This window comes from Silvimonas sp. JCM 19000 (assembly GCF_054652575.1).
The window spans coordinates 1-57,542 of sequence record NZ_BAAIHC010000012.1 but is presented as its reverse complement, the minus strand read 5'-3'; the positions used below and the strand labels follow the sequence as shown (position 1 = coordinate 57,542).

The following is a 57,542-nucleotide window of genomic DNA, read 5'->3' as shown; positions in this document are numbered from 1 at the left end:
TTACTGCTCGAAGTGTTGATCGCCATTCTGATTTTTTCGCTCGGCATTACCGGCCTGATCGCTGCCACTTCAGCGGCGGCGCGCAACGTGGCGGTGTCGGAAGATCGTAACCACGCCGCGCTGTGGGCCAATGAACTGGCATCGCAGATGTGGGCCATCGGTAGCGTGGGCGTCAGCTCTGCCTATCTCACCGCATGGAAGGCAGGCATAGCTGGAACCTCCTCCAGCAGCTCGGCCAGCATACTGGCCACCGGTCTGGGACCACTGCCCTCGGGGCTGGGTTCGGTTGCCACCGTCAGCTCGTCCAGTTTTGCCACCATCACCATCACCTGGCAGGCGCCGAGCGCGTCCTCGGTCAGCACTTATTCCACAGAAGTACAGCTGCCCCAATGACCCCCATGCATACAACAAGAAAAACAGCGCAGCGCGGTTTCAGCTTGATCGAATTAATGGTCACGCTCGTGATTGGCCTGATCATGTCGCTGGTGATCTACAACGTGATCAAGATCAATGAGGGGCGCAAGCGCACCATCATGTCGGTCAGCGATATGGATCAGGCAGGCACCTATGCCATGTACCAGCTTGATCAATACATCCGCAGTGCTGGCGCCGGTTTTTCCGGTAACCGCTCGGCCCTGTATGGCTGCAAGTTAAACGTCTCGGTCAACGGCAACCAGTTGCTGCCGCCCACGTCCACCTACGCCATCCCCTCGGTGTTTTCCACCATGGCAACGGCCATCAGTACTTTCCGGCTGGCACCGGTGCTGATTTATCGCGGCACAAGCTCTGACCAACTGATGATCATGTCCGGTAACAACGGCATGGGCGAGTTTCAGTCGGTGATTTCGACCAGCCCCACCGCGACCAATCTTGTGGTCGACAACACGGCCAGCTACAACCCTGGCGATGTCTTGCTGATCACCAACCCGTCGAGCTCGTTCACCACGTGTTTGATGTCGCAAGTGGCCACCACGCTGGCCTCGGGTGCCTCGCAAAACCTGCCGCTGGGTAATGATTCCAGCAGCCGCGGTTATTACACCGCCGCAGGCGCCAACATCACGGTGGCCAATACACCGATTCCCGGCATGGTAATCGGCCTGGGCAACGTTGGCCGCTCTAATCCGCCACGGTTTACCTTGCTGGGGGTAGACAATACCTCCGGCGCAAATTCACTGGTCGCCTATGACCTGCTGCAGACCAATCTGGCCGCCGGCAATCGCACCACGCAAGAGCCGCCACTGGCATTGGCGGATGGCGTGGTTGAAATGCATGCTGCATACGGGCTGGATGATGGCTCCGGCGGCATCACCTGGGTGGCTCCGACCGGTACGTATGCGGCGGCCACCATGATGAATGGCAGCAGCACTGATTTGCTCAAGGTCAAAGCGGTCCGTATCGGTCTGCTGATCCGTACCTCTTTGCCTGAGAAAACCATCGATAACGCCAAAGGCGTCGGCGTTTCCGCCACCGTCAGCTCCGGCAGTGTCACCATGTTCAGCGACCTGACACCCAAGGGTTCGCCCACCCCGACGTTTACCCGCGCATTGACCACGGATGAACAGAATTACCGCTTCCGGGTATTTGAAACCACCATCCCGGTCCGCAATGGTCTGATCGGCGCCAACCTGCCTAACTTCGGAAGCGGGAGCTGATCATGCAGAAACGACCTTCCGCTATCGCCGCCCCTGCCCAGCAACAAGGCATTGTTCTTGTGGTTACGCTGGTTGCGCTGGTGCTGCTGCTGTTGACCACGGTAGCGCTGATGCGCTCATCGCAAAATGCGCTGACCACCTCCGGCAATATGGCGTTCAAACGCGACCAGACCAATGCAGCCGAGCAAGGCATCGTGGCAGCGCGCACCTGGATAGCCAACGCCAGCGCATCCACGCTGATGACCACCTCTGCCACAAATAATTACTCGTCGGTGCGGCTGGCGACCAGCAAATACGGCGTTCCAGATGAATTACGCAACGCCGCGTCAACCTACACCGCCACCGCCAGCAAGGCGATCGACGTGCATGGTGACGGCAGTGTGATGGTGTATTACATCATCGACCGCATGTGCGACTCGTCCAATGCGGGCCTGGCCATCGACTCGACCAAATGCACCTTGTTGCAGAACTCGGCGGCTTCGCCAGGCGCCCAGGTCGGTAATGTGGGCGAAGGCGAAGTGGGCTCGGCCGCACAAGCGATCTATCGAATCAGCGTCCGCGTAGACGGACCGCGTAGCACCCAGACCTTCGTGCAAACGACGGTGGCCAAGTAAAGGGGACTCATATGAACCATCACCATTCTGGCGTGGCCACCACGTTGCGCCACCTGGCTCAAAAAGCATTGGCTGCCGTTGTGTTGTCCAGCACCGTGCTGGCACCGGCCTGGGCCATCAAGCTGGCCGATCAGCCCATCTTCTCGACGTCGACCGTGCCTGGCAACGTCATGCTGACCTTGTCGGTGGAATACCCCACCCCAAACAGCGCGGCTTATACCGCCAGCAGCTTTGACGACACCTCAGTGCCTGGTCTGGTTGGCTATTTCGACAAGAAAAAATGCTACGCCTACAAGGTGGATCCGGACGCCACACTGTCTACCCTGGGCAGCGACACGGTTAACAGCCATACCAATAACAGCTACTTTTATCCGATCTCGTTGGCAGACAGCAATTACCGTTGCAGCGGCAGCCTGCGCTGGTCTGGCCGTTATCTGAACTGGGCGGTGATGCACACCATCGACCCGTTCCGCCAATCCTTGACTGGCGGCTATCGCATCATCGACGAGACCGCGCGTACGGTATTGTCGAAAGCGTATTCCGAACACTCGGGCATGCCCGATCGTGCCCTGAGCACCAACGTCAGCACCAATACTCCGTTTAGCTGGGGCCAGATCAACAGCCGTACCCAATCGCTGGGCGTGCTGCTGTATGTGTCGTCAAGCAACAACACCATGGCCAGCAATATCGTCATGTACAACCCGGCTAACTCGGTCGATCAAAGCCATACCTATGCCTTATCGGGCAAGGTGTTGGTATGCGATAGCACGGTCTCGGTGGAAGACAACTGCACCCAATACGGCAGCAACTACAAGCCCGAAGGCCTGATGCAGAAATACGCCACCAAGCTGCGCTTCGGGGTAATGAGCTATCTGAACGACAACAGCTCCGGCCGCGATGGCGGCGTGTTGCGCGCACAGATGAAGTTTGTGGGTCCTTATCTGGCAGATGGCACCACCGACAATCCGGCCAAGGAATGGGATGCCACCACCGGCGTATTCGTGACCAACCCGGATACCTCGGACGCCACCAACAGCAGCGTAACCGACAGCGGCGCGGCCAATTACCTGAACAAGTTCGGTTCCTTGTCGCACACCTATAAAACCTACGATAACGTGAGCGAGTTGTATTACTCCGCGATCCGTTATTTCAAAAACCTGGGCAATGTCACCGAGTATTCCAATAGCCTGACTACCGCCATGAAGGACAAATTCCCGGTCATCACCTCGTGGAATGATCCCATCCAGTACCAGTGTCAGAAGAACTTCATTATCGGCATCGGCGACATCAACACCTGGTATGACGCCGATTTGCCCGGTAGCACCATCGGTGTTGTGGAACCGACCAAGCCTGCAGCCGTCACCGCGGATACCACCGTCGATGTCAGAGACGCCACCAACAAGGTGGGCGTACTGGAAGGCAACAGCACTTCGCTTGGCACAGCCTATGTGGCCTCCAGCCGTGGTGATACCTACTTTATTGCTGGCCTGGCCTATGCCTCGCACGTCAAGGACATGCGTCCGGGCGAATTCTGCAACACGGGTAGCTCAGGCACCGCTTGCGCCAAAGACAATATCCAGACCGTTGCAACCTATTGGCTGGATGTGCAGGAAAACCAGGTTTACACCTATCGCAACCAGTACTGGCTGGCGGCCAAGTACGGCGGTTTCCCCCTGCCGTCCGGCTACAGCTATGACACTGGCACCGCGGCCCAGATCGCGGCGTCGGACTGGCACTCCAAGAACAACGTTGACCCGGCCAGCAGCACACGCTATCTGCCGGATAACTACTTCCTGGCCGGCCAGGCGGACAAGATGCAGTCCGGCTTGTCCAGCGCATTCAGCGATATCACCAGTAAGGTGGTGCAGAGCACCGGTAACCTGGGGCTGGTTAATCCCAACCTGAACAAATCGGCGGAAACCTACGCCGTCGGTTACAACGCCAGCCGCTGGAGTGGCAGCCTGGCCGCCACCAAGCTGGATCCGACCGTGACTTATACGGCTGCCAACACCCCGGCAGCGGTATGGGATGCTAAAAACAAGTTGACCACGCAAGCGGCCGGCACCGGTTACAACAGCGGACGCGTAATCGTTACGCGTAGTGGCGGCGCCTTTGTACCATTCCGCGTTGCCACCAGTACCAGTGGTAGCGGCCTGAGCAGCACCGATCTGGCCGCGCTCGACATTACTCCGACCATTACGGGCGGCAGCTCGACCACCACCACCAAAACCAATTATCTGAATTACCTGCGTGGCGATCGCACCAACGAAGTCGGCAACTCGGTGACCGGCGGCACCAGCACCTATCGCCAACGCGACAGCGTGTTGGGCGATATCGTCAACTCGAAAGCAGTACCGAGCGCCCCGCCGTCACGTACTTATACCGATGACTTCAACCCCGGTTATTCGACCTACGTGTCCGACAACGCCAGCCGGCTGACCATGGTAATGGTCGGCGCCAACGACGGCATGTTCCACGCCTTTAACGGAACGGTCGACACCGCTTCGGCCTCGGGCACCGAAATCTTTGCCTATGTACCCAGCTTTGTTTATCAAGGCCCCAACAGCACCCCCACCACCGACGGCCTGGCCGCTTACGGCAAAGCCACCTCGTTTGTGCATCACTACTATGTGGACGGCCGCATTGCCGTAGGCGATGTGGACCTTGGCAAAGTGGGTGGTACCACCGGCACGGTAGATTGGGCGACCATTGCCGTGGGCGGTATGGGCAAAGGCGGCAAAGGCTACTTTGCGGTGGATATCAGCGATCCGACTTCATTCGGCACCGAAGCGGCGGCCAAAAACAATATGCTGTGGGAGTTTACCGACAGCAATATGGGTTACAGCTACGGCCAGGCCCAGGTATTCAAAACGGCAAAATGGGGTTGGGTGGTTGCATTCAGCTCGGGCTATTCCACCACCGATACCACTAACAGCACGGCTGGCTACGTTTACTTTTTGAATGCCAAGACCGGCGCCTTGCTGGAAAAAGTGTCCATCGTCGATAGTGCCCGCCCGGGCGTTTCGGCTGGCCTGGGCCCGATCAGTGCATATACGCCTAACCAGCACGATTACACCGCCGATTCGGTGTATGTCGGCGATCTGAACGGCAACGTCTGGCGCATCGATCTAACCAGTGCCACCGCTGCGTATACCGCCCTGCATTTCGCCACCTTGACCAATGCCGCGGGTACCCGTTTGCCGATTACCACGGCGCCCTACATTACTTCGGTCCCCAATACGCTGCGACGTTTTGTACTGGTCGGTACCGGCAAATTGCTGGATACCACGGACATCACCTCTACCACCCTGAACGCCTTCTATGTGATGGCGGACGGCACCAACGCGGCGTTCTACACCACGTCCACCTTGCCCTCTGGCTATAGTTTTCCGATTACGCGCAGCCAGCTTAACGCGGACAGCAATCTGTTGACCGGCATCGGAAGCACTCCGACTTCCACTATCGGCTATTACCTGGACATGCCGGCAGTCAGCAATGCGGCATGGCAATTGAACGTGGGTGTGGCGGCTAACTACGGCATTCTGGGTTTTGGCGCCAACTTGCCCAATGGTGATGTCTGCAATCCGTCCGGCACCAACCAGACGTATGCGCTGGATATCACCAGCGGCAAAACGGTGCTGACCGATTCGAATGGCAACCTGGTATCTTCGATTTCAGGTACCGGTACCATCACCGATGTGCGGTTTGTCATGAATGCCGATGGCACCATTTCCATCATCACCTCAAATGATTCGGGCCAGCTCACCAGCACGGCCACCAAGCCGGGTAACAGCACCACCACGCTGCAATTGAACTGGCGTGAAGTGCCGATACAATAAGGCGCTATGCCCAAAGTGATAAATAAAAAAGGCAGATTGATATCTGCCTTTTTTTTGGCCCTACTGCTGCATCTGATTGCCGTGCCGTTCTGGCATCCGGTCAATATCAATCAGGGACGGACCGCGCCTGCGCCGCATAAACGCCTGCAGGTGCATCTGCAAACGCGGCGCGGGGGTCCGGTCGCAGCGCAGCACAGCGACGCCGTCAAGGCGCCGCAAGCCCTTATGGCGGTCGCACCCAGCGTCACAACGCCCCCCGCTGCGGTGGCCGCCAGCGCCATCGCCCAAGTCGACCCCACCGCGCGGCAATTGCAATCGCCATTTATTGATGCGGGTTCATTAGATATAAAACCATTGCCCGGCAGTAATCCCGATTTTAAAAGCGTATTAAAAACGCCGGGCACGGGATTACCGGTTTTATTAAGAATCTATGTTTTGCCGAACGGCGAAGTATATCGCGTGACAATTACGCAAGCAGATCCAGAAGATAAAGCCCGGGCCGACGCCCTGATTACTGCTTTTAAAAATACCCGCTTTATTCCAGGCCGCCTGAATGGCAAGGATGCCGCGACCTGGCTGGATCTACAATTTGATTTTACGCCACCGGTTTCCAAAATAGACCAATTAAATCAATAAGCTGCTTTGATACGCTCAAATCAGTTTGGCAATTTCCGCCGCAACGGCCTTCTCATCGATTGATCCCACGTACTGTTTAACAATACGCCCTTCCTTATCAATCAAAAAACTGGTGGGTGTTAATTGCACATCGCCAAATGCCTTGGAAACATCGCCACTCAAATCATGAGTAACCAGAAATGGCATAGGCTGGGTTTTCATGAAATTAGCCAGGTATTCAGGCGGGTCATATTGCATGGCCACAGAAAGGGTCACATAGCCTTTATTGCCGAACCGGTTTTGCAGCGATCCCAGATTATTCATTTCCTGTACGCAACCGGGACAAGTGGTGGCCCAGAAGTTGACCATCACCACTTTGCCTTTGAGTGCTGCAACTGAAGAACTTTGACCTTTCAATGTGGTGAAAGCAACGTCAGGTGCAGGTTTGCTAGGGTTAGCAAACAGTAACCATGCAGTGACGGAGAGTAAAACCAGTAAAGGAAGTATCCAGAAAAGACGTTGTTTCATGTGTGCAGCCATCCGCTAGGGCAGAATCTGAGGAAATTCACTTAATCAATGATATTGGATAAGAAAGTACAAGAATAGATAACAAGCATCCACAAAATCTGTGGATAAGCTGTTTTCTCTTTTATTTTCAAAATCTTGGCCGTGTATGTTTGGGTGCCTGGTTATGCACTAGTCTTGTGGATGAATTGGGTATGATCCAGGCCGAGTTGTCCACAAGTGACGTTGCCCCCAGGGCCTGGCGACTTGTCCACAATCCATGTCATTGATTTCATTATGCCTTTGTGAATAACGGTATACTCTGCCGCTTTTTGCAGTGAGCAACAGGAGCAGTCATGGCCATCCAGTGGTTCCCCGGCCACATGAATTCGGCACGGAAGGCGGTGGAAGAGACCGTCGCCAAGGTCGATGTGGTGATCGAGATCGTCGACGCACGTTTGCCGCTATCCAGCAGCAACCCGATGCTGGAAACCTTGCGGCTGCATCGGCAACGCCCTGCGCTCAAGATCCTTAACAAGGCTGACCTGGCTGATCCAGCGATGAACAAGGTCTGGCTGGAATGGTTCAAGCAGCAACCGGGCACCGCCTGCCTGTTGCTGGGCGAAGACAACAAACAACTGGGTGCAAAGAAGATCAGCCAGTTGTGCCGCCAGCTGGCACCGCATCGCACCGGCTTTGAAAAGCCCATGCGCGCGCTGATCGTGGGCATTCCTAACGTGGGTAAATCGACGCTGATGAATGTGTTGATGAACCGCAAGATTGCCCAGGTGGCTGATACGCCCGGCGTGACCAAACGCCAGCAGCGGGTGGAATTGCCCGACGGCATGATTCTGTACGACACGCCCGGTTTGTTATGGCCGCGTATCGAACGCGAAGAATCCGGCCTGCGTCTGGCGCTGGCCGGTTCGGTGGGGCGCAATGCGTTTCATGAGACCGAAGTAGCGTGGTTTGGCGTGCAGACCTTTATGCAGCGCTATCCCGAACAACTGAAAGCGCGTTTCAAATTGCCTGATCTGGAGGGCACGTTTGAGGATGTGTTTGCCCGGATCGGTCGCAAGCGTGGCGCGATCCTGCCTGGCGGCGTGATCGATGAGCAGAAGACCTCCGAGATCATCCTGACTGAATTCCGCTCGGGGGCGCTGGGCCGGATTACGCTGGAAACGCCGGAAGACTTTGTTGCGCCGCCTGAACCCATCCGCCAGACCGATTACACCGGTGGCATGGGCCCGGCCGCAGACGACGTGGAACCCACCGCCGAATGAGGCGCATATGGCTGGCCAGCGCGCTGTTATGTAGCGCGCCGACCTGGGCGGTGCTCAGCGTTAACGACGACGCCGGGCGCAGTGTTGCCGTGCTGGCACCCGCCCAGCGCGTGGTCACCTTATCGCCGCATGCCACCGAGCTGGTGGCAGCGCTGGCGCCGCAGCGTGTGGTCGGCGTCGACAGCGCCAGTAACTACCCGGCCAGTGTCAGTGCGCTGCCCAAGGTGGCTGATTTCAGCAGTATCAACGTGGAACGCATCCTGGCGTTGCGGCCGGATCTGGTGGTGGTGTGGGAGAGCAGCGCGATCAGTCAGCCGCTGACGCTGCTGTTGCGCCACGGCATACCGGTTTTTGTCAGTAAGCCGCAAACGCCGCTCGATGTGGCGGGTGATCTGCGCCGGCTTGGCCATTTGCTGGGCACCGATGAGGCCGCCAGCACGATGGCCGCGGCTATCGTAGGGCGCGATCAGGCGCTGCGGGCGCGCTACGCCCATGCCCGGCCGGTGCGCGTGTTTCTGCAAGTCAACGAGAAGCCGTTGATGAGCCTGTCGCGCAAAAGTTTTCTCGGCCAGGCTTTGAACGCATGTGGCGCAGTTGGCCCGTATGACGCCGCCCAGGTGGAAGCCCCGCTGGCCAGTACCGAAGTGGTGCTGGGCTTTGCGCCCGAATTGCTGATCACCACCGGCTCGCTTGATACCTTGCAGCAATGGCAGGCATGGCCCGCGCTCCCGGCGATCGCGCGCAAACAAAGGCTGTCGATTGCGGCGGACGAATTCGTGCGCCCCGGCCCGCGCTTGATTGATGGCATGGAAAAACTCTGTCTGGCTATCGATCGACTGCGCTGAAGTGTGGGCAAAGCCATGCATTTGGCATGGCTTTGCCACGTACACGCCGCCAGCGCGGCCAAAATGGCATAGAATCCAGCCACTAATTCGACGCTACGGTCGCCATGGACGCAGAACTCGCCAATCTCGAAGAGAAAATCCAGCAACTGACCCAGCTGTGCGGTTCGCTGCGCGGCGAAAATCGCCAGTTGCGGCAAGACGTACTGGCCTTGCGCCAGCAAAACCAGGTGTTGCTGGACAAGGTGGACGGCGCCAAATTGCGCGTCGCCAGCCTGCTGGCCACCTTGCCGGAGGATGAAGCATGAGCACGATCAAGCAGTTGGATGTTTCGATCATGGGCCGTGAATTCCGTGTGGCCTGCCCTGACGACGAAGAAGAGACCTTGCTGCAGGCGGTAGATCTGCTCAACGGCAAAATGCATGAGATCCGCGATACCGGCAAAGTGATCGGCATCGAGAAGATCGCCATCATGGCCGCGCTCAATATTGCGCATGAATACCTGCACGTTAAGGCAGGCGGTTTTGACATTGGCGGATATCAGCGTAGAATCGGCCACCTCAACGCCAAGCTGGATGCCGCGTTACAAGAACAGACGGAATTGTTCTGACCCGGTAGCCACTGGCCAAGCTTGCTTTCCTGCGGTGTTCGTTACGGTTCGAAATTCCTTGAACCAAGCACTTACCCGGCCATAAGCCACGTTGGCACCTGTTGTGCGCGTTCCTTAGTCGAATGCACCTGATGGCGCCCGGCCCTTGGCCCCTTGAACCTTCTGGGTTCAGGATGTGAACCGGACGGCACTCGCGGGAAGCCCCCTATCTCCCCTCGTACTACCCATGCCCGACCCCCAGGCCCTTACCGATAAAGCCGCGCTGCGTCGCACGCTGCGGCAGCGCCGCGTTGCGATTGACGATGCCACGCGCCGCACGGCCAGCCTGGCGGTCATGCGCCAGATCCGATCCGCCGGTCTGCTGCGCCGCGGCCGCAATATCGCCATTTATGTACCCATGGGCAGTGAGCTGTCGACGTGGCCCTTGATCCTGGCCGCCCTCAAAGCCGGGTGCCGGGTGTTTTTGCCCGAGACGCCGCGCCCGGGCAAAGGCCGCCATCTGGAGTTTGTGCGCTTTGATGAAGCTTCGCGCTGGCATCAAGGCGCCTATGGCATCCCCGTCCCGGTGCATACCCACTACTGCGCCCCGCGCGATCTAGACCTTGTGTTTTTGCCCTTGCTTGGCTTTGATGCAGTGCTTGGGCGCATGGGCCAGGGCGGCGGCTACTACGACACCACGTTTGCGTTCCGGCGCGCGCGCCGGCACTGGAAAAAACCGCAGCTGATCGGGGTGGCCTTTGACTGCCAGCGGGTTGATGCGCTACCGCTGGACCCATGGGATTTGCGCCTGGACAAGATTTTTACTGAAACAGGCCATTACAATTCTCGTTTATCACCGGCGCAATTGTCGCCAATTACACCGGAAGATCGCCCCCATCAGAAGTAAACCCGCAGTATGACAATGGGAAAATTCCACTGCTGACCCGGCAGTGACCCACTAAACTAGCAAGCAGTGCCGATCCCAGGATTGGCGGACATCCGGCCTTTGCCATCAAGGCCCCTTTCCTCCAACCCGGTGATCGCAAGTCTAAAAAAGCCTTGAGGTTGCCATGACAACATCGAATCAAAGCGTGGAGCTGCTGGCTCCGCTGTCCGGTCTCTTTGTCCCGCTCGAAACCGTGCCCGATCCGGTTTTCGCCCAGAAGATGGTTGGCGATGGCGTGTCCATCGACCCCACGTCCAATACCCTGCTGGCCCCCGCTGCCGGCACCATCACTCAGGTCACCAGCACCAGTCACGCGCTGACGCTAACCACTGAACAGGGTCTGCAAGTACTGCTGCATATCGGCCTCGATACCGTGATGCTCAAGGGCGAAGGGTTCCGCATGCTGGTCGCTGAAGGCCAGAAAGTGACGGCTGGCCAGGCGCTGGTTGATTTCGATGATCAGATCATTTCCGCGCGTGGCAAAAGCACGCTGACCGAAATGGTGATTGCCAATGGTGAACTGGTTGAATCGATGGCCCCGGCCCGCGGTTTTGCCCACGCCGGCAAGACCGTGGCCTTGACGGTCAAGCTGGTCGCCACCGCTGCGCAAGCGAACGCGACCGCAGCGCCGGACAGCGCCTTGTCCGACCTTATCCTCATCCCCAACCCGACCGGCCTGCATGCACGCCCGGCTGCGGTGCTGGCCAATATGGCCAAGACCTTTACCGCCGACGTCAAACTGGTGCGCAATGGCGAAGAATCCAATGCCAAGTCGGTGGTGGGCATCATGGGTCTCGAAGTCCAGCATGGCGACGAAATCCGTGTCAAAGCCACCGGCCCTGATGCCGCACAGGCGATCAAGGCGTTGACTGAACTGATCCGCTCCGGCTGTGGCGAAGAATGCGGTGCGCCCGCGCCGGCGGCCGCTGCGCAAGCCGTGGCCACGCCGCGCCCGGCGCCCAAGCCACAATCGACCGATCCAGACACGCTGCTGGGCGTGTCGGCCTCGCCGGGTCTGGCCGTGGGCCAGATTTTCCAGGTACACCAGGAAGTGATCGAAGTACGTGAAGCCGGTGATGACGCGCAACTTGAACGTCGTCGCCTCGACGAAGCGCTCAAGGAAGCCCGCACCCAGCTTGAAACGCTCAAGAGCGAAATCAGCGACGCCAACAAGGCCGAGATTTTTGCTGCACATCAAGAATTGCTGGCTGATCCAGAACTGCTGGATCTGGCGATTTCCGGCATCTCCGGTGGCAAGAGCGCACCGTTTGCCTGGCGCGCGGCTTTCACCACCTATGCCGAGAAGCTGGCGCGTCTGAAGAATGAAGTGTTGGCCGGCCGCGCCAATGACATCCGCGATGTGGGCCGCCGCGTGCTGCGTCTGCTGACCGGGGTTAAAGAGGCCGCGTTGCAGGTGCCGGAAAACGCGATCCTGATCGCCGAAGATCTGACCCCGTCTGATACCGCCAGCCTTGATCGCAACCGCGTGCTGGGTTTCTGCACCACCGGTGGTGGCGCGACCAGCCACGTGGCGATTCTGGCGCGTTCGCTCAATATTCCGGCCATTTGCGGTATCGAAGAAGCCGCACTGCAACTCGTTGATGGCACTACCGTCATCCTCGATGGCACGCGCGGTTCGCTGCGCAAGAATCCGTCGGATGCTGAAGTGCAAGGCATCCGCGACCGTCAGGCCACCATGGCCACACGCCGCGCCGAAGAACTGGCGGCCGCCGATCTGCCGGCCGTAACCACCGATGGTGTGCATATCGAAGTAGTCGCCAATATCGGCGGTCTGAACGATGCGCAAGAATCGGTCAAGCTGGGTGGCGAAGGCGTGGGTCTGCTGCGCTCTGAGTTCCTTTATCTGGAACGCACCGACGCACCAGACGAAGCCGAACAGACTGCCATCTATAGCGATATTGCCAAGGCGCTCGGCACCGAACGCACGCTGGTGGTGCGGACGCTGGACGTTGGCGGCGACAAGCCACTGCCTTATCTGCCCATGCCGGCGGAAGAGAACCCGTTCCTGGGCGTGCGCGGCATTCGTCTGTGCCTGGCCGCGCCTGAGATGTTCCGTACCCAAATCCGCGCCATCCTGCGTGCCGCGCCCTACAGCAAGCTGCACATCATGTTCCCGATGATTGCCTCGCTGGACGAAGTGCGCGAAGCCAAACAGATGGTCGCCGAAGAAAAAGCGGCGCTGGGCGTAAGCGCGGACGTCAAGGTGGGCATTATGGTCGAAGTGCCTTCGACCGCCGTGATGTCGGAAATCTTTGCGCGTGAAGTCGACTTCTTCTCGATCGGCACCAACGATCTGACCCAGTACACGCTGGCGATGGACCGTGGTCACCCCAAACTGGCACGTCAGGCTGATGCATTGCACCCCGGTGTATTGCGCCTGATCGCCATGACCGTCAAAGGCGCACATGCTCACGGCAAGTGGGTAGGCGTCTGCGGCGGTATCGCGTCCGATCCGCTGGCGGTACCGGTATTGCTTGGTATCGGCGTGGACGAACTGTCGGTCAGCGTACCTGCCATTCCGGCCATCAAGGCCATGGTGCGCAAGCTGAACAAGGCCGACTGCGTCAAGCTTGCAAGCGAAGTGCTGCAAATGGGTACGGTGGCGGAAGTTCGCGCCCGGCTGACCAGACTGGCCGAGTAAACGCCTTGGCGTAACCCCGCGCGTCGCGCTTGTAATTGCGGCGCGCGGCTTACGTGAATTGTTACGTCAACGAAGGGCCGTTTATAAAGCGGACAACGTATTCAGCACTGCGTGCCATGAAGAGCACAATCCGGCCTGGAAAACACACCGTGTTTTTGAAATAACAAAACAGGGTTAATGCGGCAGCCGCCACAAGCGGACCGACATTGGCCCATGGGCAAGGAAAAGCGATCATGTTTAAACAAGCGTTCGCCGTTCTGCAAAAGATCGGCAAGGCGTTGATGCTCCCCGTGGCGGTTCTGCCCGTCGCCGGGTTGTTGCTGGGTATTGGTAGTTCCAACTTCGGCTTTATCCCCGCGGTTGTTAACCAGATTATGGCCGCCGGTGGGGGCGCCATTTTCGGTAACCTCCCCATTATTTTTGCGGTCGGTGTGGCGCTGGGTCTGGCCAATAATGACGGCGTTGCCGCCATTGCCGCAGTCGTCGGCTTTGTGGTGATGATTGCCACGATGGGTGTGATGGCCGGTGTCTTCGGCATTACCCCAGCCATGGTGCTGGGCATGAAATCGATGGAGACCGGCGTATTCGGCGGCATCATCATCGGTGCCGTGGCCGCTTCACTGTTCAACCGCTATTACCGGATCGAGCTGCCGCCCTACCTGGGCTTCTTCTCCGGCAAGCGCTTTGTGCCTATCGTCACCGGTATCGCCGCGATTTTCGTGGGCGTGATTCTGTCGGTGATCTGGCCGCCGGTGCAGCACGCCATCGACGTGTTCTCGCACTGGGCCGCTGCCAGCGATCCGCGTACGGCCGCAACGGTTTATGGCTTTATCGAACGTCTGCTGATCCCGTTTGGCCTGCATCACATCTGGAACGTGCCGTTCTTCTTTGAAATCGGCTCCTTCCCGCATGACGGCCAACTGATCCACGGTGATATCAACCGCTTCTTTGCGGGCGATCCTACCGCCGGCATTTTGTCGGGTGCCTTCCTGTTCAAGATGTTTGGTCTGCCGGCTGCTGCCATCGCCATGTGGCACACCGCCAAGCCGGAAAAACGCGTGATGGTCGGCGGTATCATGATTTCCGCTGCCCTGACCTCGTTCCTGACCGGTATTACCGAGCCGATCGAGTTCTCCTTCCTGTTCGTGGCCCCGGTGCTGTACGCCATCCACGCTGTGCTGGCGGCTTCCACGCAATTTGTGGCTAACACGCTCGACATGCACATGGGCTTTACCTTCTCGCAAGGCGGTATCGACTTTGTGCTGTTCAACGTGCTGGGCAAGAACGCGCAACACTGGGCCTACACGCTGATCCTCGGCCCGATCTATGCCGTGATCTACTACGCCGTGTTCCGCTTTGTGATCGTCAAGTTCAACCTCAAGACGCCGGGTCGTGAAGACGACGAAGTGCCGGCGGTGGTGGCTGCACCGGCACCGGTGGCAGCACCGGTTGTCGGCGGTGTGGCGCCGGTTGCTGCGGCTGTGGCAGCCCCGGCTGCGGTGGCACATGGCGAGCCCGCCAATGACGAAGTCAGCGCTGCGCTGGCCCGTTCTGATCCGCGTTTTGATCGTGCCAACAAACTGGTTGGTGCTTTCGGCGGCCCGGAAAACATCACCGGTCTGGATGCCTGCATCACGCGTCTGCGCGTGGCTGTAGCTGATCCGGCCAAGGTGGATCAGGCCAAACTCAAAGGTCTGGGCGCTGCCGGTGTCATGGTGGTGGGTTCGGGCGTACAAGCCGTATTCGGTACCAAGTCGGATAACTACAAAACCGATATGGACGAATACCTGAAGAAGGGTGGTCGTTAACCGATCACTGCCTGGATCAATAATCCAGCTTGAGTCGACCGCAAAATGCGCTACATTGCGCTGATGCGGTCACCGCAAGAACGGGTGCACAGCAATGTGCGCCCGTTTTTTTATTGTCTGGCTGGAGAAAGAGCATGGATAACCGTCGTTTGTATCGCGAGCAGGATAACCGCTGGATCGCGGGGGTGGTGGGTGGAGTGGGCGAATATCTGGGCATCAGCCCCGACAAACTGCGCCTGGTCTATGTGGTGCTGGCGCTGTTCTCCGGCGGCATTCCCTTTCTGGTGCTGTATCTGGTGCTGTGGTTTTTGATGCCGCAAGAACCCAGCATTCGCGGCAGCCGGGTACACGATCAGTTGTAGGCCATCACGCTGCGCTGCATGGGCGGCGGCTTTGCGGTAAGGTGATGCCGCTCGCCAATTCAAACACCGCCCATGACCGCACCTGACTGGAAAAAACTGCTGTTCACCCGCCGCATGGGCGTCTGCCTGCTCAGCGGTTTCAGCTCGGGACTGCCGCTTTATCTGTTAATCAACCTGGTGCCCGCCTGGCTGAAATCCGAACATGTTGATCTGAAAGCCATCGGTTTTTTTGCGCTGATCCAGTTTCCCTATACCTGGAAATTTATCTGGTCGCCGCTGATGGACCGTTTTTCCATTCCGCGGCTGGGGCGGCGGCGTGGCTGGATGTTCATCACTCAGTTGGTGCTGCTGGCGACCATCGCCGGTGTCGGGCTGTTCAATCCACTGGATGGTTTGAGCGCCATCGCCACCCTCGCCTGCGTCATCGCCTTTTTTAGCGCCAGCCAGGACATCGTGCTGGATGCCTGGCGCCGCGAGATCCTCGCTGAAACCGAGCTCGGCCTGGGCAATTCGGTTTTTGTTAACGCCTATCGCCTGGCCAGTCTGGTGCCGGGCTCGCTGTCGCTTATCCTGGCCGACCATCTGCCGTGGGCGCAGGTGTTTATGCTGACCGCGCTGTTTATGCTGCCGGGTTTGCTGTTGACGCTGGTGGTACGCGAACCCTTGCTGAGCAAACCGCCCGCCACGCTGGAAGAGGCCGTGGTCGAACCTTTCCGCGAGTTTTTTACCCGCCACGGTTGGCGCAGCGCGCTGGTCATCCTCGGTTTTATCTTTTTGTACAAACTGGGCGACAGCATGGCCACCGCGCTGGCGACGCCGTTCTATCTGGATCTAGGTTTCAGCAAAAGCCAGATCGGCCTGGTGGCCAAACATGCGGCGCTGTGGCCAGCCATTATTGGCGGCTTGCTGGGCGGCATCTGGATGATCAAGCTCGGCATTAACCGCGCGCTGTGGTTATTTGGCGTGGTGCAAGTGATGTCGATTCTGGGATTTGCCTGGCTGGCGGGCGAGGGCGCTCATCCGGGTGCGCTGGCCCTGGTGATCGGGTTTGAGGCGTTGGGCGTGGGCCTCGGTACCGCCGCCTTCACCGCATATATCGCCCGCACCACCCATCCGCGCTATACCGCCACGCAATATGCTTTGTTCACCAGCCTGGCCGCAGTGCCGCGCACCATCTTCAATGCATTTACCGGTGTGCTGGTGGAGCAACTGGGCTGGCAGAATTTCTTTTTGCTGTGCACGGCGCTGGCGTTGCCGGGCATGCTGCTGCTGTTCAAGGTGGCACCGTGGTCTGAGCCCGTGCCCCAGGCCACCACGCCCGCCGCGCCGCACTGAAGCGGCGGCGCGTGGGCGCTGGGCTTACCTTAGCGTCATCTGGTAGGTGGTGGTCTGGCGATAGATTTTGCCCGGTCGCAGAATCACCCCCTCGGCCTCTTCGCTATTGATCTGGTTGGGATAGCTTTCCGCCTCCAGACAAACGCCATCCTGGTTATGCCAGGTCCGACGGCCCACCACGCCTTCCAGATAATTGCCGGTGTACAACTGCAGGCCGCGCTCGGTGGTCGCCACCTTGAGTTCACGTCCGCTCGCCGGGTCGTACACGCTGGCGGCTTCGCGCAGCAAACCGGGCTGGCCTTGCACCACATAGCAATGGTCAAAACCTTTAGCTACCGCCAGTTGTTCTTCTGGCCACGCCAGCCGCGCGCCCAATGGCGCGGGTGTGCGGAAATCAAAGGCACTGCCCGCCACCGGCAGATGCTTGATCGGGATCGATTGCTCATCAATCGCAAGGAACTCGTCCGCGTTTAAACGCAGGATATGGTCGCGGATATCCGCTTCGCCGCCGGACAGATTGAAATAGGCGTGGTTGGTCAGATTGATCGGCGTCGGCGCGTCGGTGGCGGCGGCATAGGCGATGGTCAGCACACCTTCATCGTCGAGGCGGTAATCGACTTCTACCCGCAGATTGCCGGGAAAGCCGCCCGCACCATCCGGCGACATCAGGCTCAGGCGTAGCGAATCCGGCGAAACATGTGCCGTCCACAGCTGATTGTGAAAACCGGCAAAGCCGCCATGCAGATGGTTGGTGCCTTCGTTGGCATCCAGTTCAAATTCCTGGCCATCGATATTGCAGCGCGCGCCTTTGATGCGGTTGGCCCAGCGGCCGGCGATGCTGCCAAAAAAACCGGTGCCTTTGATATAACCGGCGGCGTCGGGGTGACCCAGCAATACGTCGGCCATGCGTCCGCTGCGGTCGGGCGCAAACCACGACACTAAGGAAGCGCCGATATCAGTAATAACAACCCGCATATCGTGCGAATTACGCAAGGTAAACAACGTGGCGCCGTTGTCCCAAGGGGTGGACTGGATAGGCAGCATGGGCATAGTAAAAGGGTGAACTCCGCAGACGTGACCCCCCGGGCAGGTGGCCAGACGCAAGCATTGCAGAACCGACGCAGCGCAGCAATTGCAGATTTGCGCGACGCGATTTGCGTTATTAGTCAGACGCCGTAGTTATTACTGATTATTCGTGGTCGTTATGCCTTGTTCGCGCTCGGCATATTCGCGCGGCGTGCAGCCCAGTTCGCGTTTGAACACGGCATGCATGTATTGCAGCGAGGTAAATCCGCAGCGGATGGCGATGTCGCTAGTGGGGGTATCACCGGTCACCAGCATTTCGCGGGCTTTTTCCAGTTTGAAGTTAAGAATTTCCTGGTGCACGGTGTAGCCCAGTTCGCGACGGAAATAGCTTTCCAGCGAAGAACGCGACACGCCGACGTAATCGGCCACCTGTTCGGTCTTGATGCCCTGGCAGGCGTACTGGCGAATATAGTGCCGCGCCCGCATCACATAAGGGCTGGATAGCGGTTGGTGCTGGCTGGATGCCAGCACATTGATACCGACCGGTGGCACCAGAATCCGGGTAGCGCCCACGCGAGCGCCGTGCAGCATCTGGTGCAACAAGTGGGCGGCAGTGCGGCCCATTTCCTCGGTGCCCTGTATCACCGAGCTCAGTGGAATCCGGTTAAGCGTGCGGGTGAGCGGATCGTTATCGATGCCGATGATCGCCACTTCTTCGGGCACCGCAATGCCCGCGGCCAGGCAGGCCTGCAGAACGTGGCGCGCACGCGCGTCGGTGACCGCAATAATCCCGACCGGCTTGGGCAGGCTGCGCAACCACTGGCCCAGCTGTTCGCTGGCGCTGTTCCACGCTAACGGCGAGGTGGCCAGACCACGATTGATCATGGCGTTGGGGCCAACCAGCTTCATAAAAGCCAGCTCGCGCTGCTGCGCCCAGCGGTTGGTGTCGGATACCGGCAGGCTGTACATGGCAAAGCGCGTGAGGCCGACATCGATCAGATGGTCGTAGGCGAGCTTTACCAGCTTCAGGTTATCGGTGGCGACATAAGGGATGCCGTCCGGATAGCCGTGTTCGTCCTGATACGAGCTGCCCACGGCCACGACCGGCAACGGGCTCCTGGCCAGGGTCTCGGCCACGGCCGGATCGTCGAAATCGGCAATGATGCCGTCGCCATCCCAATGTTCGATGCCATTGAGGCGAGCGCGGAAGTCTTCTTCCAGAAACAGATCCCACGCCACCCGCGTTGAGCCGAGGTAATCCCCGATGCCGGTGATCACCTCACGGTCGTAAATCTTGTTGGCATTGAACAACAAGGCAATGCGGTGCGGCGAGCGGGACATGACAACCCTTCCTGAAGACAAGCGACGCAATACGCGCGTTACAACAACGGCGCTCAAAAATCTGAGGCTGATTCTAGGCCTGGCCCCGCCGCGAAGAAACCACGTTGCCAATAAACGCTAGCCAGGCTGGCTGAATTCGTAATTGTTTAGCGGCGACTACACCGCCTAGGATTCGGCCGTCAATGACCTGTTAAGTGGAGCCCGACCATGGCCGACGTATTTGCCAATATCAGCAAGGTCCGTTTTGAAGGACCGGAAACCAATAACCTGTACGCGTTCCGCCATTACGATCCGCAAGCTGTGGTGCTGGGCAAGACCATGGCCGAGCATTTGCGCATGGCCGCGTGCTACTGGCATACCTTTGTCTGGCCGGGTTCGGACGTGTTTGGTCCGGGCGTATTCCAGCGCCCGTGGTATCGCGATGGTGATGCCATCAGCGTGGCACGCGGCAAGGCCGATGCGGCGTTCGAGTTTTTTTCCAAATTGTCGATCCCGTTCTATACCTTCCACGACGCCGATGTAGTCAGCGAAGGCAATTCGATCCGCGATTACGTCGAAAACTTTGCGCACATGGTCGATTACCTCGAGCAAAAGCAAAGCGAAACCGGCGTCAAATTGCTGTGGGGCACGGCCAACGCCTTCAGCCATCCGCGCTATGCGGCCGGTGCGTCCACCAATCCCAACCCCGAAGTGTTTGCCTGGGCCGCCACGCAAGTGGTCAACGCCATGGGCGCTACGCATCGCCTGGGCGGCGCCAACTATGTGCTGTGGGGCGGCCGTGAAGGCTACGAAACATTGCTCAACACCGATATGAAGCGCGAGCGCGCCCAGATGGGCCGCTTTATGCAGATGGTGGTGGAGCACAAACACAAGATCGGCTTCAAGGGCACCATTCTGATCGAGCCCAAGCCGCAAGAACCGACCAAGCATCAATACGATTACGACACGGCCACCGTGCAAGGCTTCTTGCAGGCATTCGGGCTGGAGAACGAAATCAAGGTCAATATCGAAGCCAACCACGCCACGCTGGCGGGCCATTCCTTCCAGCATGAAATCGCCACCGCGTTTGCGCTGGGTGTGTTTGGTTCGATCGACGCCAACCGCGGCGATCCGCAAAACGGCTGGGATACGGATCAGTTTCCCAATAGCGTCGAAGAAATGACGCTGGCCATGTATGAAATCCTCAAGGGTGGCGGCTTTACTACCGGCGGCTTCAACTTTGATTCCAAAGTGCGCCGCCAGAGCAGCGATCTTGAAGACTTGTTCCTGGGCCACATTGGCGCCATGGACGTGCTGGCGCTCAGCCTGAAGCGTGCGGCTGCCATGGTCGAAAACGACGTGTTGGGCCAGAACAAGGCGCAGCGTTACGCCGGTTGGGACGGCGAGTTTGGCCGCGCCGTGCTGGCGGGGCAGAAATCGCTGGACGATGTGGCGCAATACGCTTTGCAACACAACCTGGCGCCGCAGCATGTGAGCGGCCGTCAGGAGCATCTGGAAAACGTGGTAAACCGCTTCGTTCACGGCTGATTACTGGTCTGAACGCTTGAACCTTACGCCCGACCGGTGCGCTTGTGCGCGCCGCTCGGGCTATTGGTTTTTCAGGCTTTTTCAGCATTTTTGCCTGATCGCACCGCTCATCGTTTCCGCCAAAAAACATAGCCGTAATCGGCAGATTTTGTAATTGCTGGACATTCACTACAAGCCCAACCTGTGCGGCATTCCATCGCGCCACCAGGCACAGGGCTATAGCAATGTTTATCGGAATCGACCTCGGCACCTCCAGCGCCAAAGCCATTTTGCTGGATCGTCACGGACAGGTACTGACCAGCGCCAGCGCGCCGCTACAGGTCAGCCGACCGCAACCGCTCTGGTCCGAACAATCGCCGACTGACTGGTGGTCTGCCTGCAGCGCCGCCATCAGCACACTGGTGCAACAGGCCGCCGCGCTGGGTGTACCCGCTTCGGATATCGAGGCCATCGGCCTGACTGGCCAGATGCATGGCGCGACCTTGCTGGATGCTCAGGGCAATGTGTTGCGCCCGGCCATCCTGTGGAACGACGGCCGCGCTTTTGCCGAATGCGCCGAGCTGGAAGCGCTGGTGCCGCAATCCCGCCAGATTACCGGCAACCTGATGATGCCCGGCTTTACCGCGCCCAAGCTCAAATGGGTGGCGCGGCATGAACCGGAGATTTTCGCGCGCGTTGCCACCGTGTTGCTGCCCAAAGATTATCTGCGCTACCAACTGACCGGTGATTTTGCAACCGACCTGTCCGATGCCGCCGGCACCTTGTGGCTGGATGTGGCGCGCCGGGACTGGAGCGACGAAATCCTCGCCGCCACCGGCCTCAGCCGCGCCCATATGCCCAAGCTGTATGAAGGCAACCAGATTACCGGCCACCTCAAACCAGAACTGGCAGCGCAGTGGGGCTTGCGCAGTGTGCCGGTCATTGCCGGCGCCAGCGATAACGCAGCCGGTGCCATCGGCGTCGGCATCGTCACGCCGGGCCAGGCCATGTTGTCGCTGGGCACCTCGGGCGTGTATTTCGCCGCCAGCGACGGCTATCACGCCAATCCGGAAGGCGCGGTACATAGCTTTTGCCACGCTTTGCCGCATACCTGGCATTTGATGTCGGTGATGTTGTCGGCCGCCGCCTGCCTGGATTTCACTGCGGGCCTGACCGGTTTTGCCGATGTCGCCGCCTTGCTGGAAGCCGCTGAACGCCGCGGCATCGACCCCCAGACGCCGCTGTTCCTGCCCTATCTGTCGGGCGAACGCACACCGCATAACAATCCGGAGGCCCAGGGCGTGTTCTTTGGCCTGACCGGGTCCACCCGTGCCGGCGACCTCGCCAATGCCACGCTTGAAGGCGTCGGCCTTGGCCTGGCGGACGGTGTGGACGCGCTGGAAGCCAGCGGCGTGGTCCCCAGCGAAGTAACCGTCATTGGCGGCGGTTCACGCAGCGAATACTGGGTACAGATGCTGGCCGACATTCTTGATCGGCCGCTGGTGTGCCGCGAAGGCGGTGAGGTCGGCCCGGCATTGGGTGCCGCCCGATTGGCGCATCTGGCGCTCGATCCCACCGCCGCCATCGCCACGATCTGCCCGGTGCCGCCAGTCCGCGCGCGCTATGCCCCCAAGGCCGAACGCGCCGCCTGGTTTGCTGCACAGCGGCGACCGAAATTCCAGCAGTTGTATGCCCGTGTTGCATCCCTGTTTCACCAGAACGACCAGCAAGCGGCGTAGACCGCACCCGCTACAGAGGAAGTCCCTGCGTTGTCCCGTGCCGACTGGCACATAAAACCAGATAAGTAGTTTGAGGAGCCATCCCATGAAAACGACCCTGATCTCTGCCCTGCTTACCGGTGCTCTGCTGAGCTTTGCCGCCCCTGCCGCCATGGCCAGCAAAGACAAGCCCGTTATCGGTTTCTGCATTGACGATTTGCGCCTGGAACGCTGGGCGCGCGATCGCGATTACTTTGTCGCTGCCGCCGACAAACTGGGCGCCAAGGTATTTGTGCAATCGGCAGATGCCAACGAGCAACGCCAGATTTCGCAAATCGAAAACCTGATTTCGCGCAATGTCGACGCCATCGTCATCGTGCCGTTTAACGGCAATGTGCTGGCCAACGCCATCCGCGAAGCCAAAAAAGCCGGCATCAAAGTGATCTCGTACGATCGGCTGATCGCCAATGCCGACGTCGATGCCTATATCACCTTCGATAACACCAAGGTGGGCGAGATGCAGGCCGAGGGTGTGCTGAAGGCGCGCAACAAGGGCAATTTCTATTTGCTGGGCGGCTCACCGACGGATGGCAACGCCCGCATGCTGCGCGATGGCCAGATGAAAGTGCTCAAGCCTTATATCGACAAGGGCGACATCAAGATTGTGGGCCAGCAATGGGTGGCGGAATGGAGCCCGGCTAAAGCGTTGTCGATCGTGGAAGACGCGCTGACCGCCAACCAGAACAAGATCGACGCGATTGTGGCTTCCAATGATGGTACGGCGGGCGGCGCCATCCAGGCGCTGGCGGCACAAAAGCTGGCGGGCAAGGTGCCGGTGTCGGGGCAGGATGCTGACCTGGCCGCGGTCAAGCGCGTGATTGCCGGCACGCAAACCATGACCGTGTACAAGCCGCTCAAGCTGCTGGCTGGCGAAGCCGCGCAACTGACGGTGGATCTGGTCCAGGGCAAAAAGGTCACGTATGACACCCAGTACGACAATGGCCTGAAGAAGGTGGATGCCAAGCTGCTCAAGCCGACCATGCTGACCAAAGACAATGCGCAAGACGTATTGGTGAAGGACAACTTCTACACCGCGGCGCAACTGGCCGCGCAGTAATCACGCAGTCCGCCGGGCCGTGCTCCACGTGAAACATGGCCCGGTGATTTTCCTCTTCTGTACCGGGGACAAGACTGATGTCTGATTTCCTGCTCGAAATGCGCAATATCCGTAAATCGTTCTCTGGCGTGAAGGCGCTGGATGGCATCGATTTGCACATCCGCGCTGGCGAATGCGTCGGCCTGTGCGGCGAAAATGGCGCGGGTAAATCCACGCTGATGAAGGTGCTGTCGGCGGTGTACCCGCACGGCACATGGGAAGGCGACATCCGCTGGCAAGGCCAGCCACTGCAAGCGCACTCCATCAAGGAAACCGAGACCGCCGGCATCGTCATCATCCATCAGGAGTTGATGCTGGTGCCTGAGTTGTCGGTCACCGAAAACATTTTTCTGGGCAACGAAATCACCTTGCCCGGCGGCCGCCTCAATTATTCGGCCATGCACCAGCAAGCGCAGAAAATGATGGCCGAGCTGAACATGCCCGATATCAACGTCGCGCTGCCGGTGCACCACTACGGCGGTGGCCAGCAACAATTGGTCGAGATTGCCAAGGCACTGAACAAGAACGCTAAATTGCTGATTCTGGATGAGCCGTCCTCGTCGCTCACCACCTCAGAAATCCGCGTGCTGCTCAACATCATCAAAGCACTCAAGGCCAAGGGCGTGGCGTGTGTGTATATCTCACACAAGCTGGATGAAGTGGCTGAAATCTGCGACACCATCAGCGTCATCCGCGATGGCGTGCATGTGGCGACGCAGCCGATGGGCTCGCTCAACGTTGAACGCATTATTGCGATGATGGTGGGGCGTGAAATCGGCGATCTGTACCCGCGCGAACCGCACGAGATTGGCGAGGTGGTGCTCGAAGCCAGCCATATCACCTGCTTTGATCCAACCAACCCGTCACGCCGCAAGGTCAAGGATGTGTCATTCCATCTGCGCCGCGGCGAAATCCTGGGCATCGCCGGGCTGGTGGGTGCCGGCCGCACGGAACTGGTGTCGACCCTGTTTGGCGCCTATCCCGGCAAATCCAGCGGCACGGTCAGATTGCATGGTAAAGCGATCGATGTTTCCAGCCCGATCAAGGCGATCAAACACGGCATCTGCATGGTGCCGGAAGACCGCAAGCACCACGGCATCGTGCCGCAGTTTGGCGTGGGCTGGAATATGACGCTGCCTGTGCTGGACCGCTACAGCCACGCCGGTCGCATCGACAAGGGTGAGGAATTGCAGAGCGTGATGGCCGAAATTGCCCGGCTCAAGATCAAGACCTCCAGCCCGCATTTGCCGATTACGGGTTTGTCCGGTGGCAACCAGCAAAAAGTGGTGCTGGCCAAGATGCTGCAACCCCGGCCGGACATTCTCATCCTGGATGAACCCACCCGCGGCGTTGACGTCGGCGCCAAGTTTGAAATCTACAAACTGATGCTGGAGCTGGCCAAAGCCGGCATCTCGATCATTATGGTTTCGAGCGAATTGCCCGAAGTGCTGGGCGTGAGCGATCGCGTGCTGGTGATGGGCGAAGGTGAGTTGCGCGGTGAATTCATCAATAAAGGCCTGACCCAGGAACAGGTGCTGGCTGCAGCCCTGACCCCATTGGCCAGTGTGGCCGCAGAACATGGAGTGACTGTATGACTATCGCTGTCGAAACGCCCGTCGCGGGTTCCAGCTCGGGCCAGCCGCGTGGTGGCGGCTGGCCGGGCATCAAACAATTGTTCAGCCAGTACAAAGTGCTGGCGCTGGTGATTGCCATCGCGGTGATCTGGGCCTTTTTTGCCTGGAAGACCGAGGGCGGTTACCTGACCCCGCGCAACCTCTCCAATCTGCTGCGACAAATGTCGGTTACCGGCATGCTGGCCTGCGGCATGGTGTTTGTCATTATCGCGGGTGAGATCGATCTGTCGGTGGGCTCTTTGCTGGGCTTGCTCGGGGGCGTGGCGGCAGTGCTGGATGTCAATTACCACATGCCGCTGGCCCTCAATCTGGCCATCGTGGCTGGCCTGGGTCTGCTGATTGGTTTGTTTAACGGTTACTGGGCGGCGTGGTTGCGCGTGCCGTCGTTTATCGTCGGTCTGGCTGGCATGCTGGCGTTTCGCGGGGTGCTGCTGGGTGTCACGGGCGGGATGACCATCGCGCCGGTGTCGGATCAACTGGTCTATCTGGGCCAGGGTTATCTGCCAACGCTGTGGGGCGATTTGCTGGGCGTGGTGTTGTTGATAATTGCCGGTGTGCTGGCGTGGCGTACGCGGATTGCCAACACGCGCTACGGTTTACCGGTGGTGCCGCTGTGGCGCGATGTGGCCCGCGTGGTGCTGGCGGGCGCGGTCATCTTTGGCTTTGTGCGCACGCTGAATGCCTATGACGGCATTCCGATTCCGGTGCTGTTGTTGATGGTGTTGCTGGGCGTGTTTACCTATATCGCCACCCAGACCGTATTCGGCCGTCGTATCTACGCGGTGGGCAGCAATATGGAGGCGACGCGTTTGTCCGGTGTGAATGTGCGCGGCGTCAAACTGGCCATCTTCGGCATCATGGGTTTGATGTGCGCGCTGGCTGGCGTGGTCAATACGGCGCGCCTGGCGGCGGGTTCACCGTCGGCCGGTTCCATGGGTGAGCTCGACGCGATTGCTGCGTGCTTTATAGGCGGCACATCCATGCGCGGTGGCGTCGGCACGGTGCATGGCGCCTTGATCGGCGCGCTGGTGATGGCCAGCCTGGATAACGGCATGTCGATGCTGGATGTGGATTCGTTCTGGCAGATGATCGTCAAAGGCTCGATTCTGCTGCTGGCGGTGTGGATCGATGTGATGTCACGCGGCAGTTCGCGCGCTTGAGGCAGGATTAGCAAAAGGGCGGGTCTGCGACCCGCCCTTTTGCTGTGCTGCATCCGTTGCCTAGAATGCGTAGTCGTAATCGACCGTCAGCGGTGCGTGGTCTGAGAACTTCACGTCTTTATAGATATGCGCGCTTTGCAGCTTGTCGCCCAGGCTGGGCGTAACGATGTGATAGTCGATGCGCCAACCCACATCCTTGGCATAGGCCTGACCCCGATTGGACCACCAGGTATAACCGGGTGCATCCGGATATAGACGGCGCCACGCATCCACCCAACCCAGCTCATCAAACACCCGGCCTATCCACTCGCGCTCTTCTGGCAAAAAGCCGGAGTTCTTCAGATTGCCTTTCCAGTTTTTGAGATCGAGTTCGCGGTGCGCGATATTCCAGTCGCCCAGCAGCACGATATCGCGACCGCATTGCGCCAGATGTGCCAGGTGGGTCCAGAAGCGTTCCATAAAGGCAAACTTGACCTGCTGGCGCTCTTCGCCGCTGGAACCCGACGGCAGATAGATCGACACCACCGACAGATTGCCAAAGTCCGCCTGAATGTAGCGGCCTTCGGCGTCGATATCCGGAATGCCAAGGCCGATTACCACGTTGTCGGGCTGCTTGCGGCAATACAAACCCACACCGCTGTAACCTTTCTTTTCCGCAAAGTGAAAATAGCCGTGCATGCCATGCGGGTTACGCATCAGCTCGCTCAGGTCGGCGTCTTGCGCCTTTAATTCCTGCAGGCCGATGACGTCGGCTTGATGCTGGGCCAGCCAGTCAAAAAAGCCTTTGTTGGCGGCGGAACGGATGCCATTGAGGTTGGCAGAAACGATGCGCAAGGCCGTACCCTTTTTGATCTATTCAAGAAGTTGAACATGCCGCGTCAGAAGCGGCGCGGCATAATATGCTGTTTTTTGTCACCGGGGTTACCGAAAATCGGCAGTCCGACGTCTGAATGTGTCTGGCCGGTAACCCTCGATTACAGTGCGGCGGAGTGCAGTGACTGGCCTGCATGACCGCGCATTCAGCAGCTTTCAAGGAGTATTGACCCATGTCCGATTTCCGCCGCGAATTCATTGAATTTGCAGTGGCACAGAATGTGCTGTGCTTTGGCGAGTTTATCACCAAAGCCGGCCGTACCTCGCCGTACTTCTTTAATGCCGGGCTGTTTAACGACGGCGCTTCAGTCGGTGCACTGGCGCAATTTTATGCGCAGGCCGTGCAGGCTTCCGGTGTGAAATTCGATGTCCTGTTTGGCCCGGCGTACAAGGGGATTGTGCTGGCTGCCGCCACGTCTGTGGCGCTGGCTCAAGCCGGGCTGAACACCCCGTTTGCGTATAACCGCAAAGAAGCCAAAGACCATGGCGAAGGCGGTGTACTGGTCGGCGCGCCGCTCAAAGGCCGGGTGCTGATTATCGACGACGTAATCTCGGCCGGGACCTCGGTGCGCGAATCGGTCGCGATGATCCGCAGCCATGGGGCTGAGCCCGCCGGTGTATTGATTGCGCTGGACCGCATGGAACGCGGCCAGGGCGATTTGTCGGCCGTGCAGGAAGTGCAGCAGCAGTTTGGCATTCCCGTCATTGCCATCGCTTCACTGGATGATCTGGTGGGCTATCTTGAAAATACCAGCGGTATGACCGGCAATCGCGAGAAAGTCGCGGCCTACCGCGCACAATATGGCATTCGTCCTGCATAAAGCCTGAGCGCTTTTTTCAGCCGGATGTCGCAACAGGGCTGGGGAAAGTATGAAGCTTTATGGATGGTTGGCGCTGCTGGCTTTAATGCTGGCAGCGCAATCCGCGCATGCCACGCTGTATCGCTGGGTCGATGAAAACGGCCGCGTGCAATACAGCGACAAGCCGCCGCTGAGTGCCGCCCCCAAAGGCGTGAGCACGCTCGACAGCCAGGGCATGGTGCGCAAATCCCCGCCGCAGCCCGAAAATCCCGAAGAAACCGCGCGCCGGCTGAAGGCGCAGCAGGATCAGCAAGACCAGCAACGCCGCGACCGTGCCTTGCTGCAGTCGTTCTCGAATACCAAAGAAATTGATTTGTTGCGCGATCGCCAGATCGACGCCGTCAACGGCGCCATCCAGACCAACCAGTCGCGCCGGCAAAGCGCGCAGGCAAAGATCGAAAAGCTGAACAAGCAGATCTCGTCGTTCAACAAGGCCAAAAAAGCGGTGCCCGACGATATGAGCGCCGAAATGGCCGCCGCGCAAAAAGAACTGGCGGATATCGATCAGGACGATCAGAAAAAGATGGCCGATATTGCTGCAATCAGGCAGCGCGCTGACGCCGACAAAAAGCGTTTTCTTGAGCTGCAGAGCGGCGCGCGCTAGGCCGCCGCATCTGTTGTAACGCGGCAGGTCAGGTCATTACCGGGCTTGACTTTGCCAGCCCGCCAGTTAAATTCCCGAAAGATTTTTGCGCAGCGTGGCGATGCTTGAGCGTCCGCGGCGTTTCCTGATCAGTACAACGGAGTAATCATGGCGAATGTGGCAGGGCAGCCCAAAGTAGTGTTGGGTATTGATATCGGCGGCACGGGCATCAAGGGTGCTCCGGTCAATGTGGAAACCGGTGAACTGCTGGCGGAGCGCGAACGCATTGATACGCCCAAGCCGGCCACGCCGGAAGCGGTGGCCAAGGTCGTCAAGCAACTGGTCGAACACTTCAAGTGGACCGGCCCGATCGGCGTGACCTTCCCCGCCATCGTGCGCAACGGCGTCACGCTGTCGGCCGCCAACGTCGACAAGTCGTGGATTAATGCCCCGGCCGAGCAGATCATTGCCGACGTGGTGGGCCAACCGATCAAACTGCTGAATGACGCCGATGCGGCCGGTCTGGCCGAGCAGGTATTCGGCGCCGCCAAGGGCCGGATGGGCAAAGTGCTGGTGATTACGCTGGGCACCGGCATCGGCAGTGCGCTGATCGTCGACGGCAAGCTGATTACCAATACCGAATTCGGTCATCTGATTTTCCCGAAAGACGGCATCGCTGAGCATTACTGTTCGGGCAAGGTCAAGGATGACCTCGACCTCAAATGGAAAGAATTCAACCCGCGCCTGAACGGCTATCTGCAGCATCTGGATCTGCTGCTGTCGCCCGACTTTGTGATTATCGGTGGCGGTATCAGCAAAAAAGCCGAGAAATTTGTGCCGGAAATGAAAGGCATCCGTTTTGAAGTGGCCGGTGCCACCCTGCAAAACGATGCTGGCATCGTCGGTGCCGCGCTCGAAGCCGCCTACACCTATGGCGTGCTGAGCCCGGCAGCCTGATGGCTAGCTAGTTGATGTAACACGTAAAAAAGGCGCCGCGGGCGCCTTTTTTATGGCCAGGCGGTTTGATCGCGCGGCCAGGTTGCGGGCCGCCCCACGTAGCGCAAGTCCCTGTTTTGCCGTAGAATCTTGCCCCTTGTCCAGATTCATGGCAGCAGGAATTACGCTCATGCTTTATCCCATTCGTTATGACGTCATCGTGGTTGGCGGCGGTCACGCCGGCACCGAAGCCGCGCTCGCTGCTGCGCGCATGGGCCAGCGCACCCTGCTGCTGACTCACAATATCGAGACGCTGGGGCAGATGAGCTGTAACCCCTCCATCGGCGGCATCGGCAAAGGCCATCTGGTGCGCGAGGTCGATGCGCTGGGTGGCGCGATGGCGCTGGCCACCGATCTGGGTGGCATCCAGTTCCGTACGCTCAATTCGTCCAAAGGCCCGGCCGTGCGCGCCACCCGCGCCCAGGCGGACCGCATCCGCTACAAGGCCGCCATCCGCGATATGTTGGAAAACCAGGTCAATCTTGATCTGTTCCAGCAGGCGGTGGATGACCTGACGCTCGATGGCGACAAGGTCACCGGCGTGGTGACGCAAATCGGCATCCGCTTTGAGGCCGCCGCCGTGGTGCTGACCGCAGGCACCTTTCTTGGCGGCAAAATCCACGTCGGCCTGGAAAACCATACCGGCGGCCGCGCGGGTGATCCGGCGTCCGTCACGCTGTCGCAACGCTTGCGCGAACTGAATCTGCCGGTGGGCCGCCTCAAGACGGGCACGCCACCGCGCATTGATGGCCGCACCATTGATTTCTCGGTGCTGGAAGAACAACCTGGCGATACGCCCGAGCCGGTGTTCTCCGTACGTGGCAACCGCGCCATGCATCCGCGCCAGTTGCCGTGCTGGATTGCGCACACCAACCAGCAAACGCACGACATCATCCGCAGCGGCTTTGATCGCAGCCCGATGTTTACCGGCAAGATTGAAGGCGTGGGCCCGCGTTATTGCCCGTCGATTGAAGACAAGATCAATCGCTTTGCCGATAAAGACAGCCACCAGATTTTCCTGGAACCGGAAGGTCTGGATACCCACGAGATTTACCCCAACGGCATCTCGACCAGCCTGCCCTTTGATATCCAGATTGCCGCCGTGCAATCGATGAAGGGCCTGGAAAACGCGCGCATCCTGCGCCCGGGCTATGCCATCGAATACGATTATTTTGATCCGCGCGCGCTCAAGGCCAGCTTTGAATCGAAAGCCATTGCCGGCTTGTTTTTTGCGGGCCAGATCAATGGCACCACCGGTTACGAAGAAGCCGCTGCGCAAGGCCTGTTTGCCGGGCTGAACGCGGCGCTGTTTGCGCGCGAACAAGACGCGTGGACGCCCGCGCGCGACCAGGCCTATCTGGGCGTGCTGGTCGACGATCTGACCACCAGCGGCGTGACCGAGCCGTACCGCATGTTTACCAGCCGCGCCGAATTCCGCCTGCAATTGCGCGAGGACAACGCCGATCTGCGCTTGACCGAAGTCGGCCGCAAGCTCGGCCTGGTCGGCGATGCGCAGTGGGAGATGTTCTGTCGCAAACGCGACGCCGTCGCCGCCGAAATGCAGCGCCTGCAATCCACCTGGGTGAACCCGCGCGTAGTGGATGCGGCCGATGCCGAACGCGTGCTGGGCAAAGCCATCGAGCGCGAATACACGCTGGCCGATTTGCTGCGTCGCCCGGAAGTCACCTACGCCAGTTTGTTGACGATGACGGCCGCACAACCCAAGGAAGGCGAAGCCTCGGTCGATGATCCGCTGGTGGCGGAGCAAGTCGAAATCCAGACCAAGTACCAGGGCTATATCGACCGTCAGCAAAACGAAGTATCGCGCCGCGATAATCTGGACAATCTGCGTCTGCCCGATGCGTTTGATTACGCCAGCGTGGTGGGGTTATCGAAAGAAGTGCAGCAGAAACTCAACACGCATCGCCCCGAAACGGTCGGCCAGGCGAGTCGCATTTCCGGCATTACCCCCGCCGCGATTGCCTTGTTGCTGGTGCATTTAAAGAAACGCCAATTACTGGAAACGGCAGGCAAGGCGGCCTGATTCCACACTGTTGATACGCTGTGGACAAGTTGTGGAGCAATGGCCGCGCGCCTGCTGAACTACCCGAAAATATAAAAGAATCCGACCATGAACCAAGTTTTGAATGACGGCCTGGCCACGCTGGGTCTGAGCCTGGATGCCCAGCAACAGCAAAAACTGCTGGCCTATGTGGCCCTGCTGGAAAAATGGAACAAGACCTATAGCCTGACCGCTATCCGCGAACCGGCGCGTATGGTGCCGCACCATTTGCTCGATTCGCTGGCGCCGCTGGCGCATCTGCAGGCCCCGGCCGGTACGCGCTTGCTGGATGTGGGCTCCGGCTTCGGTACACCGGGCATTCCCATGGCGATTGCGCGCCCGGACTGGAACTGGGTGCTGCTGGATTCCAATCACAAGAAAACCACTTTTTTGCGCCAGGCGATTCTGGAACTGCAATTGCCCAACGTCAGCGTGGTCAGCGAGCGGGTTGAAAGCTATCAACCCGAAGCGCCGTTCGATGTGATCACCTCGCGTGCATTTGCCGAGCTGGGCGAATTTATCAAGCTGACACGCCATTTGCTGGCCGAGGGCGGCTACTGGGCCGCGCTCAAAGGCGTGTATCCTTATGAAGAAATTGCGCTGCTGCCCAAGGATGTCGTTGCGGGCGAGGTAATTACGCTCAAGGTGCCCGGTGTCGATGCCGAGCGCTGTCTGGTCATGATCAAGGAACAAGGTTCGCTATGACGCGAGTACTCGCGATTGCCAATCAGAAAGGCGGTGTGGGCAAAACCACGACGGCGGTCAACCTGGCCGCCAGCCTGGTGCATCTGGGCAAGCGCGTCATGCTGATCGACCTGGACCCGCAGGCCAACGCCACCATGGGCGCGGGCATCGATAAAACCAAAGTCAAAGCGACGGTCTACAGTTTGTTGATTGGCGAATCGACGGTGCAGGAAGTGCTGGTTGCCTCGGAAACCGGCGGCTTTGATCTGCTGCCCGCCACGCGCGATCTGGCCGGTGCTGAAGTCGAACTGGTTGAAGCCGATGCGCGCGAATCGCGGCTGAAGCAGGCACTGGCGCCGGTGGTGGGCAACTATGATTTCGTCATTATCGATTGCCCGCCTGCGCTGAACCTGCTGACCCTGAATGGCCTGGTCGCTGCCGACGCCGTGCTGATCCCGATGCAATGCGAATACTATGCGCTCGAAGGTTTGTCCGATCTGGTCAGCACGCTGCGCCGGATCCGCCAGAGTTTGAACCGCCGGATTGAAATTGAAGGGTTGCTGCGGACCATGTTTGATCCGCGTTCAACCCTGGCACAACAGGTATCGGATCAGCTGGTCAAGCATTTCACCTCCAAGCTGTACCACACCGTCATCCCGCGTAATGTGCGTCTGGCCGAGGCCCCCAGTTATGGGCGGCCGATTCTGGCGTACGACAAAACCTCGAAAGGCGCGCAGGCCTATCTGCAACTGGCAGAAGAACTGCTGGCGCGGCATAACACGCACGAAGTGGCCCACTCGGTCTGAGCGTCTCGTCGTTAACGGAACCCGGAATGAACAAGAAATTCAAAGGCCTCGGCCGTGGACTGGATGCCCTGATGGGCGATGCCTCGGCGACCGAATCGCTGCAGCAATTGCCGGTATCGGCTTTGCAACCCGGCAAATATCAGCCGCGCAGTCATATCGATGAAGCCGCATTACAAGAGCTGGCCGAATCGATCCGGGCGCAAGGCCTGATGCAACCGGTGCTGGTGCGCCTGCTGCCGGGGTCGCTCGAAGACCGCTATGAAATCATCGCCGGGGAACGCCGCTGGCGCGCCAGCGAGATCGCCGGGCTGACCGAGATTCCGGCGCTGGTCCGCGAAGTCGAGGACGAAGCCGTCGCCGCCATGGCGTTGATCGAAAACATTCAGCGTGAAGATCTGAACGCGCTGGAAGAAGCCGTCGGCATGAGTCGGCTGATCGAAGAATTCGGCATGACGCACGAAGCGGTTGCCACGGCTGTGGGCAAGTCGCGCGCCAGCGTCACCAATCTGCTGCGTCTGCTTAACCTGGCCGAGCCGGTGCGTGATTTGTTATCCACAGGCCAGATCGATATGGGCCATGCCCGCGCCTTGTTGGGTCTGCCCACGCTCAAGCAACTGGATGCCGCGCGGATAGTCGTGCTGAAGGGGCTGTCGGTGCGTGAGACGGAGGCGCTGGTCCATCGTTTGACGCAAGAAACGCCTGAAAAAACCGAGAAGAAAATCGACGCGGATATTTCGCGTCTGCAAGAAGAAGTATCCAGCCGTATCGGCGCCCCCGTGGCCATTCGTCACGGTAAGCGCGGCAATGGCAAAGTGACCATCGATTACGCGAGCCTGGAAGATCTTGATCGATTACTAGCGCTACTTCGTTGATTGCGGCAAACTGTCGCCGCGTCGTACTGGAGATTGCACCGCATCGGTGCATAGTAAGGCAGGATTTGTAGCCAGAAGGCCCTCAGTTACAGATCCACCACATACAGACGATAAACCCCTGTATTTTCAATGCGTAAAATTGACGCGAAGCAATGTCGATCCGTATAATCTCCGGATATTTGCCTGGCGTAGCAAAATGGTGAGTAAAGCACAGATCCGGGGCATCGTCCGGCTGCAAGCCGCACTGGGCCTCGTTGCTTCGGTGCTGATTTTTTTGTTATGGGGCCAATGGGCTGCAATTGCAAGTGTCATAGGCGCTGCAATTTCTTTAGCCGGCTCTCTCATATACACCAAAGCTGCTTACCAGCTGCCTTACGGCCCCCCTGCATTGCTGATGAAGCTGCATTACATGGGCGAGGCGCTCAAGCTGGTGTTTACGCTGGTGTGTTTTGGCGTTGTATTCAGATTTTACCGGCAGGTTGTCTGGCCCGCGGTTTTTGCAGGATATCTCGCGGCGGCCTCGGCCTTCTGGTTCGGGCTTCTGATCAAATTTAAAGACAAGAAATAACCATGGCTGAACAACAGACCTCAACCGAATATATCCTCCACCACCTGACGCACAACCGCTTGCACAGCGAAGGCGCCATGGCCAACTTCCACCTGGATACCTTCTGGGTGGGCTTGATCCTTGGTTTCATCTTCGTCGGCATCTTCGGTCTGGTGGCGCGCAAAGCCACCGATGGTGTGCCCGGCAAGTTGCAGAACTTTGTCGAGCTGATCGTCGAGATGGTCGATACGCACATCAAAGACACTTTCCACGGCAAGAGCAAAGTGATCGGCCCGCTGGCGCTGACCATTTTCTGCTGGGTGTTCCTGATGAACGCCATGGACTTCTTCCCGGTTGACCTTTTCCCGATGATTGCGCAGTGGGTGGGTGTCACCTTCTTCGGCGCTGATCCGCATCACGTTTATCTGCGTGTGGTGCCGACCGCCGACGTGAACCAGACGTTTGCCATGTCGCTGTCGGTGCTGGTGTATATCATCGGCTTCTCGATCAAGGCCAAGGGCCTCGGCGGCTGGATCAAAGAACTGTTTACCGCGCCTTTCCATGCCGAAGGCACCGTGGGCAAGGTTGCGCTGCTGATCCCTAACTTCTTGTTCCAGCTGATTGAATTGATCGCCAAGCCGATTTCGCTGGCACTGCGTCTGTTCGGCAACATGTATGCGGGCGAGCTGCTGTTTATCCTGATCGCACTGCTGCCGTGGTGGATCAACTGGGTGCTGGGCACGCCGTGGGCCATCTTCCACGTGCTGGTTGTGACGCTGCAGGCCTACGTATTCATGGTGCTGACCATCGTGTATCTGTCGATGGCGGTGGAAGACCACTAAGCCTTCGGGCTTGTCAAAGAATCGCGCAGGATGGCGCAGGCCGTCCTGCCGGTGTTTACCCCTTTTTTCTGTCAACTATCCTTTTTGGAGATATTACAAAATGGCTGCACCCGAAGTTATTGCTAGCGTACAAAGCGCAACTGCAATCGCCGCCGCTCTGATGATCGGTCTGGCTGCACTCGGTACCGCTATCGGCTTTGCGATTCTCGGCGGCAAGTTCCTCGAGTCTTCCGCTCGCCAACCGGAAATGATCCCGGTTCTGCAAACCAAGCTGTTCATTATTGCCGGTCTGCTGGATGCCATCTCCATGATCGGCGTTGGTGTTGCTCTGCTGTACACCTTCTCGAACCCGTTCCTCTCCGCGCTCGCAGGCTAATCAGAGTCAAGTCACCGCGAACAACTGGAGGGCTACAACGTGGAATTCAATACTTCCCTCATCGGCCAGGTAATCACTTTTGCCTTGCTGGTGTGGTTCACGATGAAAGTCGTGTGGCCTCCGCTGACCGGGATGATGGAAAAGCGCGCACAGCGCATCGCTGAAGGTCTTTCAGCGGCGGACCGTGCCAGACAAGATCTGGCCAACGCCGAGAAAGCCTCTGCCGATAAGCTGCGCGAAGCCAAGGCTAGCGCTGCCGAGCTGGTTGCTCAGGCAGAAAAACGCGCTAACCAGATCATCGACGAGGCGAAAGAAAAGGCCAAGGTCGAAGGCGAACGCATCACTGCGGGCGCTCAGGCCGAAATCACGCAGCAACTCGAGCAAGCCCGTGGCGTGTTGCGTCAACAGGTTGCCAATCTGGCACTTGCTGGTGCGACCAAAATCCTGCAGCGCGAAATCGATGCAGGCAAGCACGCCGAGCTGCTGGAATCGATCAAAGCGGAACTGTAAGACAGTCATGGCAGAACTCAATACCGTCGCAAGGCCGTACGCCGAGGCCATTTTCCGTCTTGCCAAAGAACAAGGCTCGCTGGCGCAGTGGTCTGAATCGCTGGCGCGACTTGATCAGGTGGCTCAGGACCAGAAGGTCCAGGACATCGTGGCTGACCCCCAACTATCCGCTGCTCAGGTCAAGCAGATCCTGCTGCAACTGGTTGACGCGAACGACGAGGCTACGGCCAATTTCATCACCCTGGTGCTGGAAAACCGCCGCTTTGCCGTAGTGCCCGCCATCCGCGAGCAGTTTGAATCGCTGAAGGCTGCTGAAGAAGGTCGTGTGGGTGTAACGCTGGAATCCGCGTTTGCACTGACCGATCCGCAAGCCAATGAGCTGCTGCAGGCTGTGGCACGGCACTTTCACCAGAACGTGACCGCCAAGGTGGTGGTTAACCCCGATCTGATCGGCGGCGTGAAGGTGACGGTAGGAGATCTCGTGATCGACGCATCCATTGCCGGCAAGCTCTCTGAACTGGCGACGAGCCTGAAGAGTTAGGAGATTTTTTAATGCAACTCAATCCGTCTGAAATCAGTGAACTGATCAAGGCCCGGATCCAGAACCTGTCCGCGGGCGCCCAAAGCGCCAACGTTGGCACGGTTGTGTCGGTCACCGACGGTATCGTCCGCATTCACGGCTTGTCCGAAGTAATGCAGGGCGAAATGCTGGAATTCCCGGGTAACACGTTTGGCCTGGCACTGAACCTGGAGCGTGACTCCGTCGGTGCCGTGGTGATGGGTGAATACACCCACATCGCCGAAGGCGACGAAGTCAAATGTACCGGTCGTATTCTTGAAGTACCGGTCGGTCCGGAACTGGTTGGCCGCGTGGTCAACTCGCTGGGCCAACCGATTGACGGCAAGGGCCCGATCAACGCCAAGCTGTCCAGCCCGATCGAAAAGATCGCGCCGGGCGTGATTGCGCGTAAGTCGGTTGACCAGCCGTTGCAAACCGGCCTGAAAGCCATCGACACCATGGTGCCGATCGGCCGTGGTCAGCGCGAGCTGATCATTGGTGACCGCCAGACCGGCAAGACTGCCGTTGCCCTGGACGCCATCATCAACCAGAAAGGCACGGGCGTTACGTGTATCTATGTTGCTATCGGCCAGAAAGCCTCGTCGATTGCCAACGTGGTGCGCAAGCTCGAAGAACACGGCGCAATGGGCCACACCATTGTGGTTGCCGCCGCTGCTTCTGAATCGGCCGCGCTGCAATACATTGCTGCATACGCCGGTTGCGCCATGGGCGAATACTTCCGCGACCGCGGTGAAGACGCACTGATCGTTTATGACGATCTGTCCAAGCAAGCTGTGGCTTATCGCCAGATCTCGCTGCTGCTGCGTCGTCCGCCGGGCCGTGAAGCTTACCCGGGTGACGTGTTCTATCTGCACTCGCGTCTGCTTGAGCGTGCTGCGCGTATCAACGCCGAAGAAGTTGAAAAACTCACCAACGGCGAAGTGAAAGGCAAGACCGGTTCGCTGACCGCCCTGCCTATCATCGAAACGCAAGCAGGCGACGTTTCCGCCTTCGTTCCGACCAACGTGATCTCGATCACCGATGGCCAGATCTTCCTGGAAACCGACTTGTTCAACGCCGGTATCCGCCCCGCCATGAACGCTGGTATTTCGGTATCGCGCGTTGGTGGTGCTGCGCAGACCAAGGTCGTGAAGAAGCTCGGCGGCGGTGTACGTCTGGCGCTGGCTCAGTATCGTGAACTGGCTGCGTTTGCGCAGTTTGCTTCCGATCTGGACGAAGCCACCCGTAAACAGCTCGAGCGCGGCAAGATGGTTACCGAACTGATGAAGCAGGCTCAATACAGCCCGCTGTCGGTCGGTGAACTGGGTATCACGCTGCTGCTGATCGCCAAGGGTTCGTTCGATGACGTGCCGGTTGAACGTGCACTGTCGTTCGAAAACGGCTTCCGTGCTTACGTCAAGGCTAACCACGCCGACGTACTCGGCCGTATCGAAGCCAAGGGCGAACTGGCGGGCGATGATGAAGCCACGCTGCTGAAGGCTGTTGCTTCGTTCAAAGCCTCCGGCGCTTATTGATTCGGTCACTGGATAAGGAACTGAATCATGGCAGGCGGTAAAGAGATCCGTACCAAGATCAAAAGCGTAAAAAACACGCAGAAGATCACCCGCGCCATGGAAATGGTTGCGACGTCCAAGATGCGTAAGGCTCAGGAGCGCATGCGCGCTGCCCGTCCTTATGGCGAAAAGATCCGTGCTGTTGCCAGCCACCTTTCGCAAGCATTTGTGGACTATCCGCATCCGTACCTCCAGAAGCGCGATAGCGTTAAACGGGTTGGCCTGATCGTGGTTACGTCGGACAAGGGTCTGTGCGGGGGTCTTAACACCAACGCACTGCGCCTTGCCGTCAACAAGATGAAGGAATATAGCCAGAATGGCGCTGAAATCGCGGTTACCACCATTGGTAACAAGGGTTTCAGCTTCATGGGCCGCAATGGCGCCCGGGTTATTTCATCCGCAGTGGGTCTGGGCGATACGCCCCACCTGGAAGCTCTGGTCGGTCCGATCAAAGTGATGGTGGACGCGTACATCGCCGGCGAAGTGGATGAAGTCCAGCTGGTCTATACGAAGTTCATCAACACCATGAAGCAAGAGCCCACGGTAGAGCAGTTGCTGCCGTTGTCCGGTGAAGACTTCAAAGGTCCGGACCACGACTACAACTGGGAATACCTGTTCGAGCCGGATGCCAAGACCGTCATTGACGACCTGATGAGCCGCTACATTGAAGCGTTGATTTATCAGGCCGTGGCGGAAAACATGGCATCCGAACAGGCTGCACGCATGGTGGCCATGAAGGCTGCAACCGACAACGCCGACAAGGTGATCGGCAACCTGCAACTGCTGTACAACAAAACCCGTCAAGCTGCGATTACGAAAGAACTTTCGGAAATCGTATCCGGCGCGGCAGCAGTTTAAGCAGGCGGCCCAACTGTATAGAGAAGATTAGGAACCTACGATGAGCCAAGGCAAAATTGTGCAAATCATTGGTCCGGTTGTGGACGTGGAATTTCCGCGTGACAACCTGCCCAAGGTGTATGACGCGCTCAAGCTGGCCGACCAGGAACTGACGCTGGAAGTCCAGCAGCAGCTGGGCGACGGCGTTGTTCGTGCAATCGCCATGGGTACGACCGATGGTCTGAAGCGCGGTCTGTTAGTGAACAATACGCACCTGCCGATTTCGGTACCGGTGGGTAATGCCACGCTGGGCCGTATCATGGACGTGCTGGGCAATCCGATTGACGAAGCTGGCCCGGTTGAAACCGAAGTCCGCCGCGCCATTCACCAGACCGCTCCGAAGTTTGACGAACTGAACCAGTCTATCGACCTGCTGGAAACCGGTATCAAGGTTATTGACTTGATTTGCCCGTTTGCCAAAGGCGGTAAAGTAGGTCTGTTCGGCGGCGCCGGTGTGGGCAAGACCGTTAACATGATGGAACTGATCAACAACATCGCCAAGGCACACTCGGGCTTGTCCGTGTTTGCTGGTGTTGGTGAGCGTACCCGTGAAGGCAACGACTTCTACCACGAAATGAAGGACTCCAACGTCCTGGATAAAGTGGCGATGGTGTACGGCCAGATGAACGAGCCGCCGGGTAACCGTCTGCGCGTGGCACTGACCGGTCTGACCATTGCGGAAGCGTTCCGTGACGAAGGCCGTGACATCCTGTTCTTTGTGGATAACATCTACCGCTACACCCTGGCCGGTACCGAAGTTTCGGCACTGCTGGGTCGTATGCCTTCGGCCGTGGGCTATCAGCCGACGCTGGCTGAAGAAATGGGTGTTCTGCAAGAACGGATTACCTCGACCAAGACCGGTTCGATCACCTCGATCCAGGCCGTTTACGTGCCTGCGGATGACTTGACCGATCCGTCGCCGGCAACCACGTTTGCCCACTTGGACGCTACCGTCGTTCTGAGCCGTGACATCGCTTCGCTGGGTATCTACCCGGCAGTTGATCCGCTGGGCTCCACCAGCCGTCAGCTCGACCCGCAAGTGGTGGGCGATGAGCACTACACGGTTGCCCGTGGCGTGCAGCAAACCCTGCAAAAATACAAAGAACTGCAAGACATCATCGCAATTCTGGGTATGGACGAACTGTCGCCGGAAGACAAACTGGCCGTGTCGCGTGCACGGAAAATCCAGCGCTTCTTGTCGCAGCCGTTCCACGTTGCAGAAGTGTTTACCGGCTCGCCGGGCAAGTATGTGCCGCTGAAGGAAACCCTCAAGGGCTTCAAGGGCATTCTGAACGGTGATTACGACCACCTCCCCGAGCAAGCCTTCTACATGGTTGGCGGCATCGAGGAAGCGCTCGAAAAAGCCAAGACCCTGCAATAAGGAGCTGAGGCAATGGCGATGACTATGCATGTCGACGTGGTAAGCGCTGAAGCGCTGATCTTCTCCGGTAACGCCGAATTCTTTACGGCACCGGCAGAAGGTGGCGAAGTCGGTATTTATCCGCGTCACGCGCCGTTGCTGACCCGCATCCGCCCTGGCGCCGTACGCATCAAGCTGGCAAACTCGAACGAACCGGATGTCATCCTGTACGTTTCGGGCGGTCTGCTTGAAGTACAACCGGACGGGATTACCGTTCTGGCTGACACGGCCATTCGTGGTGCGGACATCGACGAAGCCAAGGCCCGCGAAGCCAAAGCCAAGGCAGAAGAAGCCTTGAAGAACCGCAAGACCCAGATGGATTACGCCATGGCGCAAGCCGAACTGGTCGAAGCGGTGGCCAAGCTCGCAGTAATCGAAAAACTCAGAAAGCGCGGCCACTAAGCCTGCGCAATCCGGGACCCCAAAAGGCAGCGTGCAAACGCTGCCTTTTTTATTGCCCGTCGCCGCCGCTGCGCCGGGCGGGTAAAATGCCCGGCTACGCTCAGTTAACCGGATTACCCATGTCTCGTCTCGATGTCGTCATCCTTGCCGCCGGGCAAGGCAAACGTATGTATTCCAGCCTGCCCAAAGTGCTGCATCCGCTGGCGGGCAAGCCCTTGCTGCAACATGTGCTCGATACTTCCCGAGCGATGAGCCCGGCTCGTACCATCGTCGTGTACGGCCATGGTGGCGAGCAGGTGCAGGCCGCGCTGGCGAGCCAGGCGGATCTGGGCTGGGCGCATCAGGCGCAACAACTGGGCACTGGTCACGCGCTGGCGCAGGCGCTGCCGCAACTGCAGGGCGACATCACGCTGATGCTGTACGGCGACGTGCCGCTAACGCGTATCGATACCTTGAAACAACTGCTGTCCGCAGCCGAAGGCGGCAAGCTGGGTATCCTGACCGTTACGCTGGCCAACCCCACCGGCTATGGCCGCATCGTGCGCAACGCCGAAAACCAGGTGCAAAGCATCGTCGAGCAAAAGGACGCCAGCCCTGCGCAGGCCGCCATCCAGGAAATCAACACCGGCATCCTCGCCCTGCCGACGGCCAGGCTGGCGCAGTGGCTGTCCGAACTCAAAAACGACAACGCCCAGGGCGAGTATTACGCCACCGACCTGATCGCCTTGGCTGTGCGCGATGGTGTGCCGGTAGTGACCACGCAGCCCGCCTTTGCGTGGGAAGCCGAGGGCATCAATAACAAACTGCAACTGGCGCAGCTGGAACGCATCCACCAGTTGAATCAGGCCAACGATTTGCTGCTGGCAGGCGTTACGCTGGCAGACCCGGCACGTATCGACGTACGCGGCACGCTGCAGCATGGCAAAGACGTCAGCATCGACATCAACTGCATTTTTGAAGGCGAGGTCAGCCTGGGCGACAACGTCACCATTGGCGCGCACTGTTTTCTGCGCAATGTGAAGATTGGCGCCGGCGTCACCATCCAGCCCTACAGCCATCTGCAAGATGCGGAAGTGGGTGCTGCCGCACAGATCGGCCCCTACGCCCGTTTGCGCCCGGGTGCGGTGCTGGCCGCGGAGGTGCATATCGGCAACTTTGTGGAAGTGAAGAACTCGTCCATCGGCGTGGGCAGCAAGGTCAATCATCTGTCGTATATCGGCGATGCCGAAATCGGCACGCAAACCAATATCGGCGCGGGCACCATCACGTGTAATTACGACGGGGTGAACAAGCACAAAACCATCATCGGCAACGAAGTGCGCATAGGCTCCAACGCCAGCCTGGTCGCGCCCGTGACCATCGGCGACCGGGCGACCACCGGTGCCGGTTCGGTGATCAGCAAGAACGCGCCCGCCGGAGAACTGACCATCGCGCGCGCCCGCCAAGTGACCGTGCCTGGCTGGCAGCGCCCGGAAAAACCCGCCAAAAAATAAGCACATGGCGCGTGTTACAATCACGCCCAACTGCTCCGCCCCATCTTATCCACAGCTCTTTGCTGTGGATAAGCCATTGCGGCGCACAACCATTGACCGGCGCGCTGGCCTAGTTCGGCGCCGCCCAGCAACCTGAAGGACGCACCTCATGAGTCTCAAATGCGGCATCGTGGGCTTGCCCAACGTTGGCAAATCCACGCTGTTCAATGCCCTGACCAAAGCCGGCATCGAAGCAGCCAACTACCCGTTCTGCACCATTGAACCTAACGTCGGCATCGTTGAAGTGCCGGATGCGCGTCTGGGCCAGCTGGCGGAAATCATCAAGCCGCAAAAAATCGTGCCGGCCATTGTCGAGTTTGTGGATATCGCCGGCCTGGTCGCTGGCGCCAGCAAGGGCGAAGGCCTGGGCAACCAGTTCCTGGCCAATATTCGCGAGACCGATGCCATCGTCAACGTGGTGCGTTGCTTTGAAAACGACAACATCGTGCACGTGGCTGGCCGCGTCGACCCGATCGACGATATCGCCGTGATCGGCACCGAACTGGCGCTGGCCGATATGGCCACGGTCGAGAAATCGATCCAGCGCGACGGCAAGAAAGCCAAGAGCGGCGACAAAGACGCGCAAAAGCTGGTGGCCGTGCTGGAAAAAATCCTGCCGGTGCTGAACGAAGGCCGCCCGGCCCGTTCGGTAAAACTGAGCGACGAAGAAAAAGCCATCATCAAGCCGTTGTGCCTGCTGACCGCCAAGCCCGCCATGTATGTGGCCAACGTGGCGGAAGACGGCTTCCAGAACAACCCGCTGCTGGACAAGGTCAGCGAATACGCCAAGCTGGAAGGCGCACCGGTGGTGGCAGTGTGTGCCGCCATCGAATCCGAAATCGCTGAATTGCCGGACGAAGACAAAGCCGAGTTCCTGAACGAACTGGGCCTGGAAGAACCGGGCCTTAACCGCCTGATCCGCGCTGGCTTTGATCTGCTGGGCCTGCAAACCTATTTCACCGCCGGCGTAAAAGAAGTGCGCGCCTGGACCATCCACAAAGGCGACACCGCCCCGCAAGCGGCTGGCGTAATCCACACCGACTTCGAACGCGGCTTTATCCGCGCGCAAACCATCGGCTTTGACGACTACATCACCTACAAGGGTGAACAAGGCGCCAAAGAGGCCGGCAAGATGCGTGCGGAAGGTAAGGAGTACGTGGTTAAAGACGGTGACGTGCTGAACTTCTTGTTTAACGTCTGACACCATTTCTGGTGTTTCTTGAGGTTTCATGAAACATCAAAAATGATATAAAAAACACTTTAAAGCCGCGCACTTGCGCGGCTTTTTTGTTTCTTTGTGTTGCTTGGTGTTTAGGAGGTTTCACCAATAATCTGAGTATATTGGTGAGTATGGTCGATTGAGGTTGGATGAATAAGTGAGTGCAGTGAACTGATCCTGTGTTCACTGAGGGAGAAGCCCATGCTCACCGATGCGCACTGCCGTAACGCAAACCGAAAGACAGGCTGTATCGCCTGAACGACTTCCGGGGGCTGTATCTGGAGGTGAAGCTTTCAGGGGTGAAGGCATGGCGCTATCGCTTCACCCTGGGCGGGAAGGCGAGCATGTATGCACTGGGCGAATATCCCAGTGTCACCCTTGCCGAGGCGCGTGAGCGTAGCGAGGCTGCCCGCAAGCTGGTCAAGCAGAGCATCAACCCGGCGCAACAGCGCCAGCTTGACCGTATCAGACAAGCCCATGAAGCCAACAATACCTTTGAAGTGGTTGCCAGGGAGTGGCTGCAAACCAAGGACTGGGAGGATGTCACCAAGGATCGCCGTCTGGACATGCTCGAACGCGTCGTCTTCCCCGCCATCGGAAAGATGCCCGTTCGCGATGTCACACCGGCGCATTTACTCGACATCCTGCAAAAAACCTTCAAACGCGGCGCACCAACTGTAGCTGCTGAGGCCCGGCGCACCATGTCCGCAGTCTTCGAGTTCGCCGTGGCTACCCTCCACGCGGATGGTGATCCGGTCTGGCCTGTCCGTAAGGCGCTACCTGCCAATAAAACCCAGAACAAAACAGCCTTGTCTACCGGGCAGATTGGCAAACTGCTGGTGGATTTCGACAATCATCGAGGTACATTTCAAACTAACTACTGCATGCAACTGATGTGGTGGACGCTTGCTCGCCCCAGTGAAGTCGCCGAAGCGGAGTGGAGCGAATTTGATCTGGATGCCGCCATCTGGCGTATTCCGGCCGCTCGGATGAAGGCACGCAAGGACGACGTCGTACCGCTGCCACGGCAAGCGGTTGAAATGCTCAAGGGGCTACAGGGGGTGACCGGCAATCGGAAACACCTCTTTCCTGGGCGCGATGATCGCAACGGGCCGATGTCGGTTGCATCGTTACGCCAAGCGCTGAACGCCCTAGGTTGGGGCGGCACCTACAGCCCTCACGCCACTCGCACCACCGGCAGCACGCGTTTGAACGATGGGCTACCGGCCCGATGCGATCGAGGCCCAGCTGGTGCACGCTGATCAGAACAATGTGCGCCGGACATACAACCATGCGACCTACTTCGATGAGCGCAAGGTCCATGATGCAGGATTGGGCAGATCACCTTGAAAGCTGGAGGGTCGCCGTCCATGAACAGAAATAAAGTCTCTGCCTCGTGTCACGAGGCGGCCATGCTCACGCCCCTGGGGCGGCTGATCGAGCGGCATTTCCCTAAACTGAACCACCCCGAGCCCCATGACGAGGCAGCGCGACGCAGGGCCTTCACGGAGGCGGTAACCGCCGTGGCCCAGCGCTACGCGAGTCTGAGACAGCAAGCCCGAGACGCCGAACACAGCCGAAAGCGCTTCGAAACAATTGCCCTCGCGGCACAACAACTCCGCTTCGCCATGGAGGGGCTGGGTCAAAGCGAACTGAACAAGCTGGAGGCCGGGCAATCAGCTACCTACCATGCCTACGTGGGCGAATTGGACGAACACCAGGCATACGACCTTGGCACGCGGCATGAGCTGTCTGACGAACCCTTTGGTCCCCGGCCCGCTGGCCGCATGCTGCACTAGCAGGACCTGCGCTGGCTGGGCAAGGCGCCAAGGATCTGTGCGCGCCACGCAGGCGAGGCCGTCCTGAGAATGTCGCCGAGCGCTGGGCGGCACGCCAGTTCGTTGTCCTCTGTCACAAGCATGGTTGGACACCCGTGCGGGTGGCTCACAGCGGGTCAGAGACGCAGCAAGCTGACCCACAACCCTCCGATGCTGTGATGTGTCTCGCGGCCATCTTGGTCGCCGGAGGAGAGAGCGAAGTACGTGCCAAGAGCGCCGCCATGTCGGCGCTAAAGCCGCTACGAAGTCGGTTCACTCATCTGGAATGGCCCGACTGCTCACCAGACGATCCGCACAGCGACTACGTGGAACCGACCGAGTACTCCGTCAGCCTGAAAGAGCTGATCGCTGATCGCCACAACGGCACCGGTGACCTCCCCGACTTCCACCCCAGGAGCGACTAAGCCCCAGCCAATAAATTTGCCACCATCGCAGCATTTGATGTCCGTGCATCGCACCATACTGACGCGCAGCATCCCCGGTGTTTTCACGATGTTTCGAGGAGCACCACATGCTGCGCGTTATCCGCATTCAAGACGTCTGCGACAAGATCGCCCTGAGCCGTACCTCGCTGTGGCGGCTGTGAAAAACCACTGACTTCCCCCGCCCCATCCAGTTAGGCGGCCGCGTGGCCGGTTTTCTGGAGCACGAGATCGACGCCTGGCTGGAGCAACAAGCTGCTCAGCGTGGCAATGTGCAAGAGGTGAAATGACATGGGTCGCCAACGCACCGTCAACGACCAGGGGTTCTGGCATAGCCCACTTCTACAGGGCTGCACGACTGAGGACAAGACCACACTGCTGCACCTGTTGACCAGCCCCGTCTCCAACATCATCGGCGCCTACCCGCTGGTACCGAGGATCGCCGCCGCCGAGGTCGGTTGGTCGCAAGACCAGTGGCTGCAGGTCATCGAGCGCCTGCGCGCAGAAGACCTGGTTTGGTTCGAGCCTGTTCGCATGTTCGTCTGGGTTAGGGTCTGGTGGCACCACAATCTGGCCAGCCAGACCCTCGGCCCCAAACTCCGCGCCAGAACCCTCGACAACATCCGGCAACTGCCCGAGCCTTGGCAGGGCCCATTCCTTGACGCCTACAAAGCACGGCTGAGTGAAGAACATCGAACGCTGCTGGACTCCCTTCTGGCCGGCCACTTAACAGCTGAAGTGTCATCCGTACCATATGGATACGGTATCGATGACTCATCCGACTTTTCCCGTCATAACACCAACAATAAAACCAACTCTAAGGTAACTCGAACTCCAGACGCGCCGGCACGGTCGCCTGTGGATAAGTTGGGCATCCCGGCGAGCTGCTTGGCGCAAGTGGAGGCAGCTGCTTAGAGCCCTCCGACAAGGAACGCTGCGGGAGGTTTCAGCTGCCATTTTCGAAGACCTCGCCAAAGGCGCGTGGCTGTGAGCCCCAACGCCGACCGCCTGAACGACATTGCCCGCGAATGCTTGGCCATGCTGCCCGCCGCGCTGCCTCAGGCTCCCTCCGCAGGCCGATCCAGCCGTACAGAGGCCGAATACCTGCGCATGGCTCAAGTGCTCCTGGAGCGCGCAAACGGCGCCCCAGGAGCACTGGCAGTGGCGGTGCAGGCTACCCAAAGCCCCAGAACCTTTCACAAGCGCTTGGCAGCCCTGCGTTTCTCCAGCCGGCAACTGGTGCGCGAGCACCTCGATGTACGCTCGGCCTCACAGGAGCTGGACTGGCAAAGCATGGCGGACGTGCTGCCACGGCTCCATGAGCAGCTTCGTGCCTTGATCACCCTAAATGAACATGGAATGACCCAACCCCGGCGTAAGCGCCGCAGCAAGCGCCAAGCACTGAAGAGGTTGCCGCCGAGCTGCGCACGCGGCGCGCCGGGCAAGTACGCCGATGCGCTGCTGGCATCGGCCCTGACCGGCGCGAGACCCGGTGAACTGGTCAAAGGCATCATTGCATGGCTGCGGCGTGATGAGGCGCTCGGTATCGAGACCCTTTGCCTTTATGTGCACGGCATCAAGATCAAGGCGCAACAGGGGCAGCCATACCGATTCATGGCCTACTCAGTAGAAGACACGCATCCGCTGGTGGCGGCGCTGGTAAATCGGCTCAGCGCACAGCCCGACAGAAAGCTGCACATCCATATCGCAAAGGCGGGCAACTTTACGGCGGAGATTCAACGCCTTGCGCGCATGCTCTGGCGCAACCATGACCACGCCGTCACCGCTACCTGCTTCCGCCACCAATGGAGTGCGGATGTGAAAGCCGCTGGCGATGCAGACGCTGCCAGCTGGGGTCTGGGGCATCGCAGTTCCAAGACACGGACATTCTACGGAATGGCCAGGCAGGCGCGGAATGGTCATGCACGGCGGCCTGTCCGAATCGAGACGGATTTGCCTCTGAGGGCCGCTCGAACGGTGCACCCCATCCCGAATGGGCCGCGATCGGAATGAGGCAATGGCGCCGGTGATGGGATATGGCGGCAATCATTACCCCCTTTGCAAACCAAGGCCGGACCGTCACCCGCGCACGAGTTCAGCGCACATCGGGTGAAACGATGTAATGGGCATAGAAGCAATTTACCACTATATTCGTATCTTTTTGATGCAATGAAAGATTCATTTGAATAGAATGTCGAGATCTTCCCATCTCGTCGTTACGACCCCACCATGGAAGCTGATCAGACAGCCGAGCTACCCCAATCCCAACGGGACCGGCTCAAGCACATCGAGCTGCGGTTGCGCTTCCTGGGGGAGGTTCGTCGCCCTGACCTGATGCAGCGTTTTGGCATTCAGTCAGCTGCAGCCTCCCGGGACCTCGCGCTCTACAAAGAGCTGGCCCCAGAGAACATTGATTACGAAAGCCGTGGCAAGCGCTACCTCCTGGGGGCCAAGTTCACGCCGCTGTTTGCCGTGCCATCGGCCCAAGTCCTGGGCTGGCTGGCTGAGCAATTGGGCGATGCCACGGCGCCATCGTCTGATGCCCTGCTGCCATGCCTCATGCCTTCCAGGCTCTCTTACCCAGAGCTGGACACCCTGGCCTGCATCACGCGCGCTATGCACATGGGGCAGGTGCTCAGCATCGGTTACCACTCGGTGAGCAGCGGCGAGTCGTCGCGCGACATCGTGCCCTTTGCGCTGCTGGACACGGGGCTTCGATGGCATGTGCGAGCGTTTGATCGCAAGTCACAAACTTTCCGCGACTTTGTCCTGACCCGTGTCAGCAAGCCCACTCCAAAGCTTGGCGACGAGCCAGCACGCCATGAGCTGCCAGAGCAAGACGTTCAATGGACACGCATCGTCGAATTGGATCTGGTACCACACCCGGATCAGCCCCATCCAGAAGTCACGCAGATGGAATACGACATGCCAGACGGTGCGTTACGTCTCAAATTGCGAGCTGCATTGGCTGGCTATGCCCTTCGCAAGTGGAGCGTGGACTGCACACCAGATCACAGCTTGCGCGGACCCGAGTACCGCCTCTGGCTGAAAGACCACCTCGCCTTGTACGGCGTTGAGACGGCTGTATTGGCACCGGGCTATCCCAGCAACAAAGGTAGTGTGACATGACCGAGCGCTACCGACTGTCATTCACGACCGGAGGACTCTTTCTCCCAGAGTCTTCCATGGTTGCTGCTCGCTATTTGCGGCTGGGTGACTGGTCGGCAACGCGCGCTCAACTGCGGGACGAAAACCTCCTCCAGGTACGTACATCAGCTGCGGCAACCCGCATCAGCAAGGAAATCACGGCACGGCTGCAAGAGCTGAATTCGGAAGAGCTTTCGGCGCTGCCGGACTTGAGTCTGCGTGACCAAGCGAACTTGCTCTGGGTAGCCGTCTGTCGGCGCTACCCCTTCATTCGAGAGTTCGCCACAGAGGTAATGCGAGAGCACTTTTTGGTGCTTCGCCGCCGATTGGTGTTCACGGATTTCGACCACTTTCTCAATAGCAAAGCGCTTTGGCATGCCGAGCTTGACGACATCGCCCGATCAACACAGTTGAAGTTGCGGCAGAACCTGTTCCGCATGCTGCGTGAAGCAGATTTCCTCTCGGATCAGTACGAAATTCATCCAGCTCAGCTCAGCCCCTCTCTCGCCCAGCTCCTCGCCCGGCGGGGGCGGCAGGCTTTCATGGTTTTCCCAGCCACTGACAACGACATTCAACGATGGCTTCAATGACCCCGAAGATCAGTCACCAACCACTCGCCAACCGCTTTGAACACTTGATCCGGGTCATCGGCGGTGAACGCTTCTTGCAGATGCGGGGGCTGAACAATGATCTGCCCTTCTACATCTGCGAATTCCGAGCAAACGAAGCCTTCGAGATGCAGCGGATGCAACGCCAGCTCATCAGCTCGCTGGCCAATCTTCAGGTGCCCTGCCTGGGAGGGCGCGGAGTCAATGTGCTGGAGGTCAATCTGTATGACCTCTGTATCGAACTGCTGCAAGCACGAGAGGGCAGCAGCGATGGCGGTCGGCTCTGGGATGAAATCCTGGCGGTCGAGTCGGACGTGGAAAAGGACAACCTGCTCGAATTAATGCAAAACGTCCTTGGCATCGAGGACTACCTGATCCCGGCTATCGGCGAGCGCCTACAACAGACTGAGTTAGACGTGCTGTTCCTTACGGGCATCGGGGAAGTCTTTCCCTACATCCGATCACACAACGTACTCAATAACCTGCAAAGCACTGCAAAGGACAAGCCAACCGTGATGTTCTTTCCTGGTGAGTACAAGCACTCATTGGAGCAAGGGGCATCGCTAGAGCTGTTCGAACGCTTACACGATGATAAGTACTACCGCGCTTTCAACATCTACGAGACCCAGGTTTGAGGAGAGAGTCCATGGAACTCAACCGCATTTTCAAGCAGCCCGTCAGTCGCCCCATAGAAGGCGTCATCAAGGCCGACGACGAGTCGAGCCTGTACGTGGAGCTGAACGAGTACGTGCTGACAGACGAAGTCGCCAAGCGGCTGGAGCACTTCCTGGATGCCTACAACGACTACCACGGTGCGAACGGCGTTTGGGTCTCCGGCTTCTTCGGTTCGGGTAAGTCGCACCTCTTGAAGATGCTGGCTTTGATCATGGAGAACCGCAGCGTCGATGGCAGCACAGCGCTCGACATTTTCTTGCCCAAAATCCCCAAGGAAGACGAGCTGCTGCGCGCAGCCCTGAAGAAGGCGGTGACCATCCCTTCGAAGAGCGTTCTGTTCAACATCGACCAGAAGGCCGACATCATCAGCAAGAGCCAGACCGACGCCCTGCTCTCGGTGTTCGTGAAGGTCTTCAACGAGATGTGCGGCTACTTCGGCAAGCAAGGCTACATCGCCCACTTCGAACGGGATCTCGACAGCCGAAACCAGCTGGAGACCTTTAAGGCCAGCTACCAGCAGCACGCCAACAAGCCCTGGGAGCGCGGCCGAGAGCAAGCATTGCTGGAGTCCGGCAACATCGCCCGTGCCTACGCGGAAATCACGGGCGAAGACCCCGCACTGGCCACAGGCATCCTGGACAAGTACCGCGCGCAGTACAGCGTGTCCATCGAAGACTTCAGCGAGCAGGTGAAGGCATGGCTGAACAAGAAGCCGGCCAATTTCCGCCTCAACTTCTTCGTGGACGAGGTGGGCCAGTACATCGCCGATAACACCAAGCTGATGACCAACCTGCAGACGGTCGCCGAGAGCTTGGCCACCAAGTGCCAAGGCCGTGCCTGGATCATCGTCACCGCCCAAGAGGACATGAACTCAGTCCTGGGTGACATGAACAAGCAGCAAAGCAATGACTTTTCGAAGATCCAAGCGCGCTTTGCCAACCGCCTCAAGCTCACCAGCGCCGACGTGGCCGAGGTAATACAGAAGCGCCTGCTCACCAAGAATGAAGCCGGTACAGCGCTGCTGGCCAGCACGTACGAGCAGCAGTTCAACAACTTCAAGACGCTGTTCGAGTTCGCTGATGGCGGCCAGCAGTATACGAACTTCCGCGATGCGGAGCATTTCACTTACTGCTACCCCTTCGTTCCCTACCAGTTTCCGCTGTTCCAGTCGGCCATTCGAGGCCTCTCGCAGCACAATGGCTTTGAGGGCAAGGCTAACTCCGTCGGTGAGCGCTCCATGCTCGGCGTGTTCCGCGATGTGGCCATTGCCATTGACCACGAGCCGGTCGGTCAGTTGGCAACTTTCGACCGCATGTTCGAAGGCATCCGTGGCGCACTCAAAAGTGCCATTCAGAGCGCCATCAACAATGCCGAGCGCCACCTGGGTGACCCCTATGCCGTGCGCGTGCTCAAGGCGCTTTTCCTGGTCAAGTACGTCAAGGAGTTCAAGGCCACGCTGCGCAACCTCAGCGTGCTGATGCTGGAGCGCTTTGGCGACGACCTACCTGCGCAACGCAAGCGGCTTGAAGCGGCGCTCAACCTGCTGGAGCAGCAGACCTACATCCAGCGCAATGGTGATGTCTACGAGTACTTGACCGACGAAGAAAAAGACGTTGAAGAGGAGATCAAGAACACCGAAGTCGAAACAACCGACATCCTCAAGGAGCTGGAAACTCTGCTTTTTGATGGCGTCATCAAGCAGCGCAAGATCCGCCACAGCAACGGCCAGGACTACGCCTATACCCGCAAGATGGATGACCGTGCGCTGAGCCGTGAGCACGAACTGGCCATCCACATCATCACGCCGGTCTCGGACAACTTCGACAACATCACCCTGCAGCGCATGCAGAGCATGGGGCGTGATGAGTTGCGTGTCGTGTTGCCAGCCGACGTGCGCTTCATGCAAGACCTGACGATGTACAAGCGAACCGAGAAGTACATCCGCCAGAACAGCAATACCACGCAAGAAGCAGTCAAGCGCATTCTGGATGCCAAAGGTTTCCAGAACACTGAACGCTTGAATGATTTGCAAGTGCGTGCCCGCAACCTGCTGGGCAAAGCTACGCTCATCATCAATGCAGCGGATGTGGATGTCAGTACCGAAGATGGCCAGACCCGGGTGCTCAAAGGCTTTGAGCATCTGCTGCAAACCACCTACCCCAACCTACGCATGCTGCGCGATGTGCCGTTCAACGAGGCAGACATCGGCAAGCACCTGCGCATGGTGGAAGACGGGCTGCTCGCCAACGATGCCGCCAGCCTCACCGAGCCCGAACAAGAACTGCTGGCCTTCATTCAGGGCAACGCTCGGGGCGGTGTGCGCACCACGGTCAAGAGCCTGATCGAGCGTTTTGAGCGCAAGAACTATGGCTGGTACTACGCCGCCATCCTTTGCAACCTGGCCCTGTTGTGCGCACGAGGCAAGGTCGAGGTGCGGCAGGACAGCAACTCGCTGGATCGCGATGCCCTGGAGCGTAGCTTGCGCAACACCAATGCCCACGCGTCTTTGGTGCTGGAACCCCAGGTGGAATTCAGCGCCTCGCAGGTGCGGGCACTGAAGGACTTCTTCGCCGACTTCTTCGACAAGCCGGCCAGCAGCAACGAGGCACGGGCACTTGCGCGCGAGACCATCGACGCGCTGAAGGATTTGGAGATCGAACTGGCTACCCTCCATGGACAGAAGGCGCAGCTGCCGTTCCTGAGCGTGCTCACGCCGGTACTGGCCACCCTGAAGGATGTCGCCAGCAAGAACCCCAATTGGTTCCTGACCGACCTGGCCCGCGCCGAAGACGCGCTGCTCGACACCAAGGAGAACATCCTTGATCCGCTGCGTCGTTTCATGAACAGCCCGCAGCGCGCCATCTTCGAGCAAGCACAGGCGTTGGTGGCCGAGCAAGAAGACAACTTCGCCTATGTTGGTGCGGCAGAAGTTGAGGCCGTTGGCGGCCTTCTGACCGACAGCAAACCCTGGCAAGGCAACCGGCTGCAGCAGATCAAGCCGCAGCTGGATGCGCTGGAGCAAGCCATTGCACAACAGCTGGCCAGTGAACGGGATGCCGCTGCCCACCGCCTGGCGGAGCTGGAACAACGGCTGCGTTCCACCGACGAATTTGGTCAGATCGAGCCCGCGCGTCAGTCGCAGCTGACAGCACCTTTCGCGGATGCCCGCCACGCGCTGCAGAGCCAAAAGCGCATCGCCATGATTCGTGACCAACTGCGGCAGTTTGAGGAATCCCGCTTCTCGCAGCTGTTGGTGCAACTGGAACAGTGGGCCAAACCCGCATCACCTGCGCCCACGCCAGCAGCGACGCCTGCCCCAAGTGCACCGACGGCAGGCGACGATGTGCGGCCGAGTGTTACGCCCGCGCCAACGCCAGCCTCACCGGAGCCCAAGCTGGTGCCTGCCCGCACCATCAAGGTCAGTTATGCCAAGCCTTGGCTGACCAGCGAGGCCGAACTTGACGACTACCTGCACAAACAGCGCGAAGCTTGGCTGAAGGAAATCCAAGCCGGCAACCGTGTGCAGATCTGAGGGGCGAGCGCATGACGAGCCACTTCATTCAGTCGATGCAGAACCAACTGGACACACTGGTTCAATCGACTCCCGAAGACAACGTGGAGTTCTGGTACGCCCGCGATTTGCAGGTGCCGCTGGGGTATGCACGCTGGGAGAACTTCATGACTGCCATCGGGCGGGCCATGGAGTCATGCGAGTCCACGGGCTATCAGCCGGATGATCATTTTCGTGGCGTCACGAAAATGATCGAGATCGGTAAAGGGGGCATGCGTGAAGTAGATGACTTCATGCTCACCCGCTACGCTTGCTACCTGATCGCCATGAATGGTGACCCGCGCAAGGAGCCGATTGCCTTCGCCCAAAGCTACTTTGCCACCCAGACGCGCAAGCAGGAGATCATCGAAGAGCGCATGCGCTTGCAGGCTCGGCTTGATGCCCACGACCGCTTGCGTGAGTCGGAAAAGGCGCTGTCGCAGAAAATCTATGAACGGGGTGTAGACGATGCGGGTTTCGGCCGTATCCGCTCTAGGGGCGACACCGCTTTGTTTGGTGGCAATACCACGCAAAAGATGAAAGATAAGCTGGGCATTGCCTCATCGCGACCACTGGCTGACTTCCTGCCGACCCTCACCATCGCGGCCAAAAAACTGGCCACCGAGATGACCAATCACAATGTGCGCCAAGATGACCTGCAAGGCGAATTGGCCATCACCAGCGAGCATGTGCAGAACAACCTCAGCGTGAGGGACATGCTTGGGCAGCGCGGCATCCAACCTGAGCGGCTACCCGCAGAAGAAGACATTAAAAAGCTGGAGCGGCGCGTCAAGTCCGATGCCAAGAAGCTGGAAAAGCAATCCGGCAAGCTGCCCAAGCCAGGAAAAGACTGAATGGACACCAGCAAACTCAAGAAATTCGCCCAGTTCGCCCGTCGTACCCTAGGCGAGCAGGTTAGCGCCAAACTGGCCTTGGTGCTGTCTGATGGCAGTGCCGCACGCCGCGAGAGCGCAGCAGTCGTCAAGAAGCTGGAAGACGCCATCAAGAGCTACGGCAAGGAACAGGTCATCGAGCGAGTGGCCTACACCTGGTTCAACCGTTTCTGCGCGCTGCGCTTCATGGACGTGAACCGCTACACGCGCATCAGCATCATCTCCCCGGCCGAAGGTCAGTTCCAGCCGGAGATCCTGCTGGAAGCCAAGATGGGCCACATGGACGAAGAGATGGTGCCGGCCAAGACGCAGCAGCTCGTTGCCGATCTGCTGGCGGGCAAGAGCCCCAGCCACGATCCGCAAGGCGAGGCGTACCGCCTGCTGGTGGTCGCCGCGTGCAACGCCTGGCACCAGGCTATGCCCTTCCTGTTCGAGCGCATCGACGACTACACCGAGTTGCTGATGCCCGACGACCTGCTCTCGGGCAACTCCATCCTGGCCTACACCCGCGAGACCATGACGCCCGAGGCCTGCGAAAGCGTGGAAGTCATCGGCTGGCTGTACCAGTTCTACATCTCCGAGAAAAAGGATGCCGTCTTTGAAGGGCTGAAGAAGAACCAGAAGATCACCCCCGAGAACATCCCGGCCGCTACCCAGCTGTTCACCCCACATTGGATCGTGCGCTACCTGGTGGACAACTCGCTCGGCCGGCTGTGGCTGCTCAACCGCCCCAACTCTAAGTTGGCCGAGCAGATGGCCTACTACATCCCGCCCGAAAAGCCGGAAACCGACTTCCTGCGCATTAAGGGGCCCGAAGAAATCAAGGTCTGTGACCCCGCCTGCGGCTCCGGCCACATGCTCACTTACGCCTTCGACCTGCTGTATGCGATCTACGAAGAGGAGGGCTACGACGCGGCCGAGATCCCGGAAAAGATCCTGACACACAACCTGTACGGCATTGAGCTCGACGAACGCGCCGGCGAGCTGGCCGCATTCGCATTGACCATGAAGGCCCGCTCTCGCCAGCGCCGTTTCTTCAACAAACGCATCAGGCCAAATATCACGGTGCTGGAGAAGGTGAGTTTCAGCCACGAAGAGCTGGACGAGTACATGGGCCACGTGGGCCGTGACCTGTTTACTTATGGTCTTCGCGAAACGCTGCAGCAGTTCAGCGAAGCCGACAACTTCGGCTCGCTGATCGTGCCCAAGGTCGGCAACGTGGCCGACGTGTTGGCCACGCTCGAAGCCAAGGACATGGCCGGCAACCTCTTCCTGGCAGAGACCCATCAGCGCGTGCTCAACGTGCTACGCATGGCCGAAGCCTTGGGCCCGCGCTATGCCGTGGTGGTGGCGAACCCGCCCTACATGGGCGGCAAAGGGATGAACGGGCGGCTGAGCGCTTGGGCCAAGGAGAACTACCCCAACAGCAAGTCCGACCTGTTTGCGATGTTCATCGAGCGCAATCTGGATCTGACGTTGAAGGGTGGAGCAGTTACCATGATCACCATGCAGAGCTGGATGTTCCTGTCGTCGTTCGAGGCATTGCGCAGTCGCATCCTGAACCAGCACACCATTCTCTCGATGGCTCACCTGGGCGCGCGGGCCTTCGACAGCATCGGCGGTGAAGTGGTGTCCACGACCGCCTTTGTGTTGGAGAACACGCACAAGCCGGAGTACCGAGGAGCGTATCTGCGCTTGGTGGATGGCAACTCGGAAGCGGAAAAGATGGAGATGATGGTCAAGGCCATCGCTCAAGGCAGCGCGGCATGATCACCCAACTGCAGCTTAAGAACTTCACCGCCTTCACTGAGTTGTCCATCGACTTCTCTCCTGGCATCAACATCGTCATTGGTGAGAACGGCACCGGCAAGACCCAACTACTCAAGGCGGTACTGGCACTAAGCGGACCAGAAGCCCGAGGGGAGCTGGCGGATGAGAGCTTGACCCGCAAGCTGTGCCGCCTATATCAGCCACTCATCGGAAAAGTGGGCGAACTACGGCGTGCCGGCACGCGAGGTGATGCGCAGCTTGGCGCGACCTTCGCATCCGGGCAAACCTTCACTGTGAAATTCAACGGTAGCGCTGATGCAGTGAAGTTCACGCAGCACACAGCTGGCGAGGTACTTCCCGCCATCTTCATCCCGACCAAGGAGGTGCTGTCGCTGGTGCGCGGCCTAACGGCCGAGCAGCCAGACCTGCCCAC

Annotated in this window: 53 protein-coding genes and 1 pseudogene (1 of these 54 running past the window's edge); 50 read left to right on the top strand and 4 right to left on the bottom strand. The window is 58.9% G+C overall.

Going from position 1 to position 57,542, the window contains the following annotated elements:
* The 5 genes in view from ACYQ1A_RS12320 to ACYQ1A_RS12300 are tightly spaced (at most 11 nt apart) and all read left to right on the top strand, a layout consistent with a single transcriptional unit that may run on beyond the window.
* A protein-coding gene (locus ACYQ1A_RS12320) for a type IV pilus modification PilV family protein (RefSeq protein ID WP_499362390.1) crosses the window boundary here: on the top strand, window positions 1-393 show its 3' portion. The gene continues 42 nt to the left of window position 1, outside the view; 393 of the gene's 435 nt are visible here — the last part of the coding sequence; its start codon lies beyond the left edge, outside the window; the stop codon is at window positions 391-393.
* Window positions 390-1,652: a PilW family protein gene (locus ACYQ1A_RS12315; protein WP_499362388.1), complete on the top strand. Its 1,263-nt coding sequence runs from the start codon at window positions 390-392 to the stop codon at window positions 1,650-1,652. Before ACYQ1A_RS12320 ends, ACYQ1A_RS12315 begins: the two co-directional genes overlap by 4 nt.
* A gap of 2 nt (window positions 1,653-1,654) precedes the next feature.
* Window positions 1,655-2,266 (top strand): hypothetical protein, encoded by a 612-nt coding sequence (locus ACYQ1A_RS12310; protein WP_062221159.1) that lies wholly within the window; start codon window positions 1,655-1,657, stop codon window positions 2,264-2,266.
* Between the two features lie 11 nt (window positions 2,267-2,277).
* Complete coding sequence (locus ACYQ1A_RS12305; protein WP_499362386.1) at window positions 2,278-6,105, top strand: pilus assembly protein; 3,828 nt, start codon at window positions 2,278-2,280, stop codon at window positions 6,103-6,105.
* A 6-nt stretch (window positions 6,106-6,111) separates the two neighbouring features.
* On the top strand, window positions 6,112-6,741 hold the full coding sequence (locus ACYQ1A_RS12300) for an energy transducer TonB family protein (protein ID WP_499362384.1): 630 nt from the start codon (window positions 6,112-6,114) through the stop codon (window positions 6,739-6,741).
* Between the two features lie 15 nt (window positions 6,742-6,756).
* On the opposite strand, the gene ACYQ1A_RS12295 is transcribed toward ACYQ1A_RS12300, so the two are convergent.
* The gene (locus ACYQ1A_RS12295) at window positions 6,757-7,248 is read right to left on the bottom strand and encodes a peroxiredoxin family protein (RefSeq protein WP_499362382.1); all 492 of its coding nucleotides are present in this window, start codon (window positions 7,246-7,248) and stop codon (window positions 6,757-6,759) included.
* Window positions 7,249-7,580: 332 nt separating this feature from the next.
* Here ACYQ1A_RS12295 and ylqF point away from each other — a divergent pair, with 332 nt between their 5' ends.
* The 9 genes from ylqF to ACYQ1A_RS12250 all read left to right on the top strand — a co-directional run bounded on the left by ylqF (window position 7,581) and on the right by ACYQ1A_RS12250 (window position 17,051).
* Entirely contained in the window at window positions 7,581-8,507 is a 927-nt protein-coding gene (gene ylqF, locus ACYQ1A_RS12290; protein WP_499362380.1) for a ribosome biogenesis GTPase YlqF, read from the top strand.
* Window positions 8,504-9,352, top strand: a complete 849-nt coding sequence (locus ACYQ1A_RS12285) for a helical backbone metal receptor (protein ID WP_499362378.1) — start codon at window positions 8,504-8,506, stop codon at window positions 9,350-9,352. Before ylqF ends, ACYQ1A_RS12285 begins: the two co-directional genes overlap by 4 nt.
* A 104-nt stretch (window positions 9,353-9,456) precedes the next feature.
* Window positions 9,457-9,657: a hypothetical protein gene (locus ACYQ1A_RS12280; protein ID WP_062225805.1), complete on the top strand. Its 201-nt coding sequence runs from the start codon at window positions 9,457-9,459 to the stop codon at window positions 9,655-9,657.
* Entirely contained in the window at window positions 9,654-9,959 is a 306-nt protein-coding gene (locus ACYQ1A_RS12275) for a cell division protein ZapA (RefSeq protein ID WP_062225803.1), read from the top strand. The genes ACYQ1A_RS12280 and ACYQ1A_RS12275 overlap by 4 nt, the downstream gene beginning before the upstream one ends.
* A gap of 226 nt (window positions 9,960-10,185) precedes the next feature.
* Window positions 10,186-10,845: a 5-formyltetrahydrofolate cyclo-ligase gene (locus ACYQ1A_RS12270; protein ID WP_499362375.1), complete on the top strand. Its 660-nt coding sequence runs from the start codon at window positions 10,186-10,188 to the stop codon at window positions 10,843-10,845.
* Window positions 10,846-11,008: 163 nt separating this feature from the next.
* Entirely contained in the window at window positions 11,009-13,546 is a 2,538-nt protein-coding gene (ptsP, locus tag ACYQ1A_RS12265; protein ID WP_499362373.1) for a phosphoenolpyruvate--protein phosphotransferase, read from the top strand.
* A gap of 233 nt (window positions 13,547-13,779) precedes the next feature.
* Entirely contained in the window at window positions 13,780-15,354 is a 1,575-nt protein-coding gene (locus ACYQ1A_RS12260; RefSeq protein WP_499362371.1) for a PTS transporter subunit EIIC, read from the top strand.
* Between the two features lie 134 nt (window positions 15,355-15,488).
* Window positions 15,489-15,716 (top strand): PspC domain-containing protein, encoded by a 228-nt coding sequence (locus ACYQ1A_RS12255; protein ID WP_499362369.1) that lies wholly within the window; start codon window positions 15,489-15,491, stop codon window positions 15,714-15,716.
* A 72-nt stretch (window positions 15,717-15,788) separates the two neighbouring features.
* Window positions 15,789-17,051 (top strand): AmpG family muropeptide MFS transporter, encoded by a 1,263-nt coding sequence (locus ACYQ1A_RS12250; RefSeq protein ID WP_499362367.1) that lies wholly within the window; start codon window positions 15,789-15,791, stop codon window positions 17,049-17,051.
* A 24-nt stretch (window positions 17,052-17,075) separates the two neighbouring features.
* Here the strand turns inward: ACYQ1A_RS12250 and ACYQ1A_RS12245 are convergent, their stop codons facing one another.
* Both ACYQ1A_RS12245 and ACYQ1A_RS12240 read right to left on the bottom strand, forming a co-directional pair.
* A complete protein-coding gene (locus ACYQ1A_RS12245) occupies window positions 17,076-18,101 on the bottom strand; it encodes an aldose epimerase family protein (protein ID WP_499362365.1) in 1,026 nt (341 codons plus the stop codon).
* 132 nt (window positions 18,102-18,233) lie between these two features.
* Entirely contained in the window at window positions 18,234-19,418 is a 1,185-nt protein-coding gene (locus tag ACYQ1A_RS12240; RefSeq protein ID WP_499362363.1) for a XylR family transcriptional regulator, read from the bottom strand.
* Between the two features lie 207 nt (window positions 19,419-19,625).
* Here ACYQ1A_RS12240 and xylA point away from each other — a divergent pair, with 207 nt between their 5' ends.
* The 5 genes from xylA to ACYQ1A_RS12215 all read left to right on the top strand — a co-directional run bounded on the left by xylA (window position 19,626) and on the right by ACYQ1A_RS12215 (window position 26,592).
* The gene (gene xylA, locus ACYQ1A_RS12235) at window positions 19,626-20,945 is read left to right on the top strand and encodes a xylose isomerase (RefSeq protein ID WP_499362361.1); all 1,320 of its coding nucleotides are present in this window, start codon (window positions 19,626-19,628) and stop codon (window positions 20,943-20,945) included.
* A gap of 224 nt (window positions 20,946-21,169) precedes the next feature.
* Window positions 21,170-22,663, top strand: coding sequence for a xylulokinase (xylB, locus tag ACYQ1A_RS12230; RefSeq protein WP_499362359.1), 1,494 nt, complete (start codon window positions 21,170-21,172; stop codon window positions 22,661-22,663).
* A gap of 85 nt (window positions 22,664-22,748) precedes the next feature.
* The gene (xylF, locus tag ACYQ1A_RS12225) at window positions 22,749-23,759 is read left to right on the top strand and encodes a D-xylose ABC transporter substrate-binding protein (protein ID WP_499362357.1); all 1,011 of its coding nucleotides are present in this window, start codon (window positions 22,749-22,751) and stop codon (window positions 23,757-23,759) included.
* A gap of 77 nt (window positions 23,760-23,836) precedes the next feature.
* Complete coding sequence (xylG, locus tag ACYQ1A_RS12220) at window positions 23,837-25,393, top strand: D-xylose ABC transporter ATP-binding protein (protein ID WP_499362356.1); 1,557 nt, start codon at window positions 23,837-23,839, stop codon at window positions 25,391-25,393.
* The gene (locus ACYQ1A_RS12215; RefSeq protein ID WP_499362354.1) at window positions 25,390-26,592 is read left to right on the top strand and encodes a sugar ABC transporter permease; all 1,203 of its coding nucleotides are present in this window, start codon (window positions 25,390-25,392) and stop codon (window positions 26,590-26,592) included. Before xylG ends, ACYQ1A_RS12215 begins: the two co-directional genes overlap by 4 nt.
* Window positions 26,593-26,652: 60 nt before the next feature.
* On the opposite strand, the gene ACYQ1A_RS12210 is transcribed toward ACYQ1A_RS12215, so the two are convergent.
* Window positions 26,653-27,426, bottom strand: a complete 774-nt coding sequence (locus tag ACYQ1A_RS12210; protein ID WP_499362352.1) for an exodeoxyribonuclease III — start codon at window positions 27,424-27,426, stop codon at window positions 26,653-26,655.
* A gap of 212 nt (window positions 27,427-27,638) precedes the next feature.
* Between ACYQ1A_RS12210 and pyrE the strand changes: the two genes are divergently transcribed.
* The 31 genes and pseudogenes from pyrE to ACYQ1A_RS12055 all read left to right on the top strand — a co-directional run.
* On the top strand, window positions 27,639-28,286 hold the full coding sequence (pyrE, locus tag ACYQ1A_RS12205; RefSeq protein WP_499362350.1) for an orotate phosphoribosyltransferase: 648 nt from the start codon (window positions 27,639-27,641) through the stop codon (window positions 28,284-28,286).
* A 49-nt stretch (window positions 28,287-28,335) separates the two neighbouring features.
* Window positions 28,336-28,929, top strand: coding sequence for a DUF4124 domain-containing protein (locus tag ACYQ1A_RS12200; RefSeq protein WP_499362348.1), 594 nt, complete (start codon window positions 28,336-28,338; stop codon window positions 28,927-28,929).
* 147 nt (window positions 28,930-29,076) lie between these two features.
* Complete coding sequence (gene ppgK / locus ACYQ1A_RS12195) at window positions 29,077-29,865, top strand: polyphosphate--glucose phosphotransferase (protein WP_062220832.1); 789 nt, start codon at window positions 29,077-29,079, stop codon at window positions 29,863-29,865.
* A 169-nt stretch (window positions 29,866-30,034) separates the two neighbouring features.
* Window positions 30,035-31,948, top strand: a complete 1,914-nt coding sequence (gene mnmG / locus ACYQ1A_RS12190; protein ID WP_499362346.1) for a tRNA uridine-5-carboxymethylaminomethyl(34) synthesis enzyme MnmG — start codon at window positions 30,035-30,037, stop codon at window positions 31,946-31,948.
* Window positions 31,949-32,035: 87 nt separating this feature from the next.
* Complete coding sequence (rsmG, locus tag ACYQ1A_RS12185) at window positions 32,036-32,671, top strand: 16S rRNA (guanine(527)-N(7))-methyltransferase RsmG (protein WP_499362344.1); 636 nt, start codon at window positions 32,036-32,038, stop codon at window positions 32,669-32,671.
* The gene (locus ACYQ1A_RS12180; protein ID WP_499362342.1) at window positions 32,668-33,456 is read left to right on the top strand and encodes a ParA family protein; all 789 of its coding nucleotides are present in this window, start codon (window positions 32,668-32,670) and stop codon (window positions 33,454-33,456) included. Before rsmG ends, ACYQ1A_RS12180 begins: the two co-directional genes overlap by 4 nt.
* Before the next feature lie 26 nt (window positions 33,457-33,482).
* Window positions 33,483-34,328, top strand: coding sequence for a ParB/RepB/Spo0J family partition protein (locus ACYQ1A_RS12175; RefSeq protein ID WP_499362340.1), 846 nt, complete (start codon window positions 33,483-33,485; stop codon window positions 34,326-34,328).
* 196 nt (window positions 34,329-34,524) lie between these two features.
* Window positions 34,525-34,896: an ATP synthase subunit I gene (locus ACYQ1A_RS12170; RefSeq protein WP_053938441.1), complete on the top strand. Its 372-nt coding sequence runs from the start codon at window positions 34,525-34,527 to the stop codon at window positions 34,894-34,896.
* A 2-nt stretch (window positions 34,897-34,898) separates the two neighbouring features.
* On the top strand, window positions 34,899-35,717 hold the full coding sequence (gene atpB / locus ACYQ1A_RS12165; RefSeq protein WP_053938442.1) for a F0F1 ATP synthase subunit A: 819 nt from the start codon (window positions 34,899-34,901) through the stop codon (window positions 35,715-35,717).
* Between the two features lie 100 nt (window positions 35,718-35,817).
* The gene (gene atpE, locus ACYQ1A_RS12160) at window positions 35,818-36,093 is read left to right on the top strand and encodes a F0F1 ATP synthase subunit C (protein ID WP_053938443.1); all 276 of its coding nucleotides are present in this window, start codon (window positions 35,818-35,820) and stop codon (window positions 36,091-36,093) included.
* A gap of 39 nt (window positions 36,094-36,132) precedes the next feature.
* Window positions 36,133-36,603, top strand: coding sequence for a F0F1 ATP synthase subunit B (locus ACYQ1A_RS12155; RefSeq protein ID WP_499362336.1), 471 nt, complete (start codon window positions 36,133-36,135; stop codon window positions 36,601-36,603).
* 7 nt (window positions 36,604-36,610) lie between these two features.
* Window positions 36,611-37,144 (top strand): F0F1 ATP synthase subunit delta, encoded by a 534-nt coding sequence (locus tag ACYQ1A_RS12150; protein WP_053938445.1) that lies wholly within the window; start codon window positions 36,611-36,613, stop codon window positions 37,142-37,144.
* An 11-nt stretch (window positions 37,145-37,155) separates the two neighbouring features.
* Window positions 37,156-38,697: a F0F1 ATP synthase subunit alpha gene (atpA, locus tag ACYQ1A_RS12145; RefSeq protein ID WP_499362333.1), complete on the top strand. Its 1,542-nt coding sequence runs from the start codon at window positions 37,156-37,158 to the stop codon at window positions 38,695-38,697.
* A gap of 27 nt (window positions 38,698-38,724) precedes the next feature.
* Complete coding sequence (gene atpG, locus ACYQ1A_RS12140; RefSeq protein WP_499362331.1) at window positions 38,725-39,594, top strand: F0F1 ATP synthase subunit gamma; 870 nt, start codon at window positions 38,725-38,727, stop codon at window positions 39,592-39,594.
* A gap of 40 nt (window positions 39,595-39,634) precedes the next feature.
* On the top strand, window positions 39,635-41,014 hold the full coding sequence (gene atpD / locus ACYQ1A_RS12135; RefSeq protein WP_499362329.1) for a F0F1 ATP synthase subunit beta: 1,380 nt from the start codon (window positions 39,635-39,637) through the stop codon (window positions 41,012-41,014).
* Between the two features lie 12 nt (window positions 41,015-41,026).
* Window positions 41,027-41,455 carry a F0F1 ATP synthase subunit epsilon gene (locus tag ACYQ1A_RS12130; protein WP_053938449.1) on the top strand — a complete coding sequence of 143 codons (429 nt, stop codon included), beginning with the start codon at window positions 41,027-41,029 and terminating at the stop codon, window positions 41,453-41,455.
* 119 nt (window positions 41,456-41,574) lie between these two features.
* Entirely contained in the window at window positions 41,575-42,948 is a 1,374-nt protein-coding gene (gene glmU, locus ACYQ1A_RS12125; RefSeq protein WP_499362326.1) for a bifunctional UDP-N-acetylglucosamine diphosphorylase/glucosamine-1-phosphate N-acetyltransferase GlmU, read from the top strand.
* Window positions 42,949-43,096: 148 nt separating this feature from the next.
* Window positions 43,097-44,188, top strand: a complete 1,092-nt coding sequence (gene ychF / locus ACYQ1A_RS12120; protein WP_499362324.1) for a redox-regulated ATPase YchF — start codon at window positions 43,097-43,099, stop codon at window positions 44,186-44,188.
* Between the two features lie 263 nt (window positions 44,189-44,451).
* A complete protein-coding gene (locus ACYQ1A_RS12115; protein ID WP_499362502.1) occupies window positions 44,452-45,468 on the top strand; it encodes a tyrosine-type recombinase/integrase in 1,017 nt (338 codons plus the stop codon).
* Between the two features lie 150 nt (window positions 45,469-45,618).
* Complete coding sequence (locus tag ACYQ1A_RS12110) at window positions 45,619-46,005, top strand: hypothetical protein (RefSeq protein ID WP_062220844.1); 387 nt, start codon at window positions 45,619-45,621, stop codon at window positions 46,003-46,005.
* 260 nt (window positions 46,006-46,265) lie between these two features.
* Window positions 46,266-46,448, top strand: a complete 183-nt coding sequence (locus tag ACYQ1A_RS12105) for a hypothetical protein (protein WP_499362321.1) — start codon at window positions 46,266-46,268, stop codon at window positions 46,446-46,448.
* A 197-nt stretch (window positions 46,449-46,645) separates the two neighbouring features.
* Window positions 46,646-46,756, top strand: a pseudogene (locus ACYQ1A_RS12100) (helix-turn-helix transcriptional regulator); the annotation flags it as partial.
* Window position 46,757: 1 nt separating this feature from the next.
* Complete coding sequence (locus tag ACYQ1A_RS12095; protein WP_499362319.1) at window positions 46,758-47,381, top strand: hypothetical protein; 624 nt, start codon at window positions 46,758-46,760, stop codon at window positions 47,379-47,381.
* 72 nt (window positions 47,382-47,453) lie between these two features.
* A complete protein-coding gene (locus ACYQ1A_RS12090; RefSeq protein WP_499362317.1) occupies window positions 47,454-48,479 on the top strand; it encodes a hypothetical protein in 1,026 nt (341 codons plus the stop codon).
* Window positions 48,480-48,695: 216 nt separating this feature from the next.
* Complete coding sequence (locus tag ACYQ1A_RS12085; RefSeq protein ID WP_062220859.1) at window positions 48,696-49,595, top strand: BrxR family transcriptional regulator; 900 nt, start codon at window positions 48,696-48,698, stop codon at window positions 49,593-49,595.
* Window positions 49,592-50,203, top strand: coding sequence for a DUF1819 family protein (locus tag ACYQ1A_RS12080; protein WP_499362314.1), 612 nt, complete (start codon window positions 49,592-49,594; stop codon window positions 50,201-50,203). The genes ACYQ1A_RS12085 and ACYQ1A_RS12080 overlap by 4 nt, the downstream gene beginning before the upstream one ends.
* Entirely contained in the window at window positions 50,200-50,856 is a 657-nt protein-coding gene (locus ACYQ1A_RS12075) for a DUF1788 domain-containing protein (protein WP_499362312.1), read from the top strand. Before ACYQ1A_RS12080 ends, ACYQ1A_RS12075 begins: the two co-directional genes overlap by 4 nt.
* A gap of 11 nt (window positions 50,857-50,867) precedes the next feature.
* Window positions 50,868-54,428, top strand: coding sequence for a BREX system P-loop protein BrxC (gene brxC / locus ACYQ1A_RS12070; protein ID WP_499362310.1), 3,561 nt, complete (start codon window positions 50,868-50,870; stop codon window positions 54,426-54,428).
* Between the two features lie 11 nt (window positions 54,429-54,439).
* Complete coding sequence (gene dinD / locus ACYQ1A_RS12065; RefSeq protein WP_499362308.1) at window positions 54,440-55,300, top strand: DNA damage-inducible protein D; 861 nt, start codon at window positions 54,440-54,442, stop codon at window positions 55,298-55,300.
* Window positions 55,301-57,109, top strand: coding sequence for a BREX-1 system adenine-specific DNA-methyltransferase PglX (pglX, locus tag ACYQ1A_RS12060; RefSeq protein ID WP_499362306.1), 1,809 nt, complete (start codon window positions 55,301-55,303; stop codon window positions 57,107-57,109).
* Window positions 57,106-57,542, top strand: a 437-nt coding sequence (locus tag ACYQ1A_RS12055) for an AAA family ATPase (RefSeq protein WP_499362304.1), incomplete at its 3' end; no start/stop codon positions are given. The genes pglX and ACYQ1A_RS12055, both read left to right, overlap by 4 nt.

What these genes read in the sequence shown, in the direction of transcription:
- ACYQ1A_RS12315 (WP_499362388.1), top strand. Translation starts at nt 390, where the DNA reads ATGACCCCCATGCATACAACAAGAAAAACAGCGCAGCGCGGTTTCAGC.
- ACYQ1A_RS12310 (WP_062221159.1), top strand. Translation starts at nt 1,655, where the DNA reads ATGCAGAAACGACCTTCCGCTATCGCCGCCCCTGCCCAGCAACAAGGC.
- ACYQ1A_RS12305 (WP_499362386.1), top strand. Translation starts at nt 2,278, where the DNA reads ATGAACCATCACCATTCTGGCGTGGCCACCACGTTGCGCCACCTGGCT.
- ACYQ1A_RS12300 (WP_499362384.1), top strand. Translation starts at nt 6,112, where the DNA reads ATGCCCAAAGTGATAAATAAAAAAGGCAGATTGATATCTGCCTTTTTT.
- ACYQ1A_RS12295 (WP_499362382.1), bottom strand. Translation starts at nt 7,248, where the DNA reads ATGAAACAACGTCTTTTCTGGATACTTCCTTTACTGGTTTTACTCTCC.
- ylqF (WP_499362380.1), top strand. Translation starts at nt 7,581, where the DNA reads ATGGCCATCCAGTGGTTCCCCGGCCACATGAATTCGGCACGGAAGGCG.
- ACYQ1A_RS12285 (WP_499362378.1), top strand. Translation starts at nt 8,504, where the DNA reads ATGAGGCGCATATGGCTGGCCAGCGCGCTGTTATGTAGCGCGCCGACC.
- ACYQ1A_RS12280 (WP_062225805.1), top strand. Translation starts at nt 9,457, where the DNA reads ATGGACGCAGAACTCGCCAATCTCGAAGAGAAAATCCAGCAACTGACC.
- ACYQ1A_RS12275 (WP_062225803.1), top strand. Translation starts at nt 9,654, where the DNA reads ATGAGCACGATCAAGCAGTTGGATGTTTCGATCATGGGCCGTGAATTC.
- ACYQ1A_RS12270 (WP_499362375.1), top strand. Translation starts at nt 10,186, where the DNA reads ATGCCCGACCCCCAGGCCCTTACCGATAAAGCCGCGCTGCGTCGCACG.
- ptsP (WP_499362373.1), top strand. Translation starts at nt 11,009, where the DNA reads ATGACAACATCGAATCAAAGCGTGGAGCTGCTGGCTCCGCTGTCCGGT.
- ACYQ1A_RS12260 (WP_499362371.1), top strand. Translation starts at nt 13,780, where the DNA reads ATGTTTAAACAAGCGTTCGCCGTTCTGCAAAAGATCGGCAAGGCGTTG.
- ACYQ1A_RS12255 (WP_499362369.1), top strand. Translation starts at nt 15,489, where the DNA reads ATGGATAACCGTCGTTTGTATCGCGAGCAGGATAACCGCTGGATCGCG.
- ACYQ1A_RS12250 (WP_499362367.1), top strand. Translation starts at nt 15,789, where the DNA reads ATGACCGCACCTGACTGGAAAAAACTGCTGTTCACCCGCCGCATGGGC.
- ACYQ1A_RS12245 (WP_499362365.1), bottom strand. Translation starts at nt 18,101, where the DNA reads ATGCCCATGCTGCCTATCCAGTCCACCCCTTGGGACAACGGCGCCACG.
- ACYQ1A_RS12240 (WP_499362363.1), bottom strand. Translation starts at nt 19,418, where the DNA reads ATGTCCCGCTCGCCGCACCGCATTGCCTTGTTGTTCAATGCCAACAAG.
- xylA (WP_499362361.1), top strand. Translation starts at nt 19,626, where the DNA reads ATGGCCGACGTATTTGCCAATATCAGCAAGGTCCGTTTTGAAGGACCG.
- xylB (WP_499362359.1), top strand. Translation starts at nt 21,170, where the DNA reads ATGTTTATCGGAATCGACCTCGGCACCTCCAGCGCCAAAGCCATTTTG.
- xylF (WP_499362357.1), top strand. Translation starts at nt 22,749, where the DNA reads ATGAAAACGACCCTGATCTCTGCCCTGCTTACCGGTGCTCTGCTGAGC.
- xylG (WP_499362356.1), top strand. Translation starts at nt 23,837, where the DNA reads ATGTCTGATTTCCTGCTCGAAATGCGCAATATCCGTAAATCGTTCTCT.
- ACYQ1A_RS12215 (WP_499362354.1), top strand. Translation starts at nt 25,390, where the DNA reads ATGACTATCGCTGTCGAAACGCCCGTCGCGGGTTCCAGCTCGGGCCAG.
- pyrE (WP_499362350.1), top strand. Translation starts at nt 27,639, where the DNA reads ATGTCCGATTTCCGCCGCGAATTCATTGAATTTGCAGTGGCACAGAAT.
- ACYQ1A_RS12200 (WP_499362348.1), top strand. Translation starts at nt 28,336, where the DNA reads ATGAAGCTTTATGGATGGTTGGCGCTGCTGGCTTTAATGCTGGCAGCG.
- ppgK (WP_062220832.1), top strand. Translation starts at nt 29,077, where the DNA reads ATGGCGAATGTGGCAGGGCAGCCCAAAGTAGTGTTGGGTATTGATATC.
- mnmG (WP_499362346.1), top strand. Translation starts at nt 30,035, where the DNA reads ATGCTTTATCCCATTCGTTATGACGTCATCGTGGTTGGCGGCGGTCAC.
- rsmG (WP_499362344.1), top strand. Translation starts at nt 32,036, where the DNA reads ATGAACCAAGTTTTGAATGACGGCCTGGCCACGCTGGGTCTGAGCCTG.
- ACYQ1A_RS12180 (WP_499362342.1), top strand. Translation starts at nt 32,668, where the DNA reads ATGACGCGAGTACTCGCGATTGCCAATCAGAAAGGCGGTGTGGGCAAA.
- ACYQ1A_RS12175 (WP_499362340.1), top strand. Translation starts at nt 33,483, where the DNA reads ATGAACAAGAAATTCAAAGGCCTCGGCCGTGGACTGGATGCCCTGATG.
- ACYQ1A_RS12170 (WP_053938441.1), top strand. Translation starts at nt 34,525, where the DNA reads ATGGTGAGTAAAGCACAGATCCGGGGCATCGTCCGGCTGCAAGCCGCA.
- atpB (WP_053938442.1), top strand. Translation starts at nt 34,899, where the DNA reads ATGGCTGAACAACAGACCTCAACCGAATATATCCTCCACCACCTGACG.
- atpE (WP_053938443.1), top strand. Translation starts at nt 35,818, where the DNA reads ATGGCTGCACCCGAAGTTATTGCTAGCGTACAAAGCGCAACTGCAATC.
- ACYQ1A_RS12150 (WP_053938445.1), top strand. Translation starts at nt 36,611, where the DNA reads ATGGCAGAACTCAATACCGTCGCAAGGCCGTACGCCGAGGCCATTTTC.
- atpA (WP_499362333.1), top strand. Translation starts at nt 37,156, where the DNA reads ATGCAACTCAATCCGTCTGAAATCAGTGAACTGATCAAGGCCCGGATC.
- atpG (WP_499362331.1), top strand. Translation starts at nt 38,725, where the DNA reads ATGGCAGGCGGTAAAGAGATCCGTACCAAGATCAAAAGCGTAAAAAAC.
- atpD (WP_499362329.1), top strand. Translation starts at nt 39,635, where the DNA reads ATGAGCCAAGGCAAAATTGTGCAAATCATTGGTCCGGTTGTGGACGTG.
- ACYQ1A_RS12130 (WP_053938449.1), top strand. Translation starts at nt 41,027, where the DNA reads ATGGCGATGACTATGCATGTCGACGTGGTAAGCGCTGAAGCGCTGATC.
- glmU (WP_499362326.1), top strand. Translation starts at nt 41,575, where the DNA reads ATGTCTCGTCTCGATGTCGTCATCCTTGCCGCCGGGCAAGGCAAACGT.
- ychF (WP_499362324.1), top strand. Translation starts at nt 43,097, where the DNA reads ATGAGTCTCAAATGCGGCATCGTGGGCTTGCCCAACGTTGGCAAATCC.
- ACYQ1A_RS12110 (WP_062220844.1), top strand. Translation starts at nt 45,619, where the DNA reads ATGCTCACGCCCCTGGGGCGGCTGATCGAGCGGCATTTCCCTAAACTG.
- ACYQ1A_RS12105 (WP_499362321.1), top strand. Translation starts at nt 46,266, where the DNA reads ATGTCGGCGCTAAAGCCGCTACGAAGTCGGTTCACTCATCTGGAATGG.
- ACYQ1A_RS12095 (WP_499362319.1), top strand. Translation starts at nt 46,758, where the DNA reads ATGGGTCGCCAACGCACCGTCAACGACCAGGGGTTCTGGCATAGCCCA.
- ACYQ1A_RS12085 (WP_062220859.1), top strand. Translation starts at nt 48,696, where the DNA reads ATGGAAGCTGATCAGACAGCCGAGCTACCCCAATCCCAACGGGACCGG.
- ACYQ1A_RS12080 (WP_499362314.1), top strand. Translation starts at nt 49,592, where the DNA reads ATGACCGAGCGCTACCGACTGTCATTCACGACCGGAGGACTCTTTCTC.
- ACYQ1A_RS12075 (WP_499362312.1), top strand. Translation starts at nt 50,200, where the DNA reads ATGACCCCGAAGATCAGTCACCAACCACTCGCCAACCGCTTTGAACAC.
- brxC (WP_499362310.1), top strand. Translation starts at nt 50,868, where the DNA reads ATGGAACTCAACCGCATTTTCAAGCAGCCCGTCAGTCGCCCCATAGAA.
- dinD (WP_499362308.1), top strand. Translation starts at nt 54,440, where the DNA reads ATGACGAGCCACTTCATTCAGTCGATGCAGAACCAACTGGACACACTG.
- pglX (WP_499362306.1), top strand. Translation starts at nt 55,301, where the DNA reads ATGGACACCAGCAAACTCAAGAAATTCGCCCAGTTCGCCCGTCGTACC.